The sequence below is a fragment of the Oceanospirillum sanctuarii genome, assembly GCF_002150805.1.
GTDB lineage: Bacteria > Pseudomonadota > Gammaproteobacteria > Pseudomonadales > Halomonadaceae > Oceanospirillum > Oceanospirillum sanctuarii.
The window spans coordinates 57,023-114,693 of the sequence record NZ_MTBA01000007.1 but is presented as its reverse complement, the minus strand read 5'-3'; the positions used below and the strand labels follow the sequence as shown (position 1 = coordinate 114,693).

Below are 57,671 nucleotides of genomic sequence, written 5' to 3'. Positions count from 1 at the left end.
CCGGATTACCCGCTTTGGACAGCAGCGACCCGACTGGCTGGCGGCAAAGCGGTTCACTACATCTGCGATGAGCAGTCCGACTGGTATCCGGATATCAATGATATCCGCAGCAAGATCACAGAGCGCACCAAAGGCATTGTGATCATTAACCCGAACAACCCAACCGGTGCTCTGTATCCGGAATCTCTGCTGCAAGAGATTATCGAGGTTGCCCGGGAACACAATCTGGTGGTTCTGGCCGATGAGATCTACGACAAGATTCTTTACGACGGAGAAGTTCACACCTCCATCGCAAGCCTTGCTGATGATGTACTCTTCCTGACCTTTAACGGCCTGTCGAAGTCTTACCGTGTGGCAGGCTTCCGCTCCGGCTGGATGATCGTCAGCGGTAACAAGCATAAAGCGACAGACTTTATTGAAGGTCTGAATATGCTGTCTTCCATGCGTCTGTGCGCCAACGTACCGGCTCAGCATGCAGTTCAGACCGCTCTTGGCGGTTACCAGAGCATTAACGACCTGATTCTTCCCGGCGGTCGCCTGAAAGAGCAGCGTGATCTGGCCTGGGAGATGCTGGACAATATTCCGGGTATCAGCTGCGTTAAGCCTAAGGGCGCGCTTTATCTGTTCCCGAAACTGGATGTGAAACGCTTCAACATCCATGATGATGAAAAGTTCGCCTACGACCTGCTGAAACAGGAGAAGATGTTGGTGGTTCAGGGCACCGCCTTTAACTGGCCGGAGCCGGATCACTTCCGCATTGTCTCCCTGCCTTATGTCGACCAGTTAGAAGATGCGATTAACCGCATCGCCCGCTTCCTGAGCAAATACAGCCAGTAACGGCTGTAAAACCGGAAGTTCGAAATGCCCCGCAATGTCCGGGGCATTTTTTTAAACTTTTTTCGTTTATTGGGGAACTTTCACGGAACCAAAAAATTTGACCGTTATCAAATGGTCACCTTATTGGATCACAATGACGAAAACATACCGGTTTCAGGTCAGCGAACAGAGAAAACAGCGCCAGCCCTTGTAAGCGGATATGTTCAGCCCAATTAAAAAGGTATCAGATTAACTTGATGGAGAATTCGCAAACATGATGCGTATCGGACTATTCCTTTTAACGAACCTGGCTGTGCTTGTTATTGCAGGTATCGCCCTTAGCGTACTGGGGGTAGGCAGTTATCGCGAAGGCGGTGGCCTTAACCTGACCAGCCTGCTGATCTTCTGTGCTGTGTTCGGTTTTACCGGCTCACTGGTCTCTCTGTTTATGTCGAAAAGCATTGCCAAAATGAGTACCCGTACTCAGGTGATCGATCAGCCTCGTAACGAAACAGAAGCCTGGCTGCTGCAAACAGTGGCTGAGCTGTCCCAGAAAGCCGGCATCAAAATGCCGACAGTGGGTATCTTCCCGGCGATGGAATCTAATGCCTTCGCGACCGGTTGGAACAAAAACGATGCTCTGGTTTCGGTAAGTGCTGGTCTGCTGCAGCGTATGAGTCCTGATGAAGTACGTGCGGTTCTGGCTCACGAAATCGGCCACGTAGCGAACGGTGACATGGTGACTCTGGCTCTGATTCAGGGTGTAGTAAACACCTTCGTTATGTTTGTAACCCGTGTAGTGGTTTACGCTATTGACCAGTTCACTGCCGATGAAAACGGTGAAGGTGGTCTGGGTTGGGTTGCCGAAATGGTTCTGACCATCATTCTGGACATCCTGTTCGGTATTCTGGCTTCTGCTGTTGTGGCCTGGTTCAGCCGTCAACGTGAGTTCCGTGCGGATCATGCCGGTGCAACTTTGGCGGATCGTCAGGCGATGATCTCGGCTCTGCAACGCCTGAAAGCAGAATCCGGTGAAGAAAGCATGATGCGTGGCTCTATGACCGCTCTGGGTATCTCAGGCGGTAAGATGTCTGCCATGTTTGCTTCTCACCCTCCACTGGATGAGCGTATCGAAGCCCTGCAGCGCGGTCGTTAATCACAACGGCTTTGCTCCAGCAGAACACCAAAAACCGGCCCCCGTGGCCGGTTTTTTCGTTACGGAAAACGCAGAAATCCCACCTTTGGTAACACAAATAAGCATCCACAATATTACGAATTCCGTATAATCATTGAATCCGGTGTTGAAAATACATCTATAAAACCCTACTCAGAAAAAGGCTTTTCTATGCCCCCCAGTGCTCTGCCAGACAAACTTCTGCCCCCCAATGAGACGGAACGCCTGCAGCATCTGCATGATCTGGCCATTCTAGACACAGGCCGGGATCCGGGCTTTGATCGTCTGACAGAACTGGCAAGAGACCTTTTCGATGTGCCAGTGGCGCTGGTTTCTCTGGTGGATCAGAACCGTCAGTGGTTCAAAGCAGAACAGGGGTTTAACAGCTGCGAAACCCACAGGGATATCTCCTTCTGCTCCCATGCGGTCTATCACGGTGAAAACCTGATTATTCCGGACACCCTGAAAGATGAACGCTTTCGGGATAATCCTCTGGTAACTGGCGAGCACGCTATCCGCTTTTATGCCGGTATTCCCATCAGTATTCGTGACGGCCTGCACCTCGGCAGTTTCTGTATTCTCGGTACTCAGCCCAAAGAACTTTCCGCTCAGGAGCTGATCCGCCTTGAGCAGCTTGCCCGGCAGGCAGAGGAACTGATTCGCCTGCATCAACAGAGAGTTGCCCTTGAACGGGAAAAGAATGAAGTCGATATCAGCCGGGCCCGCTACCGCGCCATTGTCGATTCCGCGGCTGCAGGGATCATCCGCATCAACCACTGCGGTACCATTCTTGAAGTTAATCCCTTCGCCCAGGAGCTGCTGAACTACAGCGAAGAAGAACTCAAAGGCAAAAACGTAAAAGTGATTATGCCGGCTCCCTGGGCAAAGGAGCACGATGACTACCTGCGTCGTTTTATGCACAGCGGACAGGCCAAAATTATTGGTAAGGGCCGAGAAGTTGAAGCCCGCCGTAAAGATGGCACTCAGATCCCGATCCATCTGGGAGTCAGTGAAGTCCACAGCAATCAGCCCAATGAACGTCAGTTTATCGGCATCCTGTCTGACCTTAGGGATGTGCGTGCCGCTCAGCATGCCGAGCAGCAGGAAAAAACCCTGTTAAAAATTCTGCATCAGGGTCTGACTGACTATCAGGCCTTACTGTCTCAGGACAAGCTCTGGGCCTTCCTGATGGAAGCCCTCAAAGAGCTGACCGACAGTGACTATGCCTTTATCGGTGAGGTACTGACCATTGAAGGCAAGAAAGCACTCAAGCTGCATGCGATTACCGACCTGTCCTGGAGCGAGGAATCCAAGCAGCTGATGCAGCGTCTGGTGGCTGGCGATATGCTGTTGACCAATCCGGACACCCTGATCGGACAAGTTTTTGCCGGTGAGAAACTCATTATCAATAACCAGATGCAGGACCGATATGGCAACAGTCACCTGCCACCGGGGCACCCGGAACTCTATCGCTATATGGGCGTACCCATTTTCGATCAGGATGAAGTGATCGGCATGTTTGCCATTGCAAACTCCGAGGAAGATTATCATCCTGAACTGGCCGAATGGCTGAACCCCTTCACCAGTACCTGTGCCCTGCTGATTCGACTTTATCGCCAGATGCATGAACGAGAGCAGATTAACGAGCAGCTTCGTCAGGCAAGAGATGCCGCGCAACACGCCAGTCAGGCGAAAAGTGAGTTCCTCTCCTCCATGAGCCATGAGCTACGCACTCCCATGAATGCGATTCTGGGCTTTGCGCAACTGCTGCAATCCGGTAAACACCCCCTCACCGACCGTCAGCAGCGCCACGTCAAACAGATCTATAAGAGTGGTCAGCACCTACTCACCCTGATCAACGATGTACTGGATCTGGCCCGTATCGAAGCCGGACGTATCAGTGTCTCTCTGGAATCCCTGAATGTTCAGGAGATGATGCAGGATGCCCTGGAAGGTCTGCAGCCGATCGCAGACCAGTACCAGATTAAACTGCATCCGCTGGACAACAATACCCGTAACCTTTGGGTGGTAGCGGACTATACCCGCTGTCAGCAAGTGCTGATCAATCTGGTTACCAATGCGATCAAATACAATCGTACAGAGGGCGAAGTCTTTATCCGCTGCTCGCTGCAGAAAACATCTGCTAACGATATGTTGCGTATTGAGGTAGAAGACACAGGCTCCGGCATTTCCACCGACCAACTCAGCCAGCTCTTTCAGCCATTCAGCCGTTTAGGGGCTGAAAACTCTGCTATCGAAGGCACGGGTATCGGTCTGGCTTTAAGCCGGGAATTGGTGGAGCTGATGCAGGGTGAGATCGGCGTTGAAAGCGAAGAGCATAAAGGTAGCTGTTTCTGGTTTACCTTGCCGCTGTCAGCAGAGCACGACAGCGAACACCAGTTAACAGAAGATACGCCCGAAGCGCAGGAAGGCTGTCGTCATCTGCTCTATGTGGAAGACAATCCGGCGAATCAGCGCCTGCTGCAGGCCTTTGTCGACGAACTTGCGGAATATCGTCTGACCCTTGCAGCATCGGCGGAACTGGCTCTTGAAATTGCAGCCTCGGATACACCGGATCTGATTCTGATGGATCTGGATCTGCCCGGCATCAGCGGGCATCAGGCACAGCAGATGCTGTCCCGAAATCCCCTGACCCGAAACATTCCCGTTATCGCTGTTTCTGCTTCAGGCACAGACCATGGGCGAACGGAACTCCTGAAGGCAGGCTTTGTCGATTATCTGAATAAACCGCTGGATCTGGGCGCTCTGCATCAGGTCCTGCAGGCTCAACTGGAGCACTAATATGGACAGCCAAAGCTCATTGAATACTGAAGCCGACATCCTGATCCTCGACGACAATGAAGTAAATGTCGATCTTCTCGCCAGCCTGCTGGAAGACGAGGGTTTTACTCAGGTCGAGTGTATGACAGACCCGCGCCAGCTGATGCCTCGAGTGGCGCAAAAACAGCCGGATCTGATCTTTCTTGATATCCGCATGCCCCATATCTCAGGTCTGGAGCTACTGGAACAGCTAAGAGAAAGTCTTGGAGATAACCTGCCTGCGGTTATTATTCTGACGGCCAACACCGATCAGACTACCCGCTATCAGGCTCTGGAGTTGGGTGCCCGTGATTTCCTCACCAAGCCGTTTGATAATCAGGAAGTTCTGCGCCGACTGGAAAATATCCTGCAGGAGCACCTGAGGCTGCAACAGCAGATGTTTCGTGCCGATGAGCTGGAATCCCTTGTCGCTGAACGTACCTGCGAGCTAAAACGCATGGCGGTGGAAGATCCCTTAACCGGCCTACCTAACCGAACCGGTTTACTAAGCCAGCTGCAGGAACAGATCGAAAAAGATCAGAAGCTTCTGATTTACTTCTTCGCGGTAGATGGCCTTGATGAGATGGCACGTCTGCACGGCCTTGAAGTGGCCGAAAATCTGGCATTGGCTTTAAAAGATCGCGCCCTGAAACATCGTCAGGAAGGCGATATTCTGGGTCTCTGGAGTAGCACAGAATGGGTGTTGGCGCGCCGGACTCAGATTGAAGGGCAACCGAGCTGCGATCAGCTAGCAGATCGCGTACTGCCGTTGCTGGGGACCGTGCGTCAGCCTATCGATTATCAGGAGTTTCGTCTGCGACTGAACGCCCGTGCCGGTATAAGCACCTCAGATCAAAGCCGAAGTGCTGAAAACCTGATTCGTCTGGCCGCATTGGCTGTACCTGAAACACCCAATAGCTGGCGAGATTACACGCCAGAGCTTGAGTCCCAGCTGCAGCGCAAACTCACCCTGCAGGAAGCCCTGAACCATGCGGCAGAGCGCGGCGAGCTGGAACTGTATTTTCAGCCAAAGATCAGCCTGCCTAACGAAGAATGCCTGAGTGCGGAAGCACTTTTGCGCTGGTCACACCCAACTCTTGGGCGTATCTCTCCGGTTGAGTTTATTCCGCTGGCGGAGAAAACCGGCCAGATTCTTGATATCGGGCATTGGGTACTGGATGCGAGCTGTCGCCAGCTGAAGCAGTGGCGGGATCAACAACAGGTGCCAGAGAATTTTATGCTCGCGGTTAACGTCGCCAGCCAGCAGCTGACGCAGCAGGATTTCGCCCGTACCTGTCTGAAGATTTTAAATCAGTATGAGCTTCCTGCTTCCGTACTAGAGATCGAAGTTACCGAATCCGGTCTGATGGATGATATGGCAGAAGCCCTACTACAACTGCGCCAACTGGCCGATGCCGGTATTTCTATCGCCATTGATGACTTTGGTACCGGTTATTCCTCAATGGCATATCTGAAAGATATGCCGGTTTCTGTCCTTAAGATCGACCGGGCTTTTATTAAGGATATGCACGAAAACACCAAGGACAAAAAACTGGTCGAGACCGTTATGCAGTTGTGTGAAAACTTCGGTTTTATCACAGTGGCAGAAGGGGTGGAGAATGAAGAGCAACTGGAAATTCTGAAACAGCTTAACTGCGAACTGATTCAGGGCTACTACTACTCACCGCCCCTGACCGGAAAAGCTCTGCTGCAGTATGTCAGTGCGATCAACGCCTGATCGCAGTATTTCTTATCCGTGCTAAACAAATCCCGGCCGCACTAAAACAAAATGCCCGCTACCTGCTTGCTGATACGCAAGACCGGTAGCGGGCATTTTTTTATTCAGTCTGTAGCCGGTCCGGATATCGTCGGCTTACTTACCCAGACGAACGGAGAAACCAAACTTCTCCAGCTGATCACCCAGTTTCTTCTGGCTAGTTTTCAGCTGCACTTTCAAAGTATGGAATTCGCGGCGCACCGGATAAGTACGGCGCAACTCATCAAAAGCTTTCCCCAGGGTAATACCTTTCTTATGAGCCTTAGTGAAAGCCCGGCGCATCGCCATATCATCGTTACGAACATCGTAACAGGCTCGGATTGCAGTCAGCGTAGACTGCCAGCGGTGTGCCTGATTGGAGAAAGAGAGTTTACGCAGTGGCGGCTCAGGAATCAGCTGTCCGAGCTTCTTCCGGGCAGGCAGACCAAAATGCTGACATACCGAGACATAAACCATCTCAGTGCCCCCCAGCTTGCCATCAAGGCTGTAACCGGCAATATGCGGTGTGCCCACATCCACCAGTTCCAGCAGTTCATGATCAATATTCGGCTCTGACTCCCAGACATCCAGAACCGTGTAAAGGTCGCCTTTCTCCTGCAGACGGGCTTTCAGCGCCTGTGTATCGATTGCAGCACCACGGCCACTGTTGATCAGAACGGTATCTGGCTTCAGCTTGTTAATACGGGCTTCATTCAGCAGGTGCAGGGTCGGATGAGGGCCCTGTTTAATCAGCGGAGTATGCATGCTGATGATATCGGCCTGTTCCAGCAGCTCATCCAGATCAGTGAAACCTTCTTCGCCTTCCGCTTCAGCCCTTGGAGGGTCATTGACCAGAACATTAATACCGATCTCTTCCAAACGCTCTTTCAGGCGACCACCGACGTTACCTGCACCGATGATACCGATGGTTTTCTCTTTCAGGATAAAGTCTTCCTGATCAGAAAGCAGCGAGAGCACGCTTAACACATACTCCACGACAGAGTTGGCATTACAGCCAGGCGCATTGGCAAAGCCGATATTATTGGCCGTCAGATAATCCTGATCGATATGGTCACAACCGATGGTGGCGGTGGCAACAAAACGTACCTTGGTGCCATCCAGCAGTTCCTGATTAACATTGGTGATAGAGCGCACAAGCAGCACATCGGCCTTCTGAATCTGCTCCCGGGTCATGGAGCGTCCCGGCAGGGTTTCAATAGAGCCCAGCTCGGAGAAAAACTCCTGAACAAGGGGGATATTTTCATCGGCAATAATGTGCATCGGTTTTCCTCTGTTCTTATTCAGCCCTTTTTTACAGTTAATCGCTTCTGCGATGGAAAGGGCTTTTCATATCAACACTTTACAAATGCGTGGGATTCAGGCTCAATTCCTGCCAGTGGTCATAAATGGCTTATTAAAGACCACGTATCTGCTTAAATCAGGTACTTACTGGTACACTTTAATGGGTACACAACAGGGACTACGATCAGGTGATAAAACCTGAAGAAGTAGTTGGGAATCATATCAGTCCGCAGGAGTTGCACAAGTGATTGTTCGCTGGCAAAACGAACATGATTACTGTCTGGTTCATATCCATCAGGATATGTTCGGCGACTGGCTATTGACCAAAGCCTGGGGACAGATTGGCACCCAGTTTGGTGGACTGACCCATTCTCTGATGGAATCTTATGATGAAGCGGTAACCCTGATGGAAAGCATCGGTACCGTTCAGGAAAGCCGGGGTATGAAGCGGGTACTGCAGCTGGATGACAGCGAAGAAGCTGCGGATCTGTTTTCAGACCTGATGAAAGCCGGCGAACTGCCTACCGGCTAACACGTCTCCGCAAGCCTTTTGAGTATCAGGCTGCCGCCAGCTCAAGATAAGCCTCGGCGGCTTGGCTATCAAATGGCCAGCCCAGTTCTTCTTCCCGATTTTCCAGTCGAATCACAGGAATCCGAATTCCGTATTTTTCCACCAGAGCTTCCGATTCACTGATTTCCACCAGCTTAAGCTCAATGCCTTTTTCCGCTACTAACGGATGTACAATCGCCAGCGCCTGCTCGCACAGATGACAGCCCAGCGTGGTGTAAAGATTTAACACCTGACTCATCGTTTTTCCTCAATCTAATAGTTGTTGAGATCTAATGGTTGTTGAGACCTAATGGTTGTTGAGACCTAATGGTTGTTGAGACCTAATGGTTGTTGAGACCTAATGGCCGTTGGGATGGTCGCTATTCCGATAGCAAACAGCCTGCAGTTGCAGGCTGTTTGTACTCTCTTATATCACCGCTGATCAGTCGAAATAGCGGATCTCATAACACTGGTGAATCTTCTGGTTTCGGGCAAAGTCCGTTGGCACCGATTCTTTAGAAATATCCTGCACATCAAACTCTTCCAGAATGGATTCATCCATTTTAAAACTGCGCAGGTTATTGGAGAAGATCAGAGCACCACCCGGAGCCACAACCCGCATCGCATCACGGATCATACGCCCATGATCGCGCTGGATATCCAGCACATCCTTCATCCGCTTGGAGTTGGAGAAGGTTGGCGGATCCATAAAGATCAGATCAAACAGGCGGGTATTTTCCTGCAGCCACTGCTTGCAGTCCGCCTGAATGAATTCATGCTCTTCACCGTAAAAACCGTTCAGACGCATGTTCTTTTTGCCCCAGTCCAGATAGGTATTGGACAGGTCAACACTGACCGTACTGCGGGCACCACCCACAGCAGCGTGAACCGTAGCCGTTGCGGTGTAACAGAACAAATTCAGCACACGCAGGTCTTTGGACTGCTCGCCGATGTAAGTACGAATCGGGCGGTGATCCAGAAACAGACCGGTATCCAGATAATCTTCCAGATTGACCAGCAATTTGCATGGCCCTTCGGTGACGGTCATCATCTCGCGCTTTTTACCCAGTTTTTCGTACTGAGCACGCCCAGACTGACGTTTACGCTGTTTCAGGTGAATGTTGGACGGGCTGATATCAAACACCGCTGGTAACACCTGCAGCACATCCATCAGACGACGTTCCGCTTTAGCCGGATCAATTGTCTTAGGTGGCGCGTATTCCTGAACGTGCAGATGATCGCCATAGACATCAACAGCAACGGCATATTCCGGAATATCAGAGTCGTAAGCGCGGTAGCACTCGACCTTCTCTTTTTTCAGCCACTTCTTCAGATTCTTCAGGTTTTTACGTACCCGGTTGGCGAACATACGGCCGCCTTCACTCCAGGTGGTTTCATCCCGCATCAGTTCTTCGGTGCTTTGAGTTGGCTTCGCCGGACGCTCTTTCTGATCCGAGTCTGCCGCCACCGCAAACAACAGCAACTTACACGGCAGCGCGCCGTTAAACATGTTGTACTGCTTATGACTGCGCAGCCCCATCTTGTGGCACAGATCACCGTTGCCGGTAAAGACAGAAACCTGCCAGCCTGGGAAAGACTCCTTCAGGCGATCACCCAGATGACGGTACAGGTGAATCAGAGACGGCATATCACTGATACGCTCACCGTAAGGCGGGTTAGTCGCCACAAGACCCGCCTCCAGATTACCGGCGTGGGTTGGCTGAACAAAATAGGCCAGCTCTTTTTTGGTGACGTTTACAATCTTATCCAGACCTGCACGACGGATATTCTTCTGTGCTGCAACCAGTGCTTTACCGCTGGCATCATAGCCATAAATCAGGCCCTTCCAGCGGCTACGGCCGAGAGAAGCACGGGCTTCTGCTTCATGCTCAATTTCGCGCCAGAGATCAAAGTCGTGCTGCTTCCAGGTGAAGAAACCGAAGTGACTGCGGTTCAGACCCGGAGCCTGATCCATCGCGATCAGCGCACCTTCAATCAGCAGGGTACCGGAACCACACATAGGATCGATCAGAGGTTTACCCTCTTTCGCCAGAGCAGGCCAGCCGGAACGAATCAGAATCGCTGCCGCCAGGTTCTCTTTCAGAGGTGCCATAGCACCATCCAAACGGTAGCCACGTTGATGCAGACTGCTGCCGGACAGATCCAGACTCAGCACCACTTCACCACGGTTCAGACGCGCGTTAACCCGCATCGACGGACGCTCTTTATCCACCGAATGACGGAAACCGGTTTTCTCTTTCAGCTGATCAACAATGGCATCTTTAACCCGTTGCGCCGCAAAGTGGGTATTGCGAATCTCTCGGTTACTACCGGTGAAATCCACCGCCAGCGTACCCTGATCCTGCATGTGCTCCTGCCAGTTCACCCACTGAACCGTGTCATACAGTTCATCAGCGGTTTCCGCAGGGCCGGTATAAAGACGGAGCAGCACCCGGTTTGCCAGACGTGACCACAGGCAGAGGCGATAGGCCACTTCCAGCGTTGCCCGACACTCAACACCAGCCACTTTTTCCTTAACATTCTCTGCACCCAGTTCTGCACATTCCTGTGCTAACAGGCCTTCAAGGCTTTTCGGACAGGTTAAAAAAAGATCTAGTAACGCCATTATTTCCCAGCCAATTCAACAGGCTAACTTTATTAGCATGTTTCGTTATTCCTGCCCCGACTAAGCAGCAGCAGGATTATGAAAAAAAGGTGTTCGACAAAGTATGACAATTCAACTACAACTTAACTGTTGTCGCACATCTTGCGCAAACGTCTAAAGACTTATATGTCGAAAAACAAGAGTGAACTCTAAACCCCTAAACAGGTCTTTGACAGTACAGACTCTTTTAAAAGATTTTTCCAAGATTCTGTACCTAACATCAGACCGGAGGTTAAAGAAACCTGATGTAATTTCAGATTCCGAAGGAAACTGAAGCCAGACCTGAAAAAAACGGCATCCAAGTGCCACAGGACTTTACATTTAGGGAGCGTTTGCCAGAGGCCGTACACATCGGCCCACCGTATAACCTCGAACAGAGCGACGGTGTCCCGGCAAACTCCACAGATAGCTACGAGGCGTTACTCACTATGAAAAGACAAAAAAGAGACCCTGCCCAACGAGCTTTTTTACGTGGTTACCAAGCGGGCGTATCCGGAAAATCCCGTGATCTTTGCCCAAATAACAACATAGATACCCGACAATATTGGATGAGCGGATGGCGAGAAGGCCGCGCTGATTCCTGGGCGGGTATGACAGGCGTCTCAGGGATCCACAAGAACCCAGCAGTACTGTCTTAAACTGTTTCTGATCGCTGATAAGTCGACGGGCTCATCAGGATCATATCCCTCAAAATTCTAAGGCTCGCAAATGCGAGCCTTTTTAATACCTGCCAGTAAAGTCAGAAAGCCTTACTTACGGGACGCCTGAAGCGCTGCAACCGCTTCAGCAGCCTCTTTCACAAGCTTAGGACCCTGATAGATAAAGCCGGTATAAACCTGAACCAGACTCGCACCCGCTTCGATTTTTTCACAGGCAGCTTCAGCGCTATCAATACCGCCAACACCGATAATCGGCAGCTCACCTTGCAGGGTTTCCGCCAGCACTTTAATCACGTGTGTGGACTTATCACGCACCGGCTTACCACTCAGGCCACCCGCTTCATCAGCATTATCCAGTCCCAGAACCGCATCACGATCCAGGGTGGTATTGGTAGCAATGACCGCATCCATTTTCTGATTACGGATATTGTCTGCCACCATGCGGATCTCTTCATCGGTCATATCCGGCGCAATTTTAACGGCGATCGGTACATAACGCTGATGCTGTTCAGCCAGACGGGTCTGCTCTTCTTTCAGAGAGCGCAGCAGCGCTTCCAGAGTTTCACCAAACTGCAGGGTACGCAGCCCCGGAGTATTAGGAGAAGAGATGTTTACCGTCACATAGTCTGCGTGTGGATAAACTTCCTTCAGGCAGTACAGGTAATCTTTTTCAGCATCTTCCACTGAAGTGGTCAGGTTCTTACCGATGTTGATACCAACAATACCCTGAAACTTACGCTGCTTAACCTGCTCAACCAGGTGGTGCACACCTTTGTTGTTGAAGCCCATACGGTTGATGATGGCGTCTTTCTCCGGAATTCGGAACAGACGAGGCTTGTCGTTACCCGGCTGAGGCTTAGGGGTAACCGTGCCCACTTCGACAAAACCAAAACCCAGCGTACCCAGCGCATCCAGATAATCCGCATTTTTATCCAGCCCCGCAGCCATACCTACAGCATTCGGGAAGGTAATACCCATCACTTCAACCGGAGCCTGAACCGGCTTGGCCACAAATGGAGATAATACGCCCAGACGATTGGCGGCATTCAGGCCATCCAAAGCCAGTTCATGGGCCGTTTCACCAGAAAAACGGAACAGAATATTGCGCGCTAAACCGTACATGACAGGACTCCCGAAAGCGATGCATCAAAGCGGATGAAAAACGGCCGGATTATACGCTGACAGCACACTAAAAGCATTAACGGCAAAGTGGTTAAAAGGTGTGAAAGGCGAATGAGGAGTAAAACAAGCAGCACAAACAAAAAAGGGCAGCCCTTTCAGGCTACCCTTTCTATGCTCTGGAATTTATTACCGGCTCCGAACTTTACCCTGAAACGACCATGTATCCCCTGATGGGTGACAAACGGCCGCAACACGGAGGCGGGTAACTGAATCCGCCTGCCGAGGGTATCGTAGGCGATTACGCCAGTGGCGTAACCGCGGTAATACTCCAGATATTTTTCAGCACTTAAGCTTAGTGAAATGATGACTTCCTGCATGGGGGCATATTATGCCTCCATTTGCATCTGTGCCAAGTCAAACAGCTCACGCATCGCTACCGAGTAGATCGGGAAGTCAGCTTTGTTGCCAGACTCGATCTCACGCAGAATAGTCTGCCAGCGGTTAACCTGATGCTGGTGACGCTTCATCCACTGAGTCACACGACCTTCAACTTCCAGTGCACCGTCTTCCATCTGAATCACACTGATCGCCAGAGCGCGGCTCTGCCAATCCAGATCGTCACGGAAGGTTTCACGGGCCAGAGCTTCCCAGCTGTCGTGAACGTGCAGTTGAGTGATCTTCTGGCTGATCCACTGCAGATCCAGCTGATGACCCAGTTCGAAGTACACTTCAGCAACGCGCTGCAGTTTCTCACCGGTTGCGCGCTCTGCTTCAACAATACCCAGCAGAGAGTACAGACCGGAGGTTGCCGCAACCTGATCCGCCAGCGCTTCAGGAACACCTTTGCTGATCAGTTCTTCACGACGCTTGTTCCAGTTCTCCAGCTGCGCACCACGCAGACGCTCACCGATACCTTCGCTCAGCATGCGTACTTTCGGCTCGTACAGTTCGATCACATCACGTACCGGCAGGTTCGCCAGATGCGGACGCAGGAACCAACGGGTTGCACGGCGGATCAGACGCATCAGTTCCAGCATCATGTCGTACTGAACCGAGCTGTCTACGCGGTTATCCAGCTGCTCGATCTGTTTCCACAGGTTGTGGATACCGAACACTTCACGGGTTACCACGTAAGCACGTGCAATCTCAGCAGCTTCTGCACCGGAAGAGTCGATCAGACGGTGAATGAAGGCGATACCGCCGTAATCCACCAGATCGTTCGCCAGCTGAGTCGAAACGATTTCACGCTTCAGACGGTGGTTGTACATCGCCGGCTTGTACTTCTCGACCAGAACCTGAGGGAAGGCACGCTCCACTTCACGCTCGATAAAGCTGTCATCCGGTACTTCAGTCGCCAGCAGCGCCTGTTTCAGATCAGACTTCGCGTAAGAGATGAGTACAGACAGCTCTGCACGGGTCAAACCTTCGCCCTGATTGAAACGCTCCAGCAGCTCATCATCACCCGGGATAAATTCCAGCTCACGGTTCAGTTTGCCTTCACTTTCCAGCGCGTTGATAAAGCGACGGAACTGGCCGATGCCTTCTTTCGCCATAATCTTAGCCAAGCTCAGCGCCTGAGACTGGCTGTAGTTGTTCTTCAGAACCAGATCACCAACTTCTTCGGTCATCGCTTCCAGCAGCTGGTTACGCTGCTTCTCGGTCATATCACCCTGCTCAACCAGTTCAGCCAGCAGAATCTTGATATTTACCTCGTGGTCGGAACAGTCCACACCACCTGCGTTATCGATAAAGTCAGTGTTGGATGCACCGCCATGCAGACCGTATTCGATACGGGCACGCTGAGTCACACCCAGGTTACCACCCTCACCCAGTACACGGGCACGCATCTGGTTACCGTTGATACGCAGGCCATCATTCGCCTTATCACCAGCATCCGCATGGGTTTCGCTGGTCGCTTTCACGTAAGTACCGATACCACCGTTCCAGACCAGATCAACCGGTGCTTTCAGAACCGCAGAGATCAGATCGTTTGGTGACAGGTGATCTTCCTGAATATCAAAACGCTCTTTCATCTGAGGCGTGATCACGATGGACTTCGCCGAACGGGCAAAGATACCGCCGCCTTCAGAGATCAGTTTTGCGTTGTAGTCTGCCCAGCTGGAGCGTGGCAGATCAAACATACGCTTACGCTCACGGAAGCTGCTCAGAGCATCCGGATTCGGATCAACGAAGATGTGCAGGTGGTTAAAGGCACAAACCAGCTGAATATGCTCAGACAGCAGCATGCCGTTACCGAATACGTCACCGCTCATATCACCGATACCCACAACGGTGAAGTCTTCGTTCTGTACATCATGACCGAATTCACGGAAGTGACGCTGTACAGAAACCCACGCACCACGGGCAGTAATACCCATTTTCTTGTGGTCGTAACCGTTAGCACCACCGGATGCGAACGCATCTTTCAGCCAGAAACCGTGCTCTTCAGAGATGCTGTTAGCGATATCGGAGAAGGTCGCAGTACCTTTATCCGCAGCAACAACCAGGTACGGATCGTCTTCATCGTGACGCACAACCTGCTTGGGTGGAACCACGTCACCGTCAACCAGGTTATCGGTCACATCCAGCAGAGCGTTGATAAAGGTTTTATAGCAAGCGATACCTTCCTGCAGGATATCGTCACGATCACCACTGGCCGGAGGACACTTACTGACGAAACCACCTTTCGCACCCACAGGCACGATCACAGAGTTCTTAACCTGCTGGGCTTTAACCAGACCCAGAACTTCAGTACGGAAGTCTTCGTGACGGTCAGACCAACGCAGACCACCACGGGCCACTTTACCGCCACGCAGGTGAACACCTTCCACCCGTGGAGAGTATACGAAGATCTCGAACATAGGACGCGGCAGCGGTACATCCGGAATCTGCTTGGTATCCAGCTTGAAGGAAACGTAGGACTTGATGCCGCCTTCGTTATCCAGCTGGTAGAAGTTAGTACGCAGGGTCGCCAGCATCAGCTGCATGTAGCGACGCAGAATCATATCTTCAGTCAGAGACTGAACCTGATCCAGAGACTCTTTGATGCGGTTAACCAGAGCTTCCTGAGCCGCATCGGTATAAGTCGCCGTCGGATCAAAGCGCAGGGTGAACAGCTCAAGCAGCATGCTGGTGATATCAGCGTGGTTGCCCAGAGTGGTTGCGATATAGCCCTGATCGAAGCTGAAACGAATCTGCTTCATGTACTTAGCGTAAGCACGCAGAACCGTTACCTGACGCCAGTTCAGACGGGAAGTCAGTACCAGACGGTTAAAGCTGTCGTTTTCTGCAGAACCGTTCCAGATCTGTTCAAAGGCTTCCTGGAAAACATCACGAACTTCAACCAGAGGTGCATCCAGCTGACCGGAAGATGGCTCCAGAGCAAAATCGTGAACCCAGATCACTTCACCATCGCTACGGGTAATCTCGTATGGGTGCTCACCCACAACACGCATGCCCAGATTTTCCAGAACCGGAATCACATCAGACAGTGGCAGCTGCTCGTTCTTGTGGAACAGCTTGAACTGCAGGTGGTTGTTTTCTGCTTCCAGCTGACGGTAGAAAGACATGGTCACAGAACGCTGTTCGTTCAGCTCATCGATGTAACCGATATCGAATACCGCAGTACGTGGGCTGTAGTCTTCACGGTAGCTTGCAGGGAAAGCATCACGGTACAGACGCAGGTACTGGTTGGCTTTCTCTTCGCCATAACCTTCAACCAGCGCTTCTGCCAGATCGTCACTCCAGGAGCGAACCACCTGAATCACTTTCTTCTCAATCGCGCGAATATCGTACTTAGGCGGAGTATCGCCATTGAAACGCAGAATCAGCTGAGAACGAGCCAGAACGGACTCGGAGAAGTAGGTGTGGAATTCATTACCGTGGGCATCCAGCTCTTCACACAGCAGGTCACGCAGCTTGTGGCGCAGCTCCGTGCTGAAGATGTCACGCGGTACGTAAACCAGGCAGGAGAACAGCTTACCGAAGCGGTCTTCACGGATGAATAGACGTACTTTGCGGCGCTCACGGATATTCATGATGGCAACAGCTGTCTCGGTCAGCTCGTGCAGACCGATCTGGAACAGGTCATCGCGAGGATACACTTCCAGAATCTGAATCAGCTGCTTACCGTTGTGGCCGTTCGGATCCAGACCGGAAGCCTGCAGAACCGCCTGAATTTTCTTACGCAGAATAGGAACATTACGCGGGGTTTCGTTGTACACAGAAGCAGTGTACAGACCCAGGAAACGGCTTTCGCCAACCAGGTTGCCCTTGTCATCAAAACGCTTGATACGGATGTAATCCGGGTACGCAGGACGGTGAACACGTGCGTGCTCAGGAGCTTTTGCAAAGGTCAGAAGTTCAGGGATCAGTACAAACTGACGGCCATCCAGCGCCAGCTCGTTACGGTCCTGAGGATTGTAACGAGGATCATCCAGTTTCAGGACACCCATTTCAGAACCCGGAACCAGCTTCAGAACCTTCTTGCCATCTTCGTCGGCAACTTCATATTCGTCATAACCCAGGAAGGTGAAGTGTTCGTCGTTCAGCCACTTCAGGAAATCAACCGCCTCGTTGACATCTTCTTCTGCCAGGTGCGCCGGACGGCTTGCCGCCAGAGCATCAACCAACTCGAAGCATTTCTGCTCCATGTGGTCAAAATCTTCAACGGCGGTGGAAACCTCACCCAGAACCTCTGCCAGACTTGCGCTTAGCTCATCCAGTTCAGCCTGATCGGTGTGACGATCCACTTCAACGTAGATCAGAGACTCAGCGCTGCCGCCTTTTTCGAAGCTTTCGCTACGGCCTTTCAGTTCCTGCATCTGACCTTTGTCATCACGCAGGAAGTTCAGAACAGCGTTGTGGATAGAGTGAACCGTTAAGCCACGACGGTTCAGTTCGATACGAACGGAGTCCACCAGGAAAGCCATGTCACGTTGCAGCACTTCAATAACGGTGTGCGTTGACTGCCAGCCGTGCTGTTCGAAATCCGGGTTGTAAACACGGATCTTAGGCTCTTTATTGTCGTGCTTCTGTACGAAGTTCCACGCAGAAACCGTTGCACCGTACAGATCGTCCGAACGACGTTCAGCCAGCTCTTCCAGAGAAGCGGATGCGTAGTACAGGCTAGCAAAGGTAGAGATATCTTTTGCCTGCTTATCGGAAAACTTTTGTGCGAGCTGGTCTTCCAGAAGACCGAGGAACTGTTTATGACCTTCACTGGCTTGATACATCGTCAAATAACCTCAGAGATGATACCGGGATGACTTTATGTGACTTTAATCCATAAAAAACAGGCATAACCGCCTGTCTCATTTGGAATAGCTTTGATGAAAACATAGTACAAATCAACCACCGTACCGACCATGTATTACAAAAAAGCATAGGGGAAGAAGCGAACAACATAAGAGGTCGCTTTATCAGGCCAAAAACTGCACAGGAGCGACCTTTTGTGGTGCTTATTGTTCATTCCCGATCAAAGTTTAGTTTAAAAATCAGCCGATTACTTTTCACGGAACCCCATCCCAATTCCTTGATCAGAACCCTAGCCAGCCAGAAAGCAATCTCGCTATACTCGCGGACTGTCTTACTGACCGGTCTATCAGCTGAACAAGTGTTGAACAGCAGCTGAGTCCTGTTTGCCCCGACAAGCCACCAGACAATGTAAGGATGACCATGAGTGTTCGCGACGCGTTTCAGTCACTGAATGACCACTTAAAAAGCCAGATCATCGGGCAGGAAACTCTGCTCAGTCGCCTGTTAATTGCATTGCTGGCTGATGGCCACCTGTTAGTCGAAGGCCCACCGGGACTGGCAAAAACCAAGGCGATTAAATCCCTGTCGGATTGCCTTGAAGGTGATTTCCAACGTATTCAGTTCACTCCTGATCTTTTGCCTGCGGATATCACAGGCACAGATATCTATCGACCGGAGCACAACAGTTTCAGCTTCCAACAAGGCCCCGTGTTTAACCACTTTGTACTGGCGGATGAGATCAACCGTGCGCCAGCCAAAGTTCAGGCTGCACTACTGGAGGCGATGGCAGAACGTCAGGTAACCGTGGGTAATACCAGCTATCCACTGCCGGAAACCTTTCTGGTGATGGCGACCCAAAACCCGATCGAGCAGGAAGGCACCTACCCGCTGCCAGAAGCTCAGCTGGATCGCTTTCTGCTGCATACCAACCTGAACTACCCCAGCGCCGAAGCCGAACTTGAGATCCTTCGCCTGATCCGTAACGAAGAGAAAAATCGTCTCGATAGCGATCACAACGCCGACGAAGTACCCACCGTCAGCCAGCAGCAAATTATTCAGGGCCGTAAAGAGGTGCTGGAGATCTACATGGCAGAAAGTATCGAGCAATATATCGTGCATCTTGTCGATGCCACCCGCCGTCCGGATCGCTACAACAAAGATCTGGCGCAGTGGATCGAATACGGCGTCAGCCCCCGTGCCACTCTGGCACTGGATCGATGCGCCCGCGCTCATGCCTGGCTGGAAGGTCGTGACTTCGTGACACCTGAAGATGTTCAGGCGATGGTGCCGGATGTATTCCGTCACCGCCTGCTGCTGCGTTATGAAGCAGAAGCCGCTGGTTTCAGTGCTGATCAGATTGTTGCCCATCTGCTGCAACAGGTTCCGGTGAGTTAATGCTGCAGTCGGCCTGGCAACAGATCCGAAAAAGCCTGCAGCCGGAACATCAGCTGCAGGGCTCTGCCCCCTTTTTGCCGGAACTCCGGCTGGATCAGCTTACCCTTCTGCAGGAACATAAAAACCTGTTGGGGCTGAATTTGCGCTCGCCGACAGGTTCTACACTTGCCGGTCAGCACAGATCACGACAACAGGGTCGTGGTATGGAACTGAGTGAGATCCGCAACTACCAGCCCGGCGATGATATCCGTCTGATGGACTGGAAAGTTACCGCCCGCACCCGGCGACCGCACACAAAGGTCTTTATGGAAGAGCGGGAACGCCCAGTCCATCTGGTAGTGGATCTCTCCGCATCCATGCTCTTTGGCAGCGACCGCAGTAAAGCGGAGCAGGCTGCCAATACCGCCGCCATTCTTGGCTGGGCATTAAGTTATCAGGGTGACCGTTGCGGTGGCCTGGTTTTTAACGGCCATGAGACCCGACTGATCAAACCCAAAGCCCGCCATAAAGGTTTGCTGCCACTATTGAAAAGCAGCTGCGATCTTGGTCAGCAGATCACTGACAAAGCCAGTCGCGCCAAACCCGGCCGTATGAACCAGGTTTTGCGCCAGATTGCCGCCCAACCGGGGCACGGCAGCCTGATCGTACTGATCAGCGACTTCTGGTCACTGGATCTGGAAGAAGCATCAGCATTGAGCCAGCTCAGCCGAAATCACAATCTGGTGGCGGTTCAGATCAGCGACCCACTGGAACGTGAACTGCCCGGCGGCTCCTGTTTTCTCACCGATGGCAAACAGGATTATTACTACGACGGCACCCGCTCTGAAGAGCAGGAGCGCTACCGAAAAGAGTTTGACCTGCATCAAGCAGCGCTGAAGCAGCGCGTGCAAAAGGCACGGGGGCACTTTATATCTCTCTCCACACAGGAGAAACCGGCTGACAAACTGAAACAGTTTTTTGCCAAAGGTTCCCGGTAAAATCCGCTTTAAACCGGTATAATCCCGAACCCTGTTTTGGTATAAAAAGCCTGATACAACAAACAGATATCTGAACATCAGATAAATTGTCGAAACAGATAAACACCGTCAGAATCATCTGATCATTACAACAAGATTCATCACAGATAATCAGAGCTCGGCAGGAGCCCCGCTTAATGAGCACCGCACAAGTTACCCAAGAGGCCTCCAGACTGCTGGAGCAACTAAGAGATATCCATATTCCGGAGCCAACCGGAGGCTGGACACCCAGTCTGAACGCCTGGTGGATCTCGGTTGCCAGTATCATTACCGTTCTGGTCCTCGGTTTTCTGATTCGCCGTTACTACCTGCGTACCCGTACCCGCCGTTACGCTCTGAATGAGCTGGAGCTAATGCGCACACGTTTTGGTGAACACGGCCAGAACCAACGTCTTCTTAATGAACTGAATATGCTGCTGCGCCGTATGGCGATGATCAACTATGAGCGGGAAAAGATCTCTCCTCTGGCTGGTAAACACTGGCTGGAGTTTCTGGATCGCAGCGGCCGCACCAAAGATTTCAGCAACGGCGAAGGTCGGGTGCTGATTCAGGCTTATGAACCCTCCCCTGAGGCTTTCGATGAGAACGCCCTGATCGAGGTGGTGAAACGGTGGATCAAGCGTCAGCTTTAAGTACCCTCACCCAGCTGGAGATTTTCTCCGGCCCTCTGGCATTCCTGGAGCAGATCTCTTTTATCTGGCCCTGGGTTTTCCTTATGCTGCCCCTGCCCTGGCTGGTTTATCGCTTTATGCAACCGGCCGCCCCACGCCATTACCGTCTCAGGGTGGCCTGGCTCAGCTCCCAGCAAAGCGTTAAAAGCGGCACCCTGCGCAATCAGCGCAAAACCCTGCGCTTATTGGTCGGCAGCTGGCTCTGGTTACTACTGATTGTCGCGACTGCCCATCCGCAATGGATCGGTGAGCCTCAGCCATTACCTAACAAAGGGCGTGATCTGATGCTGGCGGTGGATATCTCCGGCAGTATGCAGATGGACGATATGGTGCTGAATAAGCAGCGTATCGACCGCCTGACAGCGGTCAAAAATATCGTTTCGGACTTTGTGCTGCGTCGTGAAGGCGATCGTTTGGGGCTGATCGTTTTTGGTACTCAGGCCTACCTGCACGTTCCTATGTCCCATGACCGTAAAACCGTTTCTGCCCAGTTAAATGAGATCCAGCTGCGTATGGCCGGAGATCAGACTGCCATCGGCGATGCTATAGGTCTTGGGGTAAAACGCCTGAAAGAGCAGCCGGAAGATGGCCGTATTTTGATTCTTCTGACCGATGGTGCTAACACTGCCGGTGCCATCGATCCGATTCAGGCTGCGCAACTGGCAGCAGGACAGAAGCTGAAAATCTATACCATAGGTATCGGTGCCGATGAACTGGAGGTGGAAACCCTCTTCGGTCTGAGTCGCCGGATCAACCCTTCTCAGGATCTGGATGAGATCACCCTGCGCAATATCGCCCGGGCAACCGGCGGTAATTACTTCCGCGCCCGTAGTACCGAAGAGCTGGACGCGATCTACAAGGAACTGGATCGTCTGGAACCGATCGAACAACAGGCGCAGGTATTTCGTCCGCGACACAGCCTGATGCACTGGCCGCTGCTGCTGATTTTCGCGTCCCTGATCTCTGCCTTCGCCGGTCGTTGGTTCCTGATCTACTGGCGACAACAAGCCAGCGAAGCCGATCAGGTAGCAAATAATTTGCAGGGTAAGGACTGACCTTGGAACTACTGGATAGCTTTCATTTTTCCCGCCCATGGGCGCTGATACTGATACCTGTGGTCATTATTCAGGTGCTCTGGTATCTGAGATTCCGTCATGCCAGCAATCCGTGGCAGGATCGGATGCGCCCAGACCTGCAGCAACAGCTGCTGGCAAAACCTGAGAAACAACCCAGTTACCTGCTCTGGACAATGCTTGCTTTGAGTCTGACCGGCATCGCTTTGGCCGGCCCCAGCTGGAGCCAGCAATCACGACCCGCTCTGATCAAACAGGATAATCTGGTCATAGTGCTGGATCTGTCTCTGTCGATGCTGGCTGAGGATCTGCCGCCCAACCGGATTACCCGCAGTAAACAGAAGCTGCAGGATCTGCTCAGACAGCGTAAAGAAGGTATGACCGCGCTGGTGGTCTATAGTGGCGATGCTCACACAGTAACGCCTCTGACCCAGGACACCGCCACCATTCGCAACCTTTTGCCTGCCCTTGACCCTCTGATGATGCCGAAACTGGGCAGTGCTGCCGAAGTGGGCATCAGTAAGGCAGTAGAACTGGTTCGCCAGTCCGGCTTTCAGAAAGCCCGACTGTTACTGATCACTGACGGACTGGATCAGGCGGCTCAGCAGGGCATCCGAAAACAGCTGCCGAAAAGCATGAGCCTCAGCATTATGTCAGTGGGAACCGAAGCGGGAGCACCGATTCCGCTGGATGATCAGGGGTTTGTCAAAGACCAGAAAGGTAACGTGATTATCAGCCAGCTGGAACAGAGCGCGTTAGATAGCTTTGCCGATTCGGTACAGGCACTGATACACCCGATCACGCTGGACGAGGAAGACCTCAATTACCTGCTACCGGTAGAGATCGACCAGCAACAGATTAAAGAGACTCAGGCGCAATTACCCCTCTGGATCGAACAGGGACACTGGTTCCTGCTGCCGGTACTGCCTTTGGTGGCATTGGCATTCCGCCGCAACTGGTTGCTGATGCTGCCGTTATTGATTCTGATATCAGCCCCGAAACCGGTATTCGCCTTTTGGCCTGCTGACCCGCAAAGCGAAGGTGAAGAAGCCTTTCAGGAAGGTCACTACGATCAGGCAGAAGCGTTACTGGAAGATCCACTTTGGCGAGGAAGCGCCTACTACCGCCAGAAGGACTATCAGCAGGCGATTAACGAGTTTGCCAAGAGCGACACACCACAGGCGCACTACAACCGGGGCAACGCCCTAGCCAAACTTGGCCGCCTAGATGAAGCCATGAGCGCCTACAGCAAAGCGCTGGAACAGAATCCTGCTCTGAAAGATGCCGAGCACAACCGCTCTCTGGTGGAAGAACTCCTGAAACAGCAGCAAGACCAACAAAACCAGCAGCAGGATCAGAGTAACGAAAGCCAAAACCAGCAATCTTCCGGTCAACCTTCTTCTGAACAAGCGTCTTCCGAACAACCGTCTTCCGAACAGCAGGGCCAGTCTGACCAAAGCCGGCAAAATGGCCAGTCAGGTGAGAACAGCTCGCAGCAGCCCAACTCTCAGCAATCGGCCCAAAACCAGCAAGCCCCTGATAACGATTCATTCAATGGCTCCGGAATGTCACCAAACCAGAGTGCAGACAGCCAAAACCTTGTTGATGGCCAGAATGAAGATTTTGGTCCCGATGATGACTCTGCCATGTTTGGTAATCCCAACGAAAATTATGCCAGCAAGGATGAAACACTGGATCAGTCGGTGCTGGATAAACTGGCTGAACAACAGAAAAAACAGCTGCTGCAAAAACAACAGCAGGCAGACCAGAACTCATCAGCTGCAGGAGTGCCGGGTGCCAGCGAAGGCATGAGCGAGGAAGAACTCTCTCTTGAGCAGTGGCTGCGGCGGATTCCCGACGATCCTGCAGGTCTGCTGCGCCGAAAATTTGAATATGAAGCCAATCAGCGCCGTGAACCGCTGCCTGAAGGACGAGCACCATGGTAAGCCCGATTCAAAACCGATTATCGTTCATCCACCTGCTAACCGTATTTTGTCTGTTGTCCAGCTGCCTGCTATTTGCAGGCATCTCAGCGGCCAGCGAACTGGAAGCCAGCGTTGACCGTAACCGGCTGACAGAGAACGAAAGCGTCACCCTGTTTCTGAAAGCACCGGGGCTGCAACTGACCGGTGAACCGGAACTCAGTGAGCTGCATCAGGACTTTGAGGTTCTGGCACAGCAGGTACGCACTAATATACAGATCGCCAACGGTCAGAACCTTTCCGAGCGCGTCTGGGAAATATCCCTGTTACCCCGCCGCACCGGCACTCTGATCATTCCTGCAATCACCATTGGCGATGCCAGCAGTCAACCGATTACCCTTGAGGTGCAACCGGAACCGGCCAACACCCAGGCCAGTGCCGATGTCTTTCTGCACAGCGAGATCGACCACAGCGACACCATTTATGTGCAGCAGCAGCTGATCTACACCCTGCGCCTCTACTATGCCACCAGCATCTCAGATCACGGCCTGACGGATCTGGATCTGGATAACGTGTTGCTGGTACAACTGGGTAACCGCAAAGACTTTGAAGCCCGAATCGATGGCCGCCTCTACAATGTTGCCGAGTGGCAGTTTGCGCTTTATCCGCAAAGTAGCGGCGAACTGGTGATTCCACCACAAACCTTCAGCGGACGGGTGAGGATTCAGAATCGCTACTCTCTGGGCGGTCTGAAACATATCCGTATTCAAAGCCCGGAACACAAGATCAATGTCCTGCCGGTTCCGGATGCTTTCCCCGCCAACGCCCAATGGCTACCCGCTAAAGACTTAACGCTCAGTCAGGAGTGGAGTGGCAACTACGCACAATGGCAGGAAGGCACGCCTCTGACCCGTAAGCTCACCCTTGAAGCTCAGGGGCTGACCGCAGCACAACTACCACCTCTGGTGATGTCACCCATGCAGGGTGTGCGTCAGTATCCGGAACAACCTCAGCTGAATGAGCGGCCGGAAAATCTGAATCAGAAAGGTGCCGGTATGGTGGGCGAGAAAACCCTGAGTATTGCCCTGATTCCAACAGAGTCCGGTGATCTCAATCTGCCGGAGATTCGGGTGCCCTGGTGGAATACCGAAACCGACCAGCTGGAATACGCGACTCTTGATGCTCTGCCACTGACCATCAGTGCCGACCCGAACAAGGTAAAAGAACCCCAGCCTGTTGCCCCTGCTAATAACCCGAACCAGCAAGCTCTGCTTGTGCCGCAAGGTGAAGACAACAGCTTTATCTGGCAGATCTGCACCCTGATCTTTGCTACCTTAAGTGCGGTACTTGCCACCTTCCTCTGGCAGAGCAAACAACAACTTACCTTTGCCCGACAGCAGCTGTTCCATGGCATGACAGTGGGTGGTGCAATCGCTTCTCAAAGTAATGCCGCTGCTGTGGAAGAGAATCCTATCTTCCGGCAGGCACTGCTCAACGCCTGTCAGCAGAATCAGGCCAGAGCCGCATGGGATGCGTGGCAGAAGTGGCAGCGTCTTGAAGCTCCCCAAACCACACCGGAGTTTGATCAGGCACTGCACCAGTTGCAGATGGCGCTATTTGGTCCGGATGCTCAGCCGGAAAACTGGCAGGGTAAAGATCTGGCAAACGCCAGTGAAGGTGTTAAACGTGCTGCCAAATCGAAAGATCAGCCGCTGCCGGAGCTTTATCCCAGCCAGTAGCGCCAGCCCCTTAAAAGCCTGCTCCCTTAAAGCCAGAAAAGACAAAGCCCGATGAACCCCCTTTAACCTTGGCTATTCATCGGGCTTTTTTTGCTTCGGGAACAGGACTTTCCGGCCTGCTCCGGGAAAGCTAAGGACAAGTCAGAAAATCAGCGGCGCACCATAAAGACACCGCTTTCGATGTGGTGGGTGTACGGGAACTGGTCAAACATGGCAAAGCGAACCACTTTGTGGGTTTTATTCAGCTCAACCAGATTGTCGTGCAGGGTATCCGGGTTGCAGGAAATATAGATGATGTTGTCGTACTGAGCGATCTGCTGCACGGTATTGTCATCCAGACCGGCACGTGGTGGATCAACCAGTACGGTGCTGAAGTTGCGGTTTTCCAGATCAAAACCTTCCAGACGGCGCATCTCAGTTTTACCCGCCAGCGCCTCGCTGAACTCTTCACTGGAAACACGGGCCACCTGCACATTTTTGATGCCGTTACGCTCGATGTTAAAGTGCGCAGAACGAACAGAAGTCTTGGAGATCTCGGTCGCCACCACATGATCAAAGTTTTCTGCCAGCGCCAGGGTGAAGTTACCGTTACCGCAGTAAAGCTCCACTAAGTCACCGCCAACGCCTTTGCTGACATCCACCGCCCAGTTAAGCATCTTTTCACACAGCGCTGCGTTTGGCTGGGTGAAACTGTTCTCCACCTGTTGGTATTCCAGCGTACGCTCACCAACCTGCATGGTTTCAATCACGTAATCCACATCCAGCACCAGACGCTGTTTACGGCTACGGCCAATGATGCACACGCCCAGTTTGGTTTGCAGCTCACGGGCCAGTACTTCCCACTCATCACCCAGAGCGCGGTGATAGATCATAGTGATCAGGGCTTCACCGGATTGGCTGGTCAGAAACTCTACCTGAAACAGACGACGGCGCAGTTCCGGCACATCGCGGATCTCGTCCAGCAGCGCAGGCATCAGCTCGTTAATACGTTCATTCGCCACCGGGTACTGATCCATACGCACAGTTTTGCGGTCGGTTTTCGGATCTTCACCGATATCGAACATTACATAGAAGAGGTCATCACCCTTGTGCCAAACACGAAACTCGGCACGCATACGGTAGTGGCTGGCTGGCGACTCAAAGACTTCCAGCTCTGGCGGATTAAAAGCTGCGAATTGCTCACGAATCCGGTTGGCTTTCTCTTCAAGCAGAGCGGTATAGTTTTCAGGTTCAACAACAGGTAGGGCCACGGAATAACCTCAACGTTCGGTAGAGTGATCACTGGCTGAAGGACAGTGTTTTACAAGGGCGCAGAGCATAACAGGAAATCCCCACAGCTCAAGTCCAGCAGGCCCAAGGCTGATTGATTATTTCTCAATTTGCCCCTCTGCCACCGCTCGAAAAAGCCCTGCCATCAGCGTATGATGCGCCTATCTAATGGTCAGTTCTAACACCAACTCAATTTTCAGCTGGCAGGTCTCTGTGTCTCAGACTACCGATTGCAGCATTCAAACCTCGCTTTCTTCCCAATCCGGGCAGCCTCACGAACCTGAGCTGTCGCAGCCACAGCCTCCGGTTAGTCCAGAGGATAAGCCTTCTTTACGCTATCAGCTGATCGGTGGCTGTATGGCATTGGCGTTGCTGCTGACCGCCACTAATCCCATTACTCATTTATCGCTGATCTGGCCGGGGCTGCTGCTCTGGAGTGCTTTGGCGCTCAGCTGGAGTCAGCTGGCGATTGCAACCCGTCGTCAGGCAGGTCTTCTGATGCTGGTGGGTGTTGGCGGTATGGGCTGGGGTGTTTTTCAGGGGGCTGATCTGCCCTGGCAAACGGCGATCAGCTCCAACGGTAATCTCTTGGCGATGCTGATGGCGGTGAGTTTTCTCTCCATGGTTGCCGCAAAAGAACCCAATGAAGAACCTGAGGCTCTGCCGGAAGGCCGCTCAGCTCTTAAACAGACCCTTGCGGGAGTTCATCTGTTTGGCGCTGTGATCAATATGTCGATTGTTTTTATCATGGCGGATCGCTTTGCCTTCGCAAGCCATGACGGCAACACGCTGAAGAATACCCAGCATCAGGTTTTGTCCCGGGCATTTTGTGCAGGAGCTTTCTGGTCGCCTTTCTTTGCGGCAGTCGCAGTGGCGCTTACCTATGCGCCGGGAGCCAACCTGTTAACCCTGATGCAGGCGGGTATTCCACTGGCGATTACCGGTGTGCTTATCACCTACTTTGAACTGCGCCCCAAGGCGGAGTCCTTTACCGGCTACCCGATGCAGATCGGCAGTCTTGCCTTACCGGCATTTCTCGCCCTTGCGGTGATCAGCGCTCACTACCTGTTCCCGACACTTTCTGTCCTGCAGATTATCAGTATTCTGTCGCCGCTTACCGCCATTGGCGTGCTGCTGTTTAAGCGTAAGTCGGTAGTAAAGAAACTGAGAAATCACACCAATAATCGCCTTGCCCGTATGGGCAATGAACTGGCGCTTTTTCTGGCGGCGGGCACGATGGCGGCAGGGCTGGGAACTCTGTTTACGCTGTATGCGGATCAGCTACCGATTCCTCAACTGACGCCTTTGGTTACCTCGTTACTGCTTCTGACCATGCTGGTGCTGTCACTGCTTGGCGTGCACCCTGTAATCAGTATCGCGACCATCAGCGGGCTGATGCTTCCGACCCAGCCCCCGATGGATCTGCTGGCGATGATATTCCTGGCCAGCTGGGCGATTGGCACAGCCTGCAGCCCTATGTCCGGCATGAATCTGTCTTTGCGGGGACGCTACTTTATCAGTGCCAAACAAGCCCTCAGAAACAACCTGCATTACGGTGTGATTATGTGGCTGATCACCAGTGCGTCTCTCTGGTATTACAATCCTCTATAACTCCCTCCTTATAACTACAACCCGCTATAGCAAGCCTGTAGATAGCCAACCAAAATAAAAAAGGTGCTGTCAGAACGACAACACCTTTTTAGAAAACGGGTAAATTTTTTTGGGGGGGGAAGAATCAGTCCGCGCATTTCACGCAGAATGTGGTCTCCGGCAGGATCTGAAGGCGCTCCGGTGCGATCTCATCACCGCAGCTTTCGCAAATACCGTATTCACCTTCTTCAATACGTTTCAGCGCGGCTTTGATCTGCTCAATGCTGTGCAGGGTTTCGTTACCGATCTCTTCCAGCACTTCATCATTTTCCCGCTCCTGCGCCTGTTCTGCAGAATCACTGGAATGCGCCTGAGACACATCGCGCTCAATATGATTCAGTCGGGAGGTTAATCCCTCCAGCTCCGCGCTCAGTTTGTCTTTAATCGCTTGAATATCCATAAACACAACCACCTTGTTGATCGGGCTTCGACTCAGACTTTCCAAAAACACAATCCATCCAAGCCGATGCTAAAAACAAAAAGGTCGCAGACTTCGTAACAATGAAGCTGCGACCCTCGATCTATTCTGGCTGAGTGAATCATCTAATAAGCAGAGGATTCACTCACAGGCTAACCAAAGAACCGGTTAGGCCTTTTTCAGCATAGCAAACATTTCATCTTTCAGTTTCAGGCGGCGCAGCTTGGCAGCTTCTTCCACTTCAGTGGCGACCGGCTTCTGCTCAGACTCCATGTTTTCAACATCTTTAGTCAGATCATGGTACTCATCAAACAGTTTACGGAAGTGCGCGTTGCCAACTTTCAGCTCGTGAATCTGTTCTTTGAATTCAGGCAGCTCGCTTAGCAGGTCATGATGTTCAATAGGCATAATCGTTCTCCTTGGTTGTTTTCAGAGTCCCTGTTTATTTAACTTGAGATTCAAAGAAAAAATTCAATGTCACACTTCGAATCTGAAGCCCTAACCTCTTGAGTTAACGGGTTATTTAGGAATCTCTGCTTTAACTCCAGACTACGCCTCCTGTAGCTTTATGTACTGATTCACGTCAAAAAAAAGCCCCGGATAACAAAGTTATCCGAGGCAACCGTTACACTTGAGAAAGCAGTAACAAAATCGGTAAAGAAATGGGAACAACAAGAACCTTCAACCTTATCTCTGCCTCGGTTCAGTAGTACAGAGTGTCTTCTGATTACGTGATATTCAGGCAGCTTCACCGCTGACAAAAACGTCATCTTCAGGCTGAGTAACCGGGAACACGCGGTCATAAACCCAGGTGAAGCCCATGGTGTAGAACACGATAAAGGCCATTACCAGAGCATCCATCGCCAGCGCCTGCCAGATAGCAATATCCAGCCACCAGGTCACAATCGGCAAAGAAGTCGCGGTCAGCGCAATTTCCAGACCAATCGCATGCATCACACGCTGACCACCGGTACGCTCCGTTGGCACAACACCACGCTTGGCATCAAATTTGTCGAAGAAGTAGTTGTAGATCATGTTGATGATCATCGCCTTGGCCGCCAGAATCAGCGTCAATGCAGCTGTATCTGCCGTTTCTTTATCAAAGACAAAGGCGATCGCCGGAGCCAGAAACAGCAGCAACAGCGCTTCAAAAGCCAGAACGTAACGAATCCGGTCAAGACCTGAACGAATCACAATTTTTTTATCAGCCATCAACTTACCCTCCATCGCTCTGCCCTATCGACTTACAGGCAGATCAAAATCTCATCAGCGCCCTGGCGCTACATCATTTGTCTGTTCCGAAAACACCCCGGCTAACGCTTTATAGCCCTGTAGAAGATGTTCTCGATGGATGGGCATTCTATGGATTATTATGATAAAACAAAGTTAGTTTCTATCTGATTTAGAGATAGATTGTCTGATGATCCAAAAGGCAAACCATCATGCCCAATCCCGACCAACTCAATGCTTTTATTGCTGCCGCCGAGACCGGTTCTTTTTCCGCCGCCTCCCGTCGCCTGAAGAAAGCGCAGTCCGCAGTCAGTAACGCCATTATCAATCTGGAGATCGAAACCGGCGTTGAGCTTTTCGACCGCAGCAAGCGCAACCCCGTACTGACGGAAGAGGGGGAAACCCTGCTCCGCTCGGCCTATGCCATTATGGAAAGCCATCACGATTTTATGAGCCACGCCATGGCGCTGAACGCCGGTGAAGAGAGCCACCTTTGTCTGGCTATTGAGCAAAACGTCTCCGCTCAACCTCTGGTGGAGTTGTTGGTCGTGTTTGAAGAGAAGTTTCCCCATATCGAGCTGGAACTGCTCGACCCCGGCACCAGCGATGTCGCCAGCCTGTTAAGAAGCGGTCGTGCTGATCTGGGACTGATGATGGAGCAGGAACATTACCCCAAGGGCTTTATGTTCCGGGGCATAGGCCACTCGCGGAAAATTCCCGTTTGCAGCAAGCATCATCCGCTGGCGAAGCTGGAACAGGTCAGCCATAGTGATCTAAGGCGCTATCGCCAGCTGGTGCCCCGCAGTCTGGATCTTGAAGATAAAAGTCACGAAGCCCAGATTCTCAGTCCTAAGGTCTGGTATGCAGAAAGCCCCTTTGTGATCGCTGAGGTTTTGTCCGCAGGTCTGGGCTGGGCGTCTCTGCATGAAGCCATTGTGAAAGAACAGCTGGAACAGGGTTCTCTGGTCGCCCTTAAGCGAACCTATCAGCAGGATGCTTCCCTGCAGGGGGTTGATGTGGTCTGGAGCCGACACAAGCCTCTGGGCAAGGGCGGACAATGGCTGTTGAACGAGTGCTTTAAGCTTAATGTTGGCTAGTCGCTGAAGAACATACGCAGCGGCTATCAAACACAGCGGTTTCCTAAAACGCTATAGCCACTTTTTCTTTAGGGATGAAAGCCGGGGTAAAACCTAATTTAATAGAGCCTGATCAAAGAGTTGTGAGTTTTGAAGCACCAGTTCTCAATCTAGTCTTTTGGGTGCTTGAATCTGTTTCCTCAGAGGGGGACAATTAATTATGCATATAAAATATAAGGTTTAAATCATGCGCACTTTTCTGGCCTCGCTTCTGCTTCTGCTATCTCTGAACGCAACTGCCCAAACGATTACGGTAGGTATCGTGCCTCAGTTTGCGGTGAAAAAGCTGCACGGTATCTGGCAACCTATTCTGGATGAGCTGCATAAAGAAACCGGCTACGACTTTGTTTTCCGGGGCGCACCGGATATTCCAACCTATGAGAAAGAGTTTCTGGCGGGTCAGTTCGATCTGGCTTACATGAATCCTTACCATTATCTGGTGGCTGAAAACATTTATCGTCCCTTGGTACGCGATACCGGCCGTCAGCTGTACGGCATTGTGGTTGTACCCAAGGACAGTGAGTTTAAATCTCTGGCCGACCTGGATGGCAAAATGATTGCTCTGCCGGCTCCTAACGCACTGGGCGCATCCCTGATGACACGCGCGGCTATGACCAATGAGTTTGGTATCAACTACTACACCAAGTACGTGAAGACCCACTCATCTGTTTATCTGAATGTCGCGCTGGGTAAAGCAGCTGCAGGCGGTGGTGTTCAGAAAACCTTTAACCAGCAACCTCAGCGCATTAAAGATCGCCTGCGGGTGCTGTATCAGACCAAGAAAGTTTCCCCGCATCCGGTGGTGATCAACAAGCGTTTGCCGGAAGAGGTCGGACAAAAAATTCAGGCAGCCTTTATCAAGATCGCTTCGACCGAAGAAGGCCGTGAACTGCTGAGCAAGATCCCGATGAAGAAGTTGGGTGTGGCGCAAATTTCCGATTACGACGATGTTCGCGCACTGAATCTTGATCCTTTCTTCGAAAAACATAACTGATTTTTGAGACACCTACTGCTACCCCACTTCCCGGCCAGCAATAACACGGCCAGCTGGGAACAATACAGGACAGAAGATCTATGAAACTGCAGCGCAAAATTTTGCTGCCTTCTCTGATCGCGTTTGCGTCTCTGGCACTGATCCTTCGTTGGTTCATTATGCCCGCAGAAGTAGAGCAACAAACCGCCATGGCGATGCAGGAACAGCAGCGCCAGCTGGGAGTGCTTGCGCCTATCATTGCTGAAGAGATGCTCTCCGGTGATATCGCCCGTATCCATGAGATTCTGGAAAACGAAGAACAGGGCCACTCCCTGTGGGCAGCGATCAGCCTGTACGATAAAGAAGATTTTATGCTTTATCCCTTCGACACACCCGAACCTCCACGGGGGATAGATTACGGCCGTCTGGAGCATCAGATTCTCTGGTCCGGTGAGCCCATGGGCAAACTGATTCTGGAGATGGATACATCGGACGTTAAACGACGCATCAACAACCAGATCAGACAGTTTGAAGCCCTGATTCTGGGCGTTGTGGTTCTTCTGTCTCTGATCGGGATGTTCTGGAACCGAAAAACCGTTATCAAGCCGGTTACCGGTCTGGTTAAAGCGGCAAATGCCCTGAAAAAGGGTAACTTTGATGCCCCTCTGCCTCCGGTCAGTAACGATGAGCTGGGTGAGCTCAACCAAACCTTCGACCGAATGCGGGCAGCTTTGAAAGAAGCCCAGATCAGCTCCCAAAGAGACAACGAGCGTCTGCAGCAGGCCAATGCCGCCATTGAAGAGAAAAACCGGGAACTGCAGGAAGCTCTGATTCAGGCTGAAGCCGCTGCCAAAGCTAAAAGTCAGTTCCTTGCCATGATGAGCCACGAGATCCGCACACCGATGAATGGTGTTCTGGGCATGGCGGATATCCTGAAAAACAGCTCGCTGGATGATCAGCAGCGCCAGCAGCTGGATATTATCCGCAGCTCCGGCGAATCTCTGCTCAATATCCTGAACGATATTCTCGACTTCTCCAAAATCGAAGCCGGTCAGCTCACCCTGTCACCCACTGACTGCAATATCGACCTGCTGGTTGAACAGGTTTGCCAGCTGTTTGCCAGTAATGCCCGTAAGAAAGGACTGGAAGTTATCCCGCTGCCGACCTCTGTACTCAAGCATCACGTACTGGTCGACAGTGGTCGTCTGGAGCAGATTCTGTCCAATCTGGTCAGCAACGCCATCAAGTTTACTGAGCAGGGTCGGGTGGATCTGAGGGTCAGCCTGCAGGAAAGCAACGACAGCAACTGTCGCCTGCGCTTTGAAGTGATCGATACCGGTATCGGCATTACCGAAGAAGCTCAGAAAAAGCTGTTCCGCAGCTTTGTTCAGGCGGATGAAACCACCACCCGTAAATTTGGTGGAACCGGCCTTGGCCTTGCGATCTGTAAACAACTGGTCGAGCTGATGGGCGGTGAAATCGGCATTAAGAGTCAGCCCGGTATCGGCACAACCGTTTGGTTTGATCTGACACTGGATAAAACGCTGCCGATTGAACAGGATCTGCCAAAAGAGACCATCGATCAGGTCAGCAAGATTCTTGTGGTTGACGATATTGAAACCAACCTTGAGTTACTGCGCGCCTTTATGGCGAATCAGCCTCATCTGGAATGTGACTTTGTCAGTTCGCCGCTTGAAGCCTTTGAAAAGCTCGATCAGAGCCATGATAGCGGCCAACCCTATCAGCTACTGATCACCGACCATCTGATGCCGGAAATGAGCGGCTATCAGCTGATCTGCAAGATTCTACAAGGTGAATGGCTGCAGAAACCTAAGATTCTTATGCTCTCCTCTGATAAGGAGCAACCGCCTGAGTGCGACACCCCAGCCTGCAAACCGGATGCGATGCTGGAGAAACCGGTCAGACAGAAACGCCTGCTTCAGGAAGTGTATCGCCTGCTGCAAAAAGAGCAGCCGGAAGCCGATATTCCAGAATCTGGCAAAGCCTCTGAGTCGGTTCAGACTCCAACGCCTCTGAACACCCGTGATCAGCTGCAGATTCTTCTGGTAGAAGATGTGGAAGTGAATCAGATGGTGGTCAACGGCATGCTGGCCAATATGGGGCTATCTGCAGACTGGGCAGAGAACGGCCAGATCGCGGTGGAAAAAGTCACCGAGGGTTTCTATGACCTTATCCTGATGGATATTCAGATGCCGGTTATGGATGGCTACGAAGCATCACGCCAGATCCGTGCCTTTCAGGAAGAGAACCTGCTACCGCAAACACCGATTATCGCCCTCACAGCTCACGCTATGAAAGGCGATATGGAGCGCTGTTTTGATGCCGGTATGAACGACTACCTGACCAAACCCATCAGTGGCGACAAACTGAAAGCTGCGCTGGATCACTGGCTGGATGCATCCAGCCGAACTGGCTCGCTGGCAGAAAATGCCACAGGGATGCCTGCAGAGGAATCCTTGCCATCCTCTGCTCAGGCAAACTCAGGTGCCAGTGCCGATGAAGAGAATCACGAAACACCCCGACTGAATATGGCCACCCTCGCCCGTCTGGAACGTGAACTTGGTGGCGATATATCGCCCATCTACAAAGAGTTTATTCCGGCACTGGAAGGCTATATCGATGAGCTGGGTGAAGCTATCGCGCAACAGGATGCCGACGCGGTAAAAAGTGTCAGTCATCGCATTAAGGGCAGCAGTCGTAATCTGGGCCTGGATCTGCTTGGAGATAATGCCCAGGCGATGGAGCAGATGGCCGGTGAGGCCATAAATACTCAGATGCATCAGCTCAACCAGCTGGCTTCCAGTTACCGACAGACTCTGTCAGAACTTCAACAACATTTCTCTTTGTAAGGACACAGCTTCACCATGGCCGAATTACGACCACGGATTCTGATTGCAGAAGACGATATCGCTACCCGCATGATGCTATCGCGTTTTGTGGAACAGCTGAATGCTGAAGCGGTATGTGCTGCCAATGGGCAGGAAGCCCTTGAGAAAGCCAGCAATATCGACCTGGCTCTTATCGATGCCGATATGCCGGTGATCAATGGCTTCGACTGCGCCCGAACCCTGAACCACAGCTATCAGGGACAGCTGCCGATTCTGATTGTGACCGCTCTGGATGACGAAGCCTCCATCGACCGGGCTTTTGATTGCGGAGCGATGGACTATGTTTCCAAGCCGATCAACTGGGCGGTTCTGAGAAACAGGGTTCATTACCTGCTTAAAGCCAGAAAAAACCAGAAGGCTCTCACCATCAGCGAATCCCGCAAAGCGGCTCTGATTCAGAACGCCGCAGATGCCATTATCAGTGTGGATAGCGAGGGGCGGATTCAGGAGTTTAATCCCGCAGCGGTATCCCTGTTTGGTTACAGTAAAGCCGAAGCCTGCAGCAAAATTAAGATCAGTCACCTGCTGCCGGAATACCATCAGCTGGAACAGAAGCTACTGGACTCTTCTGAGGACAAAAATCGCGATAACCGATACGAGTCTCTGGGTATTAACCGTCAGGGAGATAACTTTGCCATCGAGATCACCCTGTCCCACAGCGACCCGGTGGATGAACGCCTGACAACAGTTATGCTGCACGATATCAGCGAGCGCAAACGCCATGAGCAGGAGCAGCGACTGGCAGCTACCGTTTTCAACTTCTGTAACGAAGGCATCATGATTACTGATGCCAACAATGAGGTAATCGCCGTTAACCCTTCGTTTACCGATATTACCGGCTACAGTGCCAATGAAGTGATCGGGCAGGACCCGGCGCTGCTGCAATCCGGTTGTCAGGGAGAGCGCTTCTATCGTGATATGTGGCAGGACATCACTGAAAAGGGCAGCTGGCAGGGGGAGATCATCAACCAGCGCAAAGATGGCAGTAACTTTCATGAGTGGCTGTCGATCCGCACTGTGTTCGACCAGTCCGGGGAAAAAGCCCGTAACTATGTCGCCATCTTCAGCGATATCACCGATCGTAAAAAAGCTGAGCAGGAGATCTGGTGGCAGGCACATCACGACAGCCTGACCGGGTTGCCTAACCGTTCACTCTTTATGCAGACCCTGAGTCAGCAGATTGCAGAAACCGGCAAAGCTCAGCTGTTCTTTATCGATATGGATGGCTTTAAAGCGGTTAATGACACCCTGGGACATAAAAAAGGCGATGAAGTGCTGATCGAAACCGCCCAACGCCTGCAGCAGGCACTGCCGGAAAGTCGTATGATCGCACGCCTTGGCGGTGATGAATTTGTGGTGCTGTTTGAGAACGCAACTCATCTGCCAAAACTTGCGGCAGAGGCACAGCTTCTGGTCAAAGAACTGAGTAAGGCTTACCTCTGTATTCAGGGCAGTGTATCCCTTTCTGCCAGTATCGGTATTGCCGCCTATCCACAACATGCGATGAGTGCTGATGAGCTGATATCCACCGCAGATCAGTTGATGTATCAGGTAAAAGATGATGGCAAAGCCGGTGTCCGACTGCCGGATAAAAGCAATACGCTTGTTTGCTAAACCCTCACTTTGCAGCCCACACGAAAAAGCCCCGAGAGCGAACGCTCCCGGGGCTTTTTTATCAACAGCTGATAGCCCGATCAGAGTCTGAAACGGGACAGCTTCTGACCAATATCACCAGCTACCTGTTGCAGGTCTTCGCTGGCAGAAACACAGGAATCACTTTGGCTTCGGGTATGGCCCGAAAGCTGGTGAATACTGTGCAGACTTTGGGTAACTGTCTCAGCCACCGCTGCCTGCTGTTCAGCAGCCGCCGCAATGTTGTTCCCCATATCCGCGATATGGGTCATGTAGCTGCGAATCTCTTCCAGCGCGCCACGGGCTTCACCAGTACGCTCACGGCTTTCACGGGAAGCATCATTACTGGTGCTGATCGCGTTAACCGCCTGATCGATCTTGCTCTGCAGGCGTTCAACCAACTGGGTAATTTCTGCCGTAGCGCCCTGAGTACGACCCGCAAGAGTACGCACCTCATCAGCAACCACGGCAAAGCCCCGACCGGATTCACCGGCACGGGCCGCTTCAATGGCCGCATTCAGTGCCAGCAGATTGGTCTGTTCCGCAACCTCACTAATGGTGGTCATAAAGTCGCTGATGTTATTACTTTCCCTGGACACTTCCTGAATCAGAGTTGAGGCACGCTCCATCTCAGCCACCAAAGTTTCGATACTGCTGTAGATCATATTGGATGCATCATGACCTTTGGACGCTTTATCCTGCCCCTGAGCAGTCGTGTCTGCGGCATTACGGGCGTTATCGGCCACATCCGCCGTGGTCGCCGCCATCTCTTCCATGGCAGACACAACCTGCTGAATTTCAAGAGACTGCTGGTCGACGGCATTTTCGGTATTGGCACTGGCCTCTTGTACCTGACCAACACTGCCACGCAGCGCATCAGAGGCCTGACTCAGCTGCACAACAAGATCTTTCAGCCCAGCATGCATGTCGTACGTCGCTTTACGCAGCAATCGGGTTTCATTGTCACAGTCAGCATCAATGGCAATATATGCAGGCTGAACATTCAGATCCCCCTGACCTATGGTCACCAGATCCTGCGTCACTCGATGCAAAGGCGCCAAACGACGGTACAGCATGATGCCGCTGATCAGAATGATCACCAGTGTCGAAACCAACATCAGACCTATCATGGTATTACGCAGCAATACGCTGGTGGCGGCGAACTCATCGCTGTAACTGCCCAGCATCACAACCCAGCCCCAACCTTCAACCGCGCTGAAGGCAGCCAGTTTTTCACGGGCATCATCGCCGGAATCCTGATAGCTGTAACGTAAAACACCCGCCTCCTGCTGCAACAGAGCATTGAAAGGAGTACTGCCATCAACTGCTTTGATATCCAGAATATTGCTGCCGGCAAGCTCAGGATGCATCAGCACTTTACCCGGAACCTTGCTGCCTGCACCGGCAATAATCGTGGCGTAACCGGTTTCCCCAACACGCACTTTAGCCAGCGTATTTTTCAGCTCCGCCAGACCGTTTGTCAGATCAAAACCGATATAGAGTACGGCGATAGTTTTGCCTGCTTCCTGCACCGGACGATAGATGGTCATGTAATCACGGCCAAAAAGGTGCGCTACACCGTGGTAGGTTTTACCCGCGATCAGAGCTTTGTAGCCCGGGTGACCAGTGCCCAGCAGCGTGCCAAAAGCACGCTCACCACTCTGTTTTTTCAGCGAGGTGCTGATACGCAGAAAGTCGTCACCATGACGGGCAAAAACCGTTGCGGTTCCACCCGTCATACGGGTGAACTGATCAGGCTTGGTAAAGTCACCATTGATCACACCGGCTTCATCGGTTAAAGCCAGCGTACGATACTTGGCAACCTGCACTTCCTGCCCGGAAAGGCTGACGCCCTGAGGGAACATATTGAAGAAGATATCGGACAAACGCTGGGCATTCAGGAAACTGTCCTGATAGTAAAATTCCAGCATATCTGAAACGAGTTCACTCTGTTGCGTCAGCGCATCCTCCGCTTCGGCTTCCAGATTCTCACGGGATTGTTCCGTCAGAATACCCGTCATCAGAGTGTTAGCCAGAATCATCAATACAGCGATCACCATCGACAGCTGAGCCGCCAGGGATTTGTTCTGGAAATAATTCAGCATGGTTGTGAAATTCCTTTTCTGTGGTTCCGGCAACCGGTGTGATCCGGGCATAGGAATCTTGGAGTCATCAAACTACCTTTGAGAGCTGGTTATTTGTCCGATCAGATAGGGCAACTGATGAAGACCAATAACAGAAGGTTTTTCGGGAATTAGTTTTTGTGCAACTCAGGAGTTATTCAAAAATGATGCACAAAGCCAAAATAAAGAAATCCTGAAAACACCGTCAGAACGACACAGGCGCAGAGATAATCCGACAAACAAAACATTACAGAACATAAGGACACAGAAGGCGGGACAAAATGATGCAAACGGGCTTTTATGCCTCAGATTCCGGTCTGTTTGCGATCAGCCGGATTCAGAAATTAAGCATCGGCTGGGGAAAGAATACGCAGCTGATCAAAGCCGCTTCGATTGAACGAGCGCATCAGCGCACTGTCAGGACTGACCTCTCGGGTCAGAAAAACAATATTGTGGTCAGTCGGATCCTGAGCCTCAGGTGATGCTGAATTTACACCTTTCTGGCTGAGCAACATAGCAACTCTTCGGGCGATGGCAGCGCCAGAATCCACCCAGAGAATCGGTCTTGGCTGAATCTCTTTCAGCTCATCCAAGAGCAAAGGAAAATGGGTACAACCAAGCACCACGGTATCCAGTGATTCGGTCTCAAACAGAGGGGCTACCGCCTGCTGTAAGCGGTTCAGGTCGACACTTTTACCTTCCAGCTTTTCTTCTGCGATACGCACCACTTCGGTCGAACCGACACGAGTTACTTCACAATGGGGCGCATGATCAGAAATCAGCTGATTGGTATAACTGCGGCTTACAGTTCCAGGAGTCGCCAGAAGCCCGATATGCGCATTCTGACTCAAAGCAGCCGCGGGTTTGATTGCAGGAACCACACCAACAACGGGAATAGACAAAGCCTCTCTGAGTGCTGGTAAAACCACGGTACTTGCTGTGTTACAGCCCAAAACCAGTAGCTTAATCGGATACTGTGACACCAAGGTCTCAGCAAGCTGAACCACACGCGCTACCAGCCAGCTTTCATCTTTATCGCCATAGGGAAAGGCACCGTTATCCGCCAGATAAAACAGCGGCGTATCCGGACAGGTCTTGCGGATATGCTCAGCAATCGACAAGCCGCCCACACCGGAATCCATCACCAGAACGGGAGCATGGGGTTGAATGTTGATATCGGTTGCTGGCTTCAAGATAGGGGTTCAGTTCATCGAAGTTTCAGGAAGATGGCGATTCTAGCACGGCCTCAGAGTACCAACCAGATTCAGGGGCTAAAGGCGTATCCGTTTCGATCTGCATTACACCATTCACTCTCCGCGCTTCAAACCAGCGTTTGGATTAAAACCGTTACGATACGTTTTGATGGTTGAATTTATGTAATAATCCCTTGTTCCTGCTCCGGTTTTTTCCTGAAAGTCTGATATTCTCTTTAGCCTCAAACTGATGGAACCGGAATCCCGAGGAAGCCTGCATGGCTGCACGTAAGAAAAAAGTCCCTACCCGCTTCGAAAAAATCAAACTCTGGCTGGCCCCTTTTCTTGCCTGGCCGATGCGTCATCTGAACCGACTGGTTTATTTCCTCGGCTGGGTCTTCCTCTCCATTATCCTGATGATCAGCGGCGGCCTCTGGCTCTTTTTCAGCAGCCTGCCGGATGTGGATCAGATGAGTTTCAGCCAGCTACGCCATCAGGCGGAAGTGCGGGTGGATGACAAGCTCAGAAAGAGCAAAAACAAACACCACTGGGTTGAGCTGAAGGATGTTAACCGTGATCTGCTGTATGCGGTGGTGATGGCGGAAGATGCCCGTTTTTATCAGCATCAGGGCATCGACTATAACGCCCTGCTGGATGCCATGGTGGCCAATATCAAGAAAGGGGAAACCCGTTTTGGCGGCAGTACCCTGAGTCAGCAAACGGTTAAAAACCTGTTTCTGACCCAGCAGCAAAGTTATTTCCGAAAACTGCAGGAAGCGGTCATCACCCGGGATCTGGAACGCCACTTCAGCAAGAATGAGATTATTGAGCTCTACCTGAATATGGCGGAGTTCGGGCCGGATCTGTACGGCGTCAAAGATGCCTCACTGTATTACTTCAACAAGAAACCTGCGGATCTGAACGCCGCCGAAGGTGCCTGGCTGGCGCTGATGCTGCCAAGTCCCCGCCGTTATCACTACACCCTGTACCAGAACCGGAATGTCACTCCGGCTCTGAAGCGTAAATACCAGAACATTCTGCAGGGCATGCGTCAGTCGAACTATATCTCTGCTATTCAATACCGCCGCTATCTGAGAATGATCGATAAAACCGGCTGGCCAGCCCGATCCTGATTCCCGACAGTAAACCGGTAATATCGGGGCAGATCAGTGCCCCTGCTGTTGCAGATAACCTGCTGCCTCGGCAACACCTTCATCCGCCGCCTGTTTTAACCAATACAGACCTTCCTGCTTATCCTGATCGGTACCAATACCTTCATAAAGCGCCACGCCATAATGATAACGGGCAATTGACGAGTAACCGGCAGCATCATTCGCATGGGCACCGCGCTTCATCAGCGCCGTTGAATAGGCCAGATCCTGAGGCACTGCAACACCGGCTTCATAAATCTGCGCCAGCCAGATCATCGAATACACATCCTCCCAACGGTTGATGCAATCCTCAAAGATCTTAATAGCTGCTGCGTGATCTCCGGTCTTATCCGCCGCATAACCGTACAGGCATTTGATGCGCTTATCGGAATCGATATAAGCCTCATAACTGAGATCGGCTTTTGCGGTTTCCCAGGTCAGAAAAGAAGTCCCCAGAGTGATCAGAGCTGCAGACATAAAACCCACAACAGGCTTTTTCTTGTTAGCTGATGCTTGCTGGGGTGACGGTGGCGTAGCGTATAGATCCATCTCAGTAACTCCCTTGTGTCTCGCCTCAATTGACGTATGACCTTGAGAGTTAACCATTGCACTGCTTTCAGCAATCCCGATACCAGCTAAATAGTGCTAAAACAGTACCGAAGAAGTAGCGAAAAGCGACTATTGATGGAAACATGACCTGCCTTAAATATTGAATTGTGATGTTACTCAGCGAAAAATCTATTCAATCAGGTAGTATTCATTTAACAAAAAACACACAAAATTAGAGCGGAGTCTCTACCCTCTTTAGCGTTAAATAGTTTTTGAAATATCGGTATTCAGGTGAAGACATGAAACAGGTAGCTACAACACTGGGACTCATAGCAGGAGCAAGCCTTCTGCAGGCTTGTGGTACCAGTGATGGCACATCCGCGCCATTAACGAAAAAAGCAAAGCAGATGTTGTACTTACCTGCTGATATGGATGTTTACGATCTTAAAAGCCAATCATCACGATCCGTCGCAGGCTTTAACGAGCATAGTTACGAAAAAAACCGTTACTATCTGGATAGCAATCGCCCCGAACATAACCTTCTGTTTCATCTGTTGTTTAATGCAAGACCTGATAGCACTGATTTTTCCAAAGAATACTTCGATCTCTGGATCACCTATCAGCTCCTGAACTCTTTTGTTCTGGCAATGGGTGACGAGTTAGATACCGTGTCATCAGCTCGTATCAATACTCACATTGAAAAAATCAGAACAGCTGTCGAACAAAACCGATCTGTTAAAGAGATCATGCTGGACTATTTTATGGCCGATATCTTCTGGGCCAGATTCCGGAGTCCAGAGGATAACGGTCGGGAAGTATTTGAAATCTATCTGGGTGATTTTCGTGATGAGATAGTGCCTCCGGCAGCCAAAATTCTTCAGAACTATAGCTTCAACGAAGATCAGGGAACTCTGGAAATTGACAGCTTCAACCGAAATTCAGAGCTACAGCATATTGATGGTGCACAGCTGACAACGCCCTACCAACTCTACAGCTACGTCGTTAATCACGGCGAGTTTATGACTCATATTTACAAGCACATCGTTAAAGCACTATATGGGTACGAAGCGTCAGATGTGATCAATTCGATGAGCAGTAAGGGTCTGTCGACGTTTCGGGATATCTATATCGAAGCTCTGACCCACACGTCTCTGGAAAAAGTTAAACGTGCTAAGTTCCCTGAAGAGATTCTCTTTCCGGCACTGAAATCATTTAACGCTCACTTGCGCAGAGATGATATCCGGGAACTGGCTAATATCTCCGCTCAGATAGGTTCTCAACCATTATTTTCTAAGCTGGAAAGAAGGGCTCCGGACTGGAACTCGCTAAACACCGCTCTGATGTCTGCTTTTGTTGACTCAAGAATTCCAAAAGAGATGTGGGACACAGGCAACGATTACAGCTGGGGAATATCACAAACTGAATTCCTGAAACTCTACCAATTTTCAGAATCTCCAAGCGAACTGCTGACAGAAGCACACCGGAAAATATGGGGTACAGATGATATTCAATACGACCAGAGCTTTGTCGATTATCTGAATAACTCTGGTAAAACAGGGAAGGCTCTCATTCTTTTAGCCATCCAGATCGTTGCGATGGATTATCGCCAATACAACTATCAATGATGGAGAAGTGCATGAGCATCAGTAGAAGAAGTTTCCTGAAAGGGACGGCTGGCGTAATTGGCGCAGGTCTACTGCCCTGGTCATTCTCCAGTAAAGTATTGGCTGCAAGCCAGACTTACTCTGTTATTGAGGTTTTTCTCTATGGCGGAGCCAGCTCCGCTGTATCTGAGCTGGGTATGCTGAAAGCATCAGAAGTACCGGGGTTTAATGTTAACAGTAAAACGGCAACGACTAACGGCTTCTGGCAAGAGTCAGGTGGTGATGTGCTGGAAGACCTGCTCACAAGGAACAGACTGACTCAACTGTCTGTTGTGCCGCTTCACTCCTCTAAAGCCCATGACTTTTCCCAAAGCTATGGCACCCTAGGCCAGGCCAGCGATATCCCTGATAGTATTGCACTTGCAGCAACCGGTGATGGCGCTAAGGCTTTTGCAGGCCGTAAGTCCGGCTATTTCCCTTTTGATGCCAACCTGCAAAATGTATTCACTCGCTCAGGTTGGCGTTATGAAGTAAAAGATAATCCTGATGATACAACTCAGAATGAGTTTTCTCCGTTATTAGACCTGTACGCTGCTCAGGGTAGTCAAATTCATACAGACTTTACCGCAGCGGGTGCTCAACTGGATCAGGCAAGAACAATCAAAGAAAATTACGAGAACAGCCAAGCCAACAGTTTCTTTCAAAATAATGATATCGGCAACCAGCTAAGAGCTGCCGTTGCCCTGATCCAGAGCCAGAATAAAACCCATTATATTTCCATGCCCTATGGTGGCTGGGATATGCACTCTAACTCCGATGATCAATACACAACCCGTATGAGCAGCCTCTTGAGGGGAGTGCACACCGCTTCCGAGATGATTGACCAGTCAGGCTTGCCAATTGTGATTGTTCTTCGCGGGGACTTTGGCCGTAACTATCGTTATAACGACTCCAACGGCTGGGATCACGGTGACCATCAGGTCATGTTGATTGCAGGAGGTGCTGGCATGATGAATCATTATGGTAAGTACTTTTCATCAAAATTCGATGAGGATACCGACCTGAATGGCACCCGAATTTATTCAAAGCCAACGGGAGATTATCCGGTTTTGGATCTATCCGAAGTCCGGGCACTACAGCTTGAATTGATGGGTGTCTCAGTCAGCGAGTCAGTCAGCAAAGTCGCAGCCAACAGTTTTATGTGGTCTCTGGACTTTCCTGATCAGGACACGCCAAGCTCTTACGCTTCAGCTCTCAGCAGCCGTTATCAAACCCTTAAGACCAAAATAAACCTCTGACCCATCGTCAAAAAGACAGATCAAAAAAAGCCACTGTATCTAAGATGCAGTGGCTTTTTAATGAGTATCAGGTCCACTTTTTCCTCGGCGGCTGGTAGCTACGGATACGTTCAATCAGAGTTTCCGGTTGATCGGTTTTGATCAGCATGTCGATATATTCCGCTTTCATAAAACCGGATTCAGCCACGGAATCAACCATGGCAAACAGAGGATCGTAGAAACCGGCTACGTTATAAAACGCACAGGGTTTACCGTGATATCCCAACTGTGCCCAAGTCCAGGCTTCAAAGATCTCTTCGAAGGTGCCTACACCGCCCGGCATGGCGACAAAGGCATCGGCCATATCCGCCATCGCGGCTTTACGGGTGTGCATATCCGGTACGACAGTCAGCTCGGTAAGACCGGTATGGGCGATCTCTTTCTCTTCCAGCGCCTTAGGAATAAAGCCATAGACCTTGCCGCCTGCTTCCAGAACCGAATCCGCAATGGTGCCCATCAGGCCAACCTTGCCGCCACCATAGACCAGATCAATACCCTGTTCAGCAAAGTAATGCCCCAGACGTTTAGCGGCCTCGATATATTCAGGTTTATTGCCACTGGCAGAGCCACAATAGACAGCTATTTTCATCGTTTCCGGTTTCATAGAACAGGCTCCCTTTCTGATCCTGAGGTTGAGAAAAAGGGAGCTATCTTACTGACTTAGTTTGTTTTTTGCTCAGTAAAAAATCTGATGACTGATTAGTTTCCCAATCAGATAAGAGGGTTTTCAGGAAGGTAAGAGTGGCTGGAAACCACCTGATTGCGGCCTCCGGCTTTAGCGGCATACAGATACTCATCTGCAGTTTGCTGCAGCTGTTCAAAGCCATTCAACGTTCCGGCACACATACCGATACTCACTGTCACTGCATGGTGAATCGGCAGGCCTGCCAACTGCTCAACATAAGCCCGAAGTCGCTCTGCAGTCTGAGTTGCCTGCTGCTCATTAGCACCGGCCAGTACCAGCAGAAACTCTTCACCGCCAAAGCGGATAATCAGATCCTGATCCCGGAGCTGCTCCCGCAGTGCCGAAGCAACCTGCTTAAGCACGGTATCGCCAAGCTTATGACCATAGGTGTCGTTGATCTTTTTGAAGTGGTCAATATCCAGCATCAGAACCGCAATCGGCAGATCACCGGATTTAGCGGACAGCCAGGATTCCAGCTGAAAGCGGTTTCCGGTGCCGGTCAAAGGATCGATTCTGGCCATACGCTGCAACTCACGGTTGGCATTAGCCAGCTCTTCAGTACGTTCACTGACCAGATGTTCCAGTAGCTGATTACTTTTTTCCAGCTCAGCTTTTGCTTCCGCCAGCTTCTGCTCTGCCCGCTTACGATCGGTAATATCCGTGATACTCCCCACCATACGAACCGGACGCCCGGTCTCATCCCACTCAACCACGCGGCCACGGTCGAAACCCCAGAAGACTTCACCATCACCCCGCAGCATTCGGTGCTCATGGCTATACACACCATCACCCACCAGAGCCTGATTCAGAGACTCCATCATAGCGTCGTGATCTTCCGGATGGATCAGCCGGGAAAGCACGCTCATTTCGTGACTGGCATGGGAACTGTCGAGCCCCAGAAGATCACACCATTTTCGATTGTGATACACGCGGTTGCCCGGAATATCCCAGTCCCAGATCCCTTCTCCGGCGGCCGCCATGGCGTAAGCATAGCGGCGCTCTTTCTCTTCAATCAGCTGATGGGCACGCTTGAGTTCGGTGATATCATGGGCAATAACCAGAATACGGTCACTGCCATCCGGACCTTTAAGTGGCTTTTTGATCGACTGAAAATAGCGAACTTCACCGGTGTCACTGTCGGTAGAAGCTTCTTCCACGATCTGTAACTTACCGGAGCGCATCACCTGGCGGATATTCTCTTTGTAGAACTCCACTTGTTCGGTATTGGGATTAAAATCCGCATCGCTCTTACCAATCATCTTGGTGGGAGTCGAGCCATAAAGCCGCGCCAGAGATTCATTACAGAGCAGGAAGTCACCGTCAAAATCCTTCATCAGGATGATATCCGGTGATTCATCAATCACCGTGCGCAGCAGACTTTCATCGGTCAGGGGAGAAATTGAGGTCGGCTTTTCAGCCAGCGGCGAACGGGGTCCCTGAGCACCACAGCCTTCACATTGGATAAAGTGCGCAGTCTCCTGCCAGTATCCCAGAGTCAGACCTGTGTGCCCGCAGTAAGGGCAGGATTCCTGTGAAAGATCCATAAAAGGAGTTCCTGAGTGTTTGCCGCGTTAACTGCGTCAGGTCATATCAGCCGCTTGTGACAAGCTAACTAACTACTTCTGAAAAGCTAACTTACTAATAGCATTAAGATATTTCGGAAAGGCAGCATTTTAACATACTTCCCTCATACAGCTCAGTCTTAAGAAACAAACAACTGATTGATATGCGCCTCAAGGACACAAAAAAACGGCCCTAAGGCCGTTTCAGATCATATTCAGCAGGGAGAAATTCCTATGCCGGAATCGTCTCTTCTTCTCTCAGAGTCAGCACCTCAAAGCCATCTGCGGTGACCGCAATGGTGTGCTCCCACTGGGCAGAGAGTTTTTTATCCGCAGTAACTACCGTCCAGCCATCTCGCTTGGTTTTAATTTTCGCTTTGCCCTGATTGATCATGGGTTCGATGGTAAAGGTCATGCCTTCTTTCAAAGTCAGGCCTTTGCCCGGCGTACCGTAGTGCAGCACTTCCGGTTCTTCATGCATTTCCCGGCCGATACCGTGGCCACAGTAATCACGCACAACAGAGTAGCCGTTAGCCTTGGCGAAACGCTCAATGGCACTGCCCACATCACCCAGGGTTGCACCCGGTTTTACCTGCTTAATGCCCTGCCACATCGCTTCATAGGTTTTATCCACCAGTTTTTTTGCCAGTGGCGCAACAACACCGATGCAGAACATCTTGCTGGAATCGGAGATAAAGCCACCTTTCTCAAGGGTGATATCGACGTTAACGATATCGCCGGATTTCAGCACCTTCTGATCCGAAGGAATGCCGTGACAAACCACCTCATTCACCGAGGTATTCAGGGAATACTGATAACCGTACTGACCTTTGCTGGCAGGGCGGGCCTTGAGTTCATCAACAATATAACGCTCTACCCAATCGTTGATCTGCATGGTGGTCACGCCCTCTTTCACCTGAGTATCCAGGTAGGCAAACACCTTGGCCAAAAGGCGACCGGATTCACGCATCAGCGCCATTTCTTCAGGGGATTTAAGGCTGATCTTACTCATGACTTTCACTCACTCCGGCTGCTGTTTTTTCTGCTTCAGGCTCCTCACGCAAACCGCTCAGCTCCGCCTGTTTCATCTGTTCCCGCATCAGTTCGGTAAAGGTCTTTGTCGGATTGGTCTCCGCCAACATCCCCACCTTGATCCAGAACTCCGCCTGAGCATTGATTGAACGCACCATGGCGCTGCTGGCTTTACGCACCTCATCATGCAGCTCATCACTGATTTTTACGATTCCCACTGACTACTCCGGGCTGGTTGTGTCTGCTGAAACAGAACAAAATAAATACGTTTAATATACGAATCGTATATTAAACGTATTTTACTGTTCAAGGCGGATAATTGTTCAAAACTGACCATTGATCGGCTTAGAGGAGATCACCGCGCCCGACCTGCGCTGATCTGACCTGTCCTGAGAAGGTCGAATCCGGATAAAAGAAAACCCCGGGATCTCTCGATCCCGGGGTTTGCTGAATAACCGGAGATGATGATTTCGAATCGGGCTTATTCCGGAAAACCCTGAAACTGATGCACCTGATCCAGCTCCTGTTCCCAGTCTGCTTTACTGGCGATAAACAGATGCGCCGTAGGTTTAATCGTTACCGGTGAATCCATACTGCCCGCAGGTACCATTATCAGTTTGCCGCCGCCAAGACTGGTAGGCACCGGTGAGCCGCAGGTGCTGCAGAAACTACGGCCATGACGGGTTTCCGGCAGATTATAAAAAGTGACCTTGTCCTGCCCCTGCAACCAGTTCAGCTGAGCATTTTTACTGAACAGGTTAGCCGCATGGGCACTGCCGGTACCCTTCTGGCAATAACTGCAGTGACAGAGAAAAAAGTTATGAAACTCGCCTTCCAGCTGGTATTTCACCGAGCCGCAAAGGCAGGAACCTGAATGCTGTGTCATCGTTGAGATCCTTCTTATTGTCATTTTTGTGTCAGATCGAACCCATGTTTATCCACCTGAACAGCATAGCCTTTTTTCAGCACTTACCGAAACCGGTTCAGGGATCCAGCTTTTCAAGAGTGGTTCGCTGTCCGTTCTGCATTACGGCAGGTACGGCATTAATCTGCAGCAGCTCTTTCAGACCCTGAGCTTCCTGAAACTTCGCCTCCACCTCTCTGGAGTTATAGAGCGTCAGAAAACGTTCTTTCGGCAGATTACAGCAGGTTGCTGCCATGTCCGCGTAATAGGCAGCATCCGGTCGCATCAGACGATCAGCTCTGTGTGCTTTGAAAGCCGCTTCATGAAAAGCCGGATTAATACCCGCCAGCTCTGCTGCATAAAAAGCCTTTGCCATGGGGTACTGGAACTGAAAAACAGCAATCGCCACTTCCTTCACTTCAACGTCCGGATGCTGTTCCCGATAGGCTTTCAGCTGATCGAAATAGAAGTTATTGCAGTGAATGCAGCTGTAATAAAAAAACAGCTGAGCCTGCACTTCTGGCGTGGCTTTGTCGGCAGCATCTTTCATAGCTTGCTCCGTCGATTGCAAGCCGGTGCCGGAGCAGGCGGTCAACAAGGCAGACAAAACACCCGTCAGCAGAAATCGTTTGATGGAAAACATATCCCTATCCTTTCTCTTCAATTTATCTCAATCAATGCACGCTTCGAAAAGCGTTAAAGGCGCTGATTGTAGTGCAAGCGCAGGGCAAACTAAGCCTGAAAGCCTGGGCTTAATTAATCAGGCTATCAAACTGAAAGCACGCTAAGCGGGCTCAATCCAGCAGATTAAGCTCTGCAATAAAGTCGATAAAGGCGCGCATTTTGCCCGGCATAAAGCGCATCGGCAGATACTGCATATAAACCCCACCCTGAAAATCGCTGTGCAGTTTCCACTCTGGCAGCACCTGTACCACCTCACCTTCGGCCAGTGCGTTACGCACGACAAAATCCGGAAAAATACCGATCCCCAGACCATCTTTGACCGCCAGTAGACGCATCTCGGAATGGTTATTCAGATAGCGGCCATCAACCGTGATTTTTTCCCGACGCTCCCCCTGAGTCAGCAGCCAATGGTTATCCCGTTCAAACAAGCCAAGGGGAATACAGTCGTGGGCCATAAGATCTGCCGGTTGTTGCGGTTCGCCACGGCTCTCAAGATAGTGCGGGCTGGCGCACAGAACCGAGCGTACCTGGCCTATGCCTTTGCTCACCAGATGCTCATGGGGCTCCGCCGCTACCACAAAAACGATATCCACATCGTGATAACCGGGATCAAGACGCTGATCGGTCACCTGCACATGCAGGGAGATCGCCGGATGCTGCTGCATAAACCAGCGCAAATGCGGTTCCAGCACTTGGCGGGCAAAAGCCTTAGGTGCGGCAATCCGCAAGCGCCCACGTACCTCAGTAGCCTCGCTTTCTGTGGCGGAGACCGCTTCACGGGCACTGTCGAGCATATTGCGGCACTGCTCATACACCTCCTGCCCGAGCTGAGTGGTGGTTTGCCTGCGAGTGGTACGTTCGATCAGTACGGCAGATAAGGCGGTCTCCAGTCGGGAGACCTGACGGCTGACACCGGAAGGGGTAATCCCCAGCTTTTCAGCCGCCCGGGTAAAACTTCCGGTTTCCACCACCGCCACATAAGCGGCCATATCCGGCAACAGAGGAATCAGTTTATTTGTGTCCATGAGTCACAAGTCTTATGAGTTAAAGCACGATTATCACACCAATGCTTTGAAGTTAGCATGCACACCTATAAACAAACAGCGCTGTTTATCACGTCTGATTGCATAGACAGGAACACTCCGCTGCAAGCCTTAGGGTTTGCAGCACTCATCTGAAACAGGCTCCACATGCAAACTGAAAGCACCCGTTCACTTTTTGGTCTGCCATTGACCCGGCAATCCCTTTTACACTACCAAAACCGCCTTCCGGTTCCGGAACTGTCTTTGCTGCTGGTGGCGTTTTTCTGGGGCACCAGTTATGGCGTTACCAAAGAAGCCCTGCTGTTTACCAGCGCGCTGGCGTTTATCGCGATCCGCTTCTGTCTGACCTCTGTGATGCTGCTGCCGCTGTTTTTGCGGGAGATGCGACAGGGCAAAACCGGGGATTTCTATCGGGCACTGCCCACAGGCATCATCCTGCTGATGATCTTTCTGGCGGAGACCTACGGTATCTTTCATACCAGCGCCTCACGAGCGGCATTCCTCATTAGCCTGTGTGTGCTGATGACACCCTTTGTCGAAGCTCTTATGAAACGCCAGCGGCCGGAACCACTGATCCTCGGCTGTGCGCTGTTATCGCTTTTTGGCGTCTTCCTGCTGACTCAAACCGGGCAGACAGCGACAGCTGATAGCGGATTCAGCTTAAACCTGGGTGATCAGCTGATTCTTCTGGCGGCCCTGCTGCGGGCAATTATGGTGGTGACCACAGAACGTCTGTCGAAAAACAGCACGCTGTCAGCAATCAGTACCACCAGCATTCAGTCCAATGTGGTGGCGGTGGGAGCGCTGATTATTTTTGCCTGCAGCGATTACCCGGTTGCCCAGCTGCTGCCTCAGTCAGTGGCGTTCTGGCTGGCGGCATTTTATCTGGCCTTCTTCTGCACCCTGTTTGCGCTGTTTGCCCAGAACTACGGCGTACGCCATACCAGTTCCTCACGGGTTGCCCTGCTGACCGGATCAGAACCTGCCTTTGGTGCACTCTTTGCCATCGTCTGGCTGGGGGAAAGTCTGAGAGGGATACAGCTGCTCGGCGGAGGCCTGATTCTAATGGCCTGCTACCTTGCGGGTCGCCGGCAGCGGTAAAAATTGGTTGTGAGCATAAAGATCGGGCAATAAAAAAGACCGGCTCAGAACCGGTCTTTTTTCAATGCATGGGTTTTCAACGCTTAGGGGAAAACAGCGAATCAGTTTTTACCTTTACCACCACCATTGCCACCTGAGCCGCCGTTACCACCAGAGCCGCCTTTGCTGTCCCGGTCTTTAGACTTGCGCTTTTCTTCTTTGCGCGCTTCACGTTCCGCTTTCTCTTCTTCTAAACGTAACTTGCGGGCTTCCTGCTCGGCTTTAGCTTTTTCACGGGCTTCCTGAGAGGTTTGCTGACCAAACTCGCGGCCTTTATCGTCAGGCTTTTTACCTTTGCCTTCACCTTTTGCTTTTTTATCGCCTTTGTCTTTCTTCTCGCCGTCTTCATCTTCGTCGCGATCATCGTCATCACGATCCCGCTCTTTATCCTTACGCTTGCGCTCTTCACGGTTTTTTTCTTCACGCTCACGAGCCTTGCGCTGCTCTCCATCGGCTCTATCATCTTCAGCACGAATTTCCTGACGTTCACGCTCTGTCTTCTCCAGCTCCTGGCCATCCTGATCATCTGCCAGGGACAGAGTCGACAGTGAGGTCAGCGCCAGACCGGCCAGAATCATACTTAGCTTTTTCATTTTTAATCCTCTGATTAAATTAATTTTAACTAATATATTAAGACCCCAGCCACATCGCAAGCGCTTTTATCCTATCCGCAGACTCTTTGCAGAAAATTGAGAACCCTATCAACGAATGCAGAGTTCTGAAGCTTCAGATGACAAATACGCTTACAGCTAAGAAACCAGATAACGCTGACGAATCATCAGCATAAGCTTGCCCAACAGCACGATTGTCAGCGCTCCTAAAAGAACCGGTGTCACCAGAAAACTCCAGCTTTGGCCGGTGAGCATAATAAACAGCGGGTTAGCGCCTGCCGGTGGATGAGTTGTTTTGGTCAGCAACATGCCACTTACCGCAAGACCTGTTGCCAGAGCCAGAGTGGCGGTATTAACCAGCTCCAGATGAACAAAAATAAGTCCGATGCTTGCCGTCAGCAGGTGACCAAAAATCACATTTCGGGGTTGCGCGAGCGGACTTTCCGGCACGCCAAAAACCAGTACGGCACTGGCACCAAAAGCCGCCATCAACAGCATGATCTCACTGCTATTGAACTTACCAAAAGCGAGCGCAGAACCTTCAGTAACAAGCTGCTGAGCATAGCCTAAACCACCAATCGCCAGCATGGCACCCAGACCGGAAAACAGCGCCAGGGCTATCTGTTTATCTTTGCTTGTCTGTTTAGCTTTCATTATCGACTCCTTTAATCCCTTATCGCCGCTCAAACATCACGGCATAAACACGGTATTTCTAACGGCCACACGACCAAGTAGACCGACCTGTCTACCCATAAAAGCAAGAGTAGACAAGTCGGTCTACTCTTGTCAATATGAGCGCCAACAAGAACAAGGTATTGGAATAAAAACAAAACACCGGAAGCGTTATGAGTGATAAACGTCAGCAACTGATCGAAACCGCACTGGAGCTCTTCTATCAGGAGGGTGTGCAAAGTATCGGTATCAATGAGGTACTTAAAGTTTCAGGAGTGGCGAAAAAAACCCTCTACCATCACTTCACCAGTAAAGAAGCCCTGGTACTTGCCACACTGGAAACCCGAAACCAGCGTTTTAGCCAATGGCTGACGGTACAGATAGCACCTGCGAAGAATAATCAGGAGTTGGTTGAGCACCTGTTTCAGAGCCTGAAAGGCTGGTTTGAAGACCGTGTAGAAGTCTTGGGAGAGTTTCGTGGCTGCTTTTTTATCAACACAGCCGCAGAGTTTCGGGATTCCGAAAGCGAGATCAGCCGATATTGCCGACAGCATAAATCGGACATCAAACAAGTGATTCGCCAGCAGATGGCCACTTATGCCGATCAGCCGGATGAGACGTTATTGGAAAGGATCTGTCTGCTGAAAGAAGGGGTGATCACGCAAGCCTACGTGGCGCAGGATATGTCCGGGCCGGAGCAGGCCATTGAGCTATTGAAAGGCAGATAATGGCGAGAGTTTGTCGCCCGAATAAAGGATTACTGCCAGCCCTGTTTCCAGCGGCTGGCATCTTTCAGATCCCGCCAGTTGATCGGGTATAGATTGTGGGAGATCACCGCTTCCAGTTCGCAGTGGACCACCACGCCCTCTTCATCAAACTCCACCTCCGTTACCAGAAAGTGTTTTTCCCGATTAAGGGGTTCTGTCGCCGTCCATTTACTGTGCAGTAACTTGCGAGGATTGATCTGATTTTTCGGTGTGGTGTAACTCATAATGCGCTCCCTATTAAACCCATTCTCCGGCTATTGAACCGGCTCACCGGCAGGACGGGTCGCTGCCTGTTGATCCGGAAAGATCAGCTCATCGGTAGCAAATCCTCGTTTGGCCGCCTCGGTAATAAAGCGCTGTTTCAGTTCATCAGACACTTCCGGCGTGCGCGCCAGTAACCAGAGATAATCGGTATCCGGCCCTGAGATAAAGGCGTACTGATAATTGTCCTGATCCAGTTCAAAGACGATATAGGAGCCGTAGAAAGGACCAAAGAAGGAGACTTTCAGGTAACCCTGATCAGCAGATTCAACAAAATACGCTTTACCTTCCGCCTGTTGCCACTCGCCATCTTCGGTATTAAAACCCTGATTGATCACCCGCACACCGCCATCATCCCGCAGAGAATAGCTGGCACTGATATGACTTAAGCCTCGCTCAAAGGAGTGATCCAGCCGGGCGATCTCGTACCATTTGCCAAGATAGCGATCCAGCTCGAAACCGGAGACCGGAGTGACCTTCTCCGGCATGCCGGTACAGGCGGTTAGCGTAACCAGGCTCAGTAATAGCCAGGCTTTCAGGCTCGTCAGGATTTTCATATTTCAGTTAGTTCTCTTTTCAGCACAGGGCGTTAAAAGCCGGTCATAAATACAAGGCCATAAAAAGTCATTTAGCTACGCAAAGCTTTACGAAGCTGCACGCCTGTCAGAGCTTTTTACCCTCTTGCTGAAACAGTTTTTCCAGTTCAGCGTAACCCTCCAGCTGCATAATCAGCTGAGCCTTCTGCTCCTGAGCAACACTCAGCCAATGCTCGCCTTCAACCGCCCCCACCAGAGCATACAAAAGATTCAGGCTGGCATTTTTCGGGGGATCAAGCTGTGCCTGATATCGTTTAACCTGCATAAAAGCCGCAATAGGGCCAAGGGTTCTCAGGGTCTCAACCGAATCGATACCGGCTTCAACCAACATCTGTTGGGACTTAGGCCCAAGCCCCGGCAGATCTTTCAGTAATAATGCTTTAGTCATCATTGATCGCTTTTATCAGGCCTTCGCCACCGCCATCAGTACCGGCAGAGTGCCCTTGGGGCTTTCGAAATCAAACGCCTTGCTCACCTGACATTCCTTGAAGCCCTGATCTGTTAAGGCCTGTTCAACACGACTCAGGGTAAAACCCATCGGGGTTGCGTCATCTTCCGCCAGCCAGTCCCACTGCACCAGAAGACCACCGGGTTTGAGCAGTTTTTTTAACAACGCGAGCGTGTCGTCGTAGTCCGGCAGAAAGCTGCAGACCGAAGAAGCCGTTACCCGGTCAAAGCTGCCCAACCATTCGGGATGTTGCTGCAGCAGCTCTTTCGTCAAAAAGGCGGCATGGCTTTCCACATTGGCCAGCTGCTTCTGATCCAGAAAACGTACCATCTCAGAGGACGCATCCAGCGCCACGATCTGATCCGCCAGAGGGCTCATCCGTTTGGTAAGAGAACCTGTGCCGCAGCCGAAATCAAAGACCTTTAGGCCACTCAGATCACCCAGAGCCTTCAGGCCGTTAAAAGCCTGCTCGGCATAGGCATCGACAGAACTGTCGCTGTCCCAGCCTTCTGCGTAATCATCCCATTCGTTACCACTCATGGCGTCGTCCTCGTTTCTTGTTGTTAGTAGCAGTTTGTTGTTAGTAGCTGTTTGTAATTCGTAGCAGCGTGTTGTTTCAGACCGCTGTTTATTTGGCATCACGATTGAGAATACCGGAATCAAAGGCCTCTTCCAGCTGACCTTTCAGGGTTTGCCAGAGTTCGCTACTGCCCTTGTCTATTCGGGAATTCAGCCCCAGAACCTGCTCACGGCTGATATTGTGCGTGCGCCAGCTGTGGCCATGATTCTCACCTTTACCGTGCAGGTTATGCAGCAAAGGGGGCACCCGATCTATCGCCTTGGCGTAGCGGGCATCGGGTGTTTCACCGGCTTCAAACTCATACCAGAGCTGCATATATTCGTCCCCCTGCCCTTCAGGCAAAAGCGCTAACAGACGGGCAACGCCTTCGGCTTCTTCATCTTTCAGCTCCGGCGTTTCACTGGCGTAGATAATGGTATCTCCCGCATCGATCTCACCCAGGTCATGGATCAGCAGCATCTTGATCACCCGGTCGATGTTCACAGGTTCGTTGGCAAACTCTTTCAGCATCAGTGCTGACAGACAAACATGCCAGCTGTGCTCGGCGGAATTCTCAAACCGATCCAGACCCACAGGCTTTGTTTTGCGGTAAACGTCTTTCAGTTTTTCGATCTCAACAATAAAACTTAAAACCTGTTCAATGGCCTGCATTTTTTCACCCTTTACCTTATTAATGTCGACGTGCTAACACCTGAATCTCAATCGGGAACACCGTTGCGATCCAGAATCACAGGCCCCGCCCCTTCTGAGGCTAACTCATCCCCGGCATTGTACAACGGACAGCTTTTCATCGAGAGGCAACCGCAACCGATACAGCCTGTCATGTGATCCCGCAGCCGTTCCAGATAGCGAATGCGCTGGTCGAGTTTCTCCTGCCAACCGGCGGAGAGTCGCTCCCAATCCTTCTGGGTGGGTGTTCGGTTATCCGGCAGAGTCGAAAACGCCTGCTCGATCTCACTTAAGGTGATACCCAGCTTCTGCGCCGCCTTGATAACAGAGATACGACGCAGCACATCCGGTGTGTATCTTCGCTGATTGCCGGGGTTGCGATGGCTGCTGATCAGCCCCCGCTGCTCATAAAAATGCAGCGTGCTGACCTTAACCCCGGAGCGCTCTGCCACCCGCCCTACCGACCAGTTATCCCGAGTCGTCATATTGATTCCTCCTGTTGCTTTTTCCTCTGTAACGCCCCCTGCAGCTGCAGCTACCACTCCAACTTCAACCTCAAGCACAAACCGAAAACTAAAAGGAAAAAAGTTGAAACAGGGTCTTTACCTCAACCTAACTTGAGGTTTTAAGCTGCACTCATTCTACAAAACAAGACAGATCAAAAGAAGGAAGCAGAAGATGATTCACTTAGAACACGTTAATTTGGTCGTTACCGATTTAGTGGCATCACTGAAGTTTTATCGGGCGGCATTTCCCCAATGGAAAGTTCGCGCTAAAGGCGAAAGTAACTGGTATGGCAAGATCAGAAACTGGCTGCACTACGGCGATGATTATCAGTATCTGGCACTGAATGACTCCGGCACCGGTCAGAACAGGAATCTGACCGGACACGAACTGGGGCTGGCTC

The 57,671-nt window shown here is 51.3% G+C and carries 51 protein-coding genes (2 of these 51 running past the window's edge); 23 read left to right on the top strand and 28 right to left on the bottom strand.

The window, feature by feature from the left end; genetic code table 11:
• The 4 genes from BV405_RS13590 to BV405_RS13575 form a co-directional block, all read left to right on the top strand.
• Positions 1-837 carry the 3' portion of a pyridoxal phosphate-dependent aminotransferase gene (locus tag BV405_RS13590; RefSeq protein WP_086481438.1) on the top strand. The gene continues 378 nt to the left of window position 1, outside the view, so 837 of the gene's 1,215 nt are visible here — the last part of the coding sequence; the start codon falls outside the window, past its left edge; its stop codon occupies positions 835-837.
• A gap of 253 nt (positions 838-1,090) precedes the next feature.
• Positions 1,091-1,972, top strand: coding sequence for a protease HtpX (htpX, locus tag BV405_RS13585; protein WP_086481437.1), 882 nt, complete (start codon positions 1,091-1,093; stop codon positions 1,970-1,972).
• Between the two features lie 189 nt (positions 1,973-2,161).
• The gene (locus BV405_RS13580) at positions 2,162-4,792 is read left to right on the top strand and encodes an ATP-binding protein (protein WP_086481436.1); all 2,631 of its coding nucleotides are present in this window, start codon (positions 2,162-2,164) and stop codon (positions 4,790-4,792) included.
• 1 nt (position 4,793) lies between these two features.
• Positions 4,794-6,548 carry a GGDEF/EAL domain-containing response regulator gene (locus BV405_RS13575; RefSeq protein WP_086481435.1) on the top strand — a complete coding sequence of 585 codons (1,755 nt, stop codon included), beginning with the start codon at positions 4,794-4,796 and terminating at the stop codon, positions 6,546-6,548.
• A 135-nt stretch (positions 6,549-6,683) separates the two neighbouring features.
• Here the strand turns inward: BV405_RS13575 and pdxB are convergent, their stop codons facing one another.
• On the bottom strand, positions 6,684-7,847 hold the full coding sequence (pdxB, locus tag BV405_RS13570; RefSeq protein ID WP_086481434.1) for a 4-phosphoerythronate dehydrogenase PdxB: 1,164 nt from the start codon (positions 7,845-7,847) through the stop codon (positions 6,684-6,686).
• Positions 7,848-8,112: 265 nt separating this feature from the next.
• Here pdxB and BV405_RS13565 point away from each other — a divergent pair, with 265 nt between their 5' ends.
• Positions 8,113-8,400: a WGR domain-containing protein gene (locus BV405_RS13565; protein WP_086481433.1), complete on the top strand. Its 288-nt coding sequence runs from the start codon at positions 8,113-8,115 to the stop codon at positions 8,398-8,400.
• 25 nt (positions 8,401-8,425) lie between these two features.
• On the opposite strand, the gene BV405_RS13560 is transcribed toward BV405_RS13565, so the two are convergent.
• Positions 8,426-8,677: a glutaredoxin family protein gene (locus BV405_RS13560; protein ID WP_086481432.1), complete on the bottom strand. Its 252-nt coding sequence runs from the start codon at positions 8,675-8,677 to the stop codon at positions 8,426-8,428.
• 183 nt (positions 8,678-8,860) lie between these two features.
• Positions 8,861-11,044 (bottom strand): bifunctional 23S rRNA (guanine(2069)-N(7))-methyltransferase RlmK/23S rRNA (guanine(2445)-N(2))-methyltransferase RlmL, encoded by a 2,184-nt coding sequence (gene rlmKL / locus BV405_RS13555; RefSeq protein WP_086481431.1) that lies wholly within the window; start codon positions 11,042-11,044, stop codon positions 8,861-8,863.
• A 467-nt stretch (positions 11,045-11,511) separates the two neighbouring features.
• Here rlmKL and rmf point away from each other — a divergent pair, with 467 nt between their 5' ends.
• The gene (gene rmf, locus BV405_RS13550) at positions 11,512-11,721 is read left to right on the top strand and encodes a ribosome modulation factor (RefSeq protein ID WP_086481506.1); all 210 of its coding nucleotides are present in this window, start codon (positions 11,512-11,514) and stop codon (positions 11,719-11,721) included.
• 111 nt (positions 11,722-11,832) lie between these two features.
• On the opposite strand, the gene BV405_RS13545 is transcribed toward rmf, so the two are convergent.
• The 3 genes from BV405_RS13545 to BV405_RS13535 form a co-directional block, all read right to left on the bottom strand.
• Entirely contained in the window at positions 11,833-12,864 is a 1,032-nt protein-coding gene (locus BV405_RS13545; protein ID WP_086481430.1) for a quinone-dependent dihydroorotate dehydrogenase, read from the bottom strand.
• 155 nt (positions 12,865-13,019) lie between these two features.
• Complete coding sequence (locus tag BV405_RS18130; protein ID WP_086481429.1) at positions 13,020-13,241, bottom strand: DUF2835 domain-containing protein; 222 nt, start codon at positions 13,239-13,241, stop codon at positions 13,020-13,022.
• A gap of 9 nt (positions 13,242-13,250) precedes the next feature.
• On the bottom strand, positions 13,251-18,098 hold the full coding sequence (locus BV405_RS13535) for an NAD-glutamate dehydrogenase (RefSeq protein ID WP_086481428.1): 4,848 nt from the start codon (positions 18,096-18,098) through the stop codon (positions 13,251-13,253).
• Between the two features lie 442 nt (positions 18,099-18,540).
• On the opposite strand from BV405_RS13535, the gene BV405_RS13530 reads away from it, so the two are divergent.
• The 6 genes from BV405_RS13530 to BV405_RS13505 all read left to right on the top strand — a co-directional run bounded on the left by BV405_RS13530 (position 18,541) and on the right by BV405_RS13505 (position 25,936).
• Positions 18,541-19,515: an AAA family ATPase gene (locus tag BV405_RS13530; RefSeq protein WP_086481427.1), complete on the top strand. Its 975-nt coding sequence runs from the start codon at positions 18,541-18,543 to the stop codon at positions 19,513-19,515.
• A complete protein-coding gene (locus BV405_RS13525) occupies positions 19,515-20,492 on the top strand; it encodes a DUF58 domain-containing protein (protein WP_086481426.1) in 978 nt (325 codons plus the stop codon). Before BV405_RS13530 ends, BV405_RS13525 begins: the two co-directional genes overlap by 1 nt.
• A 176-nt stretch (positions 20,493-20,668) precedes the next feature.
• A complete protein-coding gene (locus BV405_RS13520; RefSeq protein ID WP_086481425.1) occupies positions 20,669-21,163 on the top strand; it encodes a DUF4381 domain-containing protein in 495 nt (164 codons plus the stop codon).
• On the top strand, positions 21,142-22,257 hold the full coding sequence (locus BV405_RS13515; RefSeq protein ID WP_245832332.1) for a vWA domain-containing protein: 1,116 nt from the start codon (positions 21,142-21,144) through the stop codon (positions 22,255-22,257). Before BV405_RS13520 ends, BV405_RS13515 begins: the two co-directional genes overlap by 22 nt.
• A 2-nt stretch (positions 22,258-22,259) precedes the next feature.
• On the top strand, positions 22,260-24,221 hold the full coding sequence (locus tag BV405_RS13510; protein ID WP_086481424.1) for a VWA domain-containing protein: 1,962 nt from the start codon (positions 22,260-22,262) through the stop codon (positions 24,219-24,221).
• On the top strand, positions 24,215-25,936 hold the full coding sequence (locus tag BV405_RS13505) for a BatD family protein (protein ID WP_086481423.1): 1,722 nt from the start codon (positions 24,215-24,217) through the stop codon (positions 25,934-25,936). Before BV405_RS13510 ends, BV405_RS13505 begins: the two co-directional genes overlap by 7 nt.
• A 149-nt stretch (positions 25,937-26,085) precedes the next feature.
• On the opposite strand, the gene trmA is transcribed toward BV405_RS13505, so the two are convergent.
• Positions 26,086-27,186, bottom strand: a complete 1,101-nt coding sequence (gene trmA, locus BV405_RS13500) for a tRNA (uridine(54)-C5)-methyltransferase TrmA (protein WP_086481422.1) — start codon at positions 27,184-27,186, stop codon at positions 26,086-26,088.
• Between the two features lie 187 nt (positions 27,187-27,373).
• Here trmA and BV405_RS13495 point away from each other — a divergent pair, with 187 nt between their 5' ends.
• Positions 27,374-28,816, top strand: coding sequence for a hypothetical protein (locus BV405_RS13495; protein WP_086481421.1), 1,443 nt, complete (start codon positions 27,374-27,376; stop codon positions 28,814-28,816).
• 124 nt (positions 28,817-28,940) lie between these two features.
• Here the strand turns inward: BV405_RS13495 and BV405_RS13490 are convergent, their stop codons facing one another.
• From BV405_RS13490 to BV405_RS13480, 3 genes are all read right to left on the bottom strand, one after another.
• Positions 28,941-29,300 carry a TraR/DksA family transcriptional regulator gene (locus BV405_RS13490; protein ID WP_245832331.1) on the bottom strand — a complete coding sequence of 120 codons (360 nt, stop codon included), beginning with the start codon at positions 29,298-29,300 and terminating at the stop codon, positions 28,941-28,943.
• 141 nt (positions 29,301-29,441) lie between these two features.
• Complete coding sequence (locus BV405_RS13485) at positions 29,442-29,681, bottom strand: HP1242/YdcH family protein (RefSeq protein WP_086481420.1); 240 nt, start codon at positions 29,679-29,681, stop codon at positions 29,442-29,444.
• Positions 29,682-30,011: 330 nt separating this feature from the next.
• A complete protein-coding gene (locus BV405_RS13480) occupies positions 30,012-30,485 on the bottom strand; it encodes a PACE efflux transporter (protein WP_176330163.1) in 474 nt (157 codons plus the stop codon).
• 230 nt (positions 30,486-30,715) lie between these two features.
• On the opposite strand from BV405_RS13480, the gene BV405_RS13475 reads away from it, so the two are divergent.
• The 4 genes from BV405_RS13475 (at position 30,716) to BV405_RS13460 (ending at position 37,135) form a co-directional block, all read left to right on the top strand.
• Positions 30,716-31,600: a LysR family transcriptional regulator gene (locus BV405_RS13475; protein WP_086481418.1), complete on the top strand. Its 885-nt coding sequence runs from the start codon at positions 30,716-30,718 to the stop codon at positions 31,598-31,600.
• A gap of 226 nt (positions 31,601-31,826) precedes the next feature.
• Positions 31,827-32,633: a phosphate/phosphite/phosphonate ABC transporter substrate-binding protein gene (locus BV405_RS13470; RefSeq protein WP_086481417.1), complete on the top strand. Its 807-nt coding sequence runs from the start codon at positions 31,827-31,829 to the stop codon at positions 32,631-32,633.
• 80 nt (positions 32,634-32,713) lie between these two features.
• Complete coding sequence (locus BV405_RS13465) at positions 32,714-35,482, top strand: hybrid sensor histidine kinase/response regulator (protein ID WP_086481416.1); 2,769 nt, start codon at positions 32,714-32,716, stop codon at positions 35,480-35,482.
• 15 nt (positions 35,483-35,497) lie between these two features.
• Positions 35,498-37,135, top strand: coding sequence for a GGDEF domain-containing response regulator (locus BV405_RS13460; RefSeq protein WP_086481415.1), 1,638 nt, complete (start codon positions 35,498-35,500; stop codon positions 37,133-37,135).
• Between the two features lie 80 nt (positions 37,136-37,215).
• Here the strand turns inward: BV405_RS13460 and BV405_RS13455 are convergent, their stop codons facing one another.
• Both BV405_RS13455 and murI read right to left on the bottom strand, forming a co-directional pair.
• Complete coding sequence (locus BV405_RS13455; protein ID WP_176330162.1) at positions 37,216-39,258, bottom strand: methyl-accepting chemotaxis protein; 2,043 nt, start codon at positions 39,256-39,258, stop codon at positions 37,216-37,218.
• 362 nt (positions 39,259-39,620) lie between these two features.
• A complete protein-coding gene (gene murI / locus BV405_RS13450; RefSeq protein ID WP_245832330.1) occupies positions 39,621-40,469 on the bottom strand; it encodes a glutamate racemase in 849 nt (282 codons plus the stop codon).
• A 278-nt stretch (positions 40,470-40,747) separates the two neighbouring features.
• Between murI and BV405_RS13445 the strand changes: the two genes are divergently transcribed.
• A complete protein-coding gene (locus BV405_RS13445; protein WP_086481413.1) occupies positions 40,748-41,602 on the top strand; it encodes a biosynthetic peptidoglycan transglycosylase in 855 nt (284 codons plus the stop codon).
• A gap of 33 nt (positions 41,603-41,635) precedes the next feature.
• On the opposite strand, the gene BV405_RS13440 is transcribed toward BV405_RS13445, so the two are convergent.
• Positions 41,636-42,169, bottom strand: coding sequence for a tetratricopeptide repeat protein (locus BV405_RS13440; protein WP_217895660.1), 534 nt, complete (start codon positions 42,167-42,169; stop codon positions 41,636-41,638).
• A gap of 299 nt (positions 42,170-42,468) precedes the next feature.
• Between BV405_RS13440 and BV405_RS13435 the strand changes: the two genes are divergently transcribed.
• Both BV405_RS13435 and BV405_RS13430 read left to right on the top strand, forming a co-directional pair.
• Positions 42,469-43,794 (top strand): hypothetical protein, encoded by a 1,326-nt coding sequence (locus BV405_RS13435; protein ID WP_086481412.1) that lies wholly within the window; start codon positions 42,469-42,471, stop codon positions 43,792-43,794.
• Between the two features lie 11 nt (positions 43,795-43,805).
• Entirely contained in the window at positions 43,806-45,071 is a 1,266-nt protein-coding gene (locus tag BV405_RS13430) for a DUF1501 domain-containing protein (protein WP_176330161.1), read from the top strand.
• A gap of 67 nt (positions 45,072-45,138) precedes the next feature.
• Here BV405_RS13430 and BV405_RS13425 read toward each other — a convergent pair whose 3' ends face one another.
• The 7 genes from BV405_RS13425 to BV405_RS13395 form a co-directional block, all read right to left on the bottom strand.
• Positions 45,139-45,699 (bottom strand): LOG family protein, encoded by a 561-nt coding sequence (locus BV405_RS13425; protein WP_086481501.1) that lies wholly within the window; start codon positions 45,697-45,699, stop codon positions 45,139-45,141.
• A gap of 122 nt (positions 45,700-45,821) precedes the next feature.
• Entirely contained in the window at positions 45,822-47,339 is a 1,518-nt protein-coding gene (locus tag BV405_RS13420; RefSeq protein WP_086481410.1) for a diguanylate cyclase, read from the bottom strand.
• Positions 47,340-47,589: 250 nt separating this feature from the next.
• Positions 47,590-48,369 (bottom strand): type I methionyl aminopeptidase, encoded by a 780-nt coding sequence (map, locus tag BV405_RS13415; RefSeq protein WP_086481409.1) that lies wholly within the window; start codon positions 48,367-48,369, stop codon positions 47,590-47,592.
• On the bottom strand, positions 48,362-48,607 hold the full coding sequence (locus BV405_RS13410) for a ParD-like family protein (protein ID WP_086481408.1): 246 nt from the start codon (positions 48,605-48,607) through the stop codon (positions 48,362-48,364). The genes map and BV405_RS13410 overlap by 8 nt, the downstream gene beginning before the upstream one ends.
• 263 nt (positions 48,608-48,870) lie before the next feature.
• Positions 48,871-49,275, bottom strand: coding sequence for a GFA family protein (locus BV405_RS13405; RefSeq protein WP_086481407.1), 405 nt, complete (start codon positions 49,273-49,275; stop codon positions 48,871-48,873).
• A 97-nt stretch (positions 49,276-49,372) separates the two neighbouring features.
• Positions 49,373-49,936, bottom strand: coding sequence for a thioredoxin domain-containing protein (locus BV405_RS13400; protein ID WP_086481406.1), 564 nt, complete (start codon positions 49,934-49,936; stop codon positions 49,373-49,375).
• Between the two features lie 151 nt (positions 49,937-50,087).
• Entirely contained in the window at positions 50,088-51,002 is a 915-nt protein-coding gene (locus tag BV405_RS13395; RefSeq protein WP_086481405.1) for a LysR family transcriptional regulator, read from the bottom strand.
• Positions 51,003-51,167: 165 nt separating this feature from the next.
• Between BV405_RS13395 and BV405_RS13390 the strand changes: the two genes are divergently transcribed.
• The gene (locus BV405_RS13390; RefSeq protein WP_086481404.1) at positions 51,168-52,121 is read left to right on the top strand and encodes a DMT family transporter; all 954 of its coding nucleotides are present in this window, start codon (positions 51,168-51,170) and stop codon (positions 52,119-52,121) included.
• 101 nt (positions 52,122-52,222) lie between these two features.
• On the opposite strand, the gene BV405_RS13385 is transcribed toward BV405_RS13390, so the two are convergent.
• Both BV405_RS13385 and BV405_RS13380 read right to left on the bottom strand, forming a co-directional pair.
• The gene (locus BV405_RS13385; RefSeq protein ID WP_086481403.1) at positions 52,223-52,753 is read right to left on the bottom strand and encodes a hypothetical protein; all 531 of its coding nucleotides are present in this window, start codon (positions 52,751-52,753) and stop codon (positions 52,223-52,225) included.
• Positions 52,754-52,909: 156 nt separating this feature from the next.
• Positions 52,910-53,425 carry an HPP family protein gene (locus BV405_RS13380; protein WP_086481402.1) on the bottom strand — a complete coding sequence of 172 codons (516 nt, stop codon included), beginning with the start codon at positions 53,423-53,425 and terminating at the stop codon, positions 52,910-52,912.
• 191 nt (positions 53,426-53,616) lie between these two features.
• On the opposite strand from BV405_RS13380, the gene BV405_RS13375 reads away from it, so the two are divergent.
• Entirely contained in the window at positions 53,617-54,171 is a 555-nt protein-coding gene (locus tag BV405_RS13375) for a TetR/AcrR family transcriptional regulator (protein WP_086481401.1), read from the top strand.
• A 29-nt stretch (positions 54,172-54,200) separates the two neighbouring features.
• On the opposite strand, the gene BV405_RS13370 is transcribed toward BV405_RS13375, so the two are convergent.
• From BV405_RS13370 to soxR, 6 genes are all read right to left on the bottom strand, one after another.
• The gene (locus BV405_RS13370; RefSeq protein WP_086481400.1) at positions 54,201-54,434 is read right to left on the bottom strand and encodes a TIGR02450 family Trp-rich protein; all 234 of its coding nucleotides are present in this window, start codon (positions 54,432-54,434) and stop codon (positions 54,201-54,203) included.
• 30 nt (positions 54,435-54,464) lie between these two features.
• On the bottom strand, positions 54,465-55,028 hold the full coding sequence (locus BV405_RS13365) for a lipocalin family protein (RefSeq protein WP_086481399.1): 564 nt from the start codon (positions 55,026-55,028) through the stop codon (positions 54,465-54,467).
• 106 nt (positions 55,029-55,134) lie between these two features.
• On the bottom strand, positions 55,135-55,455 hold the full coding sequence (locus BV405_RS13360; protein WP_086481398.1) for a TfoX/Sxy family protein: 321 nt from the start codon (positions 55,453-55,455) through the stop codon (positions 55,135-55,137).
• A gap of 15 nt (positions 55,456-55,470) precedes the next feature.
• The gene (locus tag BV405_RS13355) at positions 55,471-56,055 is read right to left on the bottom strand and encodes a methyltransferase (protein WP_086481397.1); all 585 of its coding nucleotides are present in this window, start codon (positions 56,053-56,055) and stop codon (positions 55,471-55,473) included.
• An 88-nt stretch (positions 56,056-56,143) separates the two neighbouring features.
• A complete protein-coding gene (locus BV405_RS13350) occupies positions 56,144-56,746 on the bottom strand; it encodes an HD domain-containing protein (RefSeq protein WP_086481396.1) in 603 nt (200 codons plus the stop codon).
• Positions 56,747-56,793: 47 nt separating this feature from the next.
• The gene (gene soxR, locus BV405_RS13345; RefSeq protein WP_086481395.1) at positions 56,794-57,249 is read right to left on the bottom strand and encodes a redox-sensitive transcriptional activator SoxR; all 456 of its coding nucleotides are present in this window, start codon (positions 57,247-57,249) and stop codon (positions 56,794-56,796) included.
• Positions 57,250-57,442: 193 nt separating this feature from the next.
• On the opposite strand from soxR, the gene BV405_RS13340 reads away from it, so the two are divergent.
• Positions 57,443-57,671: the 5' end (the start) of a VOC family protein gene (locus BV405_RS13340; RefSeq protein WP_086481394.1), read on the top strand. 239 nt of this gene lie beyond the right edge of the window; 229 of the gene's 468 nt are visible here — the first part of the coding sequence; the start codon lies at positions 57,443-57,445; its stop codon lies off the right edge, out of view.

Bases quoted from the DNA above. Each gene is read 5' to 3' on its own strand.
- BV405_RS13350 (WP_086481396.1), bottom strand. From the start codon at position 56,746: ATGCAGGCCATTGAACAGGTTTTAAGTTTTATTGTTGAGATCGAAAAA.
- map (WP_086481409.1), bottom strand. From the start codon at position 48,369: ATGAGTAAGATCAGCCTTAAATCCCCTGAAGAAATGGCGCTGATGCGT.
- BV405_RS13365 (WP_086481399.1), bottom strand. From the start codon at position 55,028: ATGAAAATCCTGACGAGCCTGAAAGCCTGGCTATTACTGAGCCTGGTT.
- BV405_RS13525 (WP_086481426.1), top strand. From the start codon at position 19,515: ATGCTGCAGTCGGCCTGGCAACAGATCCGAAAAAGCCTGCAGCCGGAA.
- BV405_RS13400 (WP_086481406.1), bottom strand. From the start codon at position 49,936: ATGTTTTCCATCAAACGATTTCTGCTGACGGGTGTTTTGTCTGCCTTG.
- BV405_RS13430 (WP_176330161.1), top strand. From the start codon at position 43,806: ATGAGCATCAGTAGAAGAAGTTTCCTGAAAGGGACGGCTGGCGTAATT.
- BV405_RS13405 (WP_086481407.1), bottom strand. From the start codon at position 49,275: ATGACACAGCATTCAGGTTCCTGCCTTTGCGGCTCGGTGAAATACCAG.
- BV405_RS13385 (WP_086481403.1), bottom strand. From the start codon at position 52,753: ATGAAAAAGCTAAGTATGATTCTGGCCGGTCTGGCGCTGACCTCACTG.
- BV405_RS13355 (WP_086481397.1), bottom strand. From the start codon at position 56,055: ATGAGTGGTAACGAATGGGATGATTACGCAGAAGGCTGGGACAGCGAC.
- BV405_RS13380 (WP_086481402.1), bottom strand. From the start codon at position 53,425: ATGAAAGCTAAACAGACAAGCAAAGATAAACAGATAGCCCTGGCGCTG.
- soxR (WP_086481395.1), bottom strand. From the start codon at position 57,249: ATGACGACTCGGGATAACTGGTCGGTAGGGCGGGTGGCAGAGCGCTCC.
- BV405_RS13535 (WP_086481428.1), bottom strand. From the start codon at position 18,098: ATGTATCAAGCCAGTGAAGGTCATAAACAGTTCCTCGGTCTTCTGGAA.
- BV405_RS13580 (WP_086481436.1), top strand. From the start codon at position 2,162: ATGCCCCCCAGTGCTCTGCCAGACAAACTTCTGCCCCCCAATGAGACG.
- BV405_RS13520 (WP_086481425.1), top strand. From the start codon at position 20,669: ATGAGCACCGCACAAGTTACCCAAGAGGCCTCCAGACTGCTGGAGCAA.
- BV405_RS13480 (WP_176330163.1), bottom strand. From the start codon at position 30,485: ATGGCTGATAAAAAAATTGTGATTCGTTCAGGTCTTGACCGGATTCGT.
- BV405_RS13435 (WP_086481412.1), top strand. From the start codon at position 42,469: ATGAAACAGGTAGCTACAACACTGGGACTCATAGCAGGAGCAAGCCTT.
- BV405_RS13445 (WP_086481413.1), top strand. From the start codon at position 40,748: ATGGCTGCACGTAAGAAAAAAGTCCCTACCCGCTTCGAAAAAATCAAA.
- BV405_RS13505 (WP_086481423.1), top strand. From the start codon at position 24,215: ATGGTAAGCCCGATTCAAAACCGATTATCGTTCATCCACCTGCTAACC.
- BV405_RS13530 (WP_086481427.1), top strand. From the start codon at position 18,541: ATGAGTGTTCGCGACGCGTTTCAGTCACTGAATGACCACTTAAAAAGC.
- BV405_RS13455 (WP_176330162.1), bottom strand. From the start codon at position 39,258: ATGCTGAATTATTTCCAGAACAAATCCCTGGCGGCTCAGCTGTCGATG.
- BV405_RS13370 (WP_086481400.1), bottom strand. From the start codon at position 54,434: ATGAGTTACACCACACCGAAAAATCAGATCAATCCTCGCAAGTTACTG.
- htpX (WP_086481437.1), top strand. From the start codon at position 1,091: ATGATGCGTATCGGACTATTCCTTTTAACGAACCTGGCTGTGCTTGTT.
- BV405_RS13360 (WP_086481398.1), bottom strand. From the start codon at position 55,455: ATGACTAAAGCATTATTACTGAAAGATCTGCCGGGGCTTGGGCCTAAG.
- BV405_RS13390 (WP_086481404.1), top strand. From the start codon at position 51,168: ATGCAAACTGAAAGCACCCGTTCACTTTTTGGTCTGCCATTGACCCGG.
- BV405_RS13560 (WP_086481432.1), bottom strand. From the start codon at position 8,677: ATGAGTCAGGTGTTAAATCTTTACACCACGCTGGGCTGTCATCTGTGC.
- BV405_RS13475 (WP_086481418.1), top strand. From the start codon at position 30,716: ATGCCCAATCCCGACCAACTCAATGCTTTTATTGCTGCCGCCGAGACC.
- BV405_RS18130 (WP_086481429.1), bottom strand. From the start codon at position 13,241: ATGCAGGAAGTCATCATTTCACTAAGCTTAAGTGCTGAAAAATATCTG.
- BV405_RS13495 (WP_086481421.1), top strand. From the start codon at position 27,374: ATGGTCAGTTCTAACACCAACTCAATTTTCAGCTGGCAGGTCTCTGTG.
- BV405_RS13545 (WP_086481430.1), bottom strand. From the start codon at position 12,864: ATGTACGGTTTAGCGCGCAATATTCTGTTCCGTTTTTCTGGTGAAACG.
- BV405_RS13575 (WP_086481435.1), top strand. From the start codon at position 4,794: ATGGACAGCCAAAGCTCATTGAATACTGAAGCCGACATCCTGATCCTC.
- BV405_RS13395 (WP_086481405.1), bottom strand. From the start codon at position 51,002: ATGGACACAAATAAACTGATTCCTCTGTTGCCGGATATGGCCGCTTAT.
- BV405_RS13460 (WP_086481415.1), top strand. From the start codon at position 35,498: ATGGCCGAATTACGACCACGGATTCTGATTGCAGAAGACGATATCGCT.
- BV405_RS13485 (WP_086481420.1), bottom strand. From the start codon at position 29,681: ATGCCTATTGAACATCATGACCTGCTAAGCGAGCTGCCTGAATTCAAA.
- BV405_RS13465 (WP_086481416.1), top strand. From the start codon at position 32,714: ATGAAACTGCAGCGCAAAATTTTGCTGCCTTCTCTGATCGCGTTTGCG.
- BV405_RS13440 (WP_217895660.1), bottom strand. From the start codon at position 42,169: ATGGATCTATACGCTACGCCACCGTCACCCCAGCAAGCATCAGCTAAC.
- BV405_RS13470 (WP_086481417.1), top strand. From the start codon at position 31,827: ATGCGCACTTTTCTGGCCTCGCTTCTGCTTCTGCTATCTCTGAACGCA.
- BV405_RS13375 (WP_086481401.1), top strand. From the start codon at position 53,617: ATGAGTGATAAACGTCAGCAACTGATCGAAACCGCACTGGAGCTCTTC.
- BV405_RS13425 (WP_086481501.1), bottom strand. From the start codon at position 45,699: ATGAAAATAGCTGTCTATTGTGGCTCTGCCAGTGGCAATAAACCTGAA.
- BV405_RS13420 (WP_086481410.1), bottom strand. From the start codon at position 47,339: ATGGATCTTTCACAGGAATCCTGCCCTTACTGCGGGCACACAGGTCTG.
- pdxB (WP_086481434.1), bottom strand. From the start codon at position 7,847: ATGCACATTATTGCCGATGAAAATATCCCCCTTGTTCAGGAGTTTTTC.
- rmf (WP_086481506.1), top strand. From the start codon at position 11,512: ATGAAAAGACAAAAAAGAGACCCTGCCCAACGAGCTTTTTTACGTGGT.
- rlmKL (WP_086481431.1), bottom strand. From the start codon at position 11,044: ATGGCGTTACTAGATCTTTTTTTAACCTGTCCGAAAAGCCTTGAAGGC.